Here is a 57,671-nt window from a genome sequence, read left to right on the forward strand (position 1 = left end):
ATCTCAAAATAACTACTTTATACCATCGATATATTATTTGGGTCAATGAAAAGGACCGGGTGGGCTTTCCCGGTTTTCTTATCATGGAAAATTTCTGACTAACTTGTTAATTTGGAGATAAACGCCTCGAACCGATCTAGTCCTTCTGTTAATGTATCCATATCGTAAGCATAGGACAAACGCAAAAAGCCTTCACCATATTCAGAAAACGCGCTGCCAGGTACTAGCGCTACTTTAGCTTCTTCGACTAATTGTAGTGCCAATGAGAAAGAATCTTTTTGTAGGTGGCTAACATCTACAAAAAAATAGAATCCGCCATCTGGTAAGTATGTTTTTATATTCATTTCTTTTAGCCTTTGATATACATAGTCTCTTCGTTCCTGATATACTTTTTTCATTTTAATCGGATCATGTTGCCCGTTCTTAATGGCCTCTAATGCGCCGTGCTGGCTAATGGAGGATGCACAAGATACATTATACTGGTGGACTTTCAGTATATGTTTTGCTAACCAGTTAGCAGCAAGAATATAACCAATTCGAAAACCAGTCATCGAATGTGATTTTGACACGCCATTAATAATGATTACTTTATCTCGAATAGTTTGAAAGCGTCCAATAGAATAGTGGCTTTGATCATATACTAATTCGCTGTATATTTCGTCTGCAATCAAAAAGATATTATGCTTTTCAACAACTGTTGCTATATCTATTAATTCATCCTTTGTAAGTGTCACACCTGTAGGGTTGGAAGGGTAAGGGATAATGACAGCCTTTGTATTAGGAGTAATAGATTTTTCTATCAAGTCAGCTGTTAATTTGAAATTGGATTGGCGAGTATCGATAAACGTTGGGATTCCGCCTGCTAATTTCACTAATGGTTCATAACCAGGATAGACTGGCCCAGGTAAGAGTACTTCATCACCTTTCATTAAAATAGTTCTAAGGGTAATATCAATAGCTTGGGATGCTCCGACAGTAACAATGATTTCGTTGTTAGGATCATACTCTAGTTGATAGTTCGTTTTTATAAATGAAGCTATTGCTTCTCTTAAAGATAAAATACCTGCATTATGCGTATACGTAGTTTGATTTTGATCAATTGCTTCCTTTGTTTTTTCTTTAACATGGGAAGGGGTAGGGAAATCAGGTTGACCAATGGTTAATGATAGAATATCGTTTTTATTTCCCACCATATTAAAGAATTGTCTAATTCCAGATATTTCAATGTCTTTCACTTGCTCATTGATGAATGATTCCAAAATGTATGCCTCCTTCATTTCCGCTTATAACTAGTACAATCTTTGGAAATAATAATACTAATTATAAAAGCTAGCATTATTTTATCATAAAATGAATAGGAGGGACACATAATGGCTGAAGACCTTTGGAAAGAGATTGTAAGAGTAAGTGATTTTCTTTTATTAACGATGCAGACTGAATTGTTTTTTGTACTTTATATCGTAACTGGATTAATAATTCTATATTATGTATGCAAACCTTTTGTGAAGTTCGTTATAGCTTTAGAGTGGAACACTTTCATAACTTATATGTTTGTAGTATTAATCATGTTCTTACTTGTATCCGAGTATATCGATGTACCAGATTGGAAATATGTTCTGTATGGAGTATTAATCTTCTCTATTATTGTAAGTATAAAAAGAAGCTTCTCTATCATGAAAAAAAATCAACCCTATTCAAACTAATATATATGGATAGAAATGAACAGGAAGATACGCATATCTTCCTGTTTGTGATAGGAATAGTATTATCGGCGTTTTCTTTTGTGATAAAAAGGAGAAAGAGAAGAGGTTTGCTGTAAAAAGGGTTTATAGTTGGGATTATGCCTTTTTGCTGGCTTTGGAACAGACCAGTTTAAATAATCAAATAGGATTGTTTTTGCCTTGTTTAATGAGAGGGTAGGCTTTTGATTTCGATAGCTATCATTTAATTGACCAAGGTGGGGTAAAGTATCCATGTCCTCTTTATTAGGAGGAGTGTGAAAGTAGTAATTCCCGACTTGAACAAGTAATACCGAATGCTGGCGACTTTGCTTTGGATTGTTTGAAAAATGCAATCCAACTTTTATGGCCTTATTTTCTTTAATAAGTTTTTTCATCGTTTCATTTTTTAAGCGGTATAATTGAGTAGGATCTGGCGCGGTCTTGGCATGTCGATTAACAATAAATAATGCCTGTCCAATTCTTTCAATCGCTTGATCTGAATCCTTCATTTCATCACCTTCTTTCCAAATTTCACATCATAAGAAAAGTAGAAGGAGATCAACCCTTCTACTTGTTACTTTAATTCATTGCTTGGATATCTTCAACTATTTTTTGCATATTGTCTGCTTGATCACCAGTATATTTTTTAATGGCATTTCCATCTGGTGTTACTAGATAGAATTGACTGGTGTGAACTACCTGATCTTCATTCTCAGGGTTTTCTATGAATGCTTTAAAGGAATTAGAGGCAAATTGGCTAATTTCTTCATCAGTGTAGCCTGTTAGCGCGTTCCAATTATCCAATGTACCGCCGCGTTCCTCAATATATTTCTTTAATATCTCTGGAGAGTCATTAGTTGGATCAACACTAAAGGAAACTAATTCAGCATCTATATTTTCTTCCTCTAATAGACCCTGGAGTCTGGCCATATTAGCAGTCATTGATGGACAAATGGTATTACAGTTAGTAAATATCATGTTCGCAACCCAAAATTTTCCGTCTAGTTCACTCTTCGAAAAATCTTCTCCATCTTGATTTGTAAAGGTAAAATCTTCTACTTCAAAGGAAAAATCACCTTCATATTTATTTGAACCTGCACAGCCAGCTAAGATAAGTGCAACAAATATCATAAGTATTGCATTACGTTTCATACTTTCACCTCGTTTATGATTTCTTTAATTGATACATCGTAATTTCAGGTTTGCAGAAAAATCGGTACGGTAATCTTGTAGTTCCAACACCACGACTCACAAACAATTGCAATGGATTACTGCCAATTTTATAGTTGCCCTCTACGTATTTTTGAGCCAAGTGAGGAGTGTAAATATACCCTATAAAAGGTATCTGTACTTGCCCACCGTGACTATGACCTGATAACTGAATATCAACCGGATAGTCTTTGGTTACATCTGCATAGTCTGGTTCATGTGCAAGTAAAATAGTTAACTGTTCATTACTAATTCCATTTAATGCTTGTTCGATGTCAGGTTTCCCTAATAACGCATCATCTAGGCCTGCTAGATAAATCATATCACCATTTTTATCAATCTGTCTGTGTCCATTTTGTAACAATTCAAAACCACTCTGCTGAAAAACATCCCTTAATATATCTGTTCCATAACCACCATGATCATGGTTGCCGTATATCCAAAACTTCCCATCTTTAGCTTTCAGCCTACCTAGTGTGGATATTAACCTTTCGTCGATATCATATGTACGTGGGTTATCTATTAAATCGCCAGTAAACACAATCAGATCCGGTTCTAATTGATTGATTTTAACTACTAATTCTTCTAGTTGATTTATTGTATATTGAAAGCCAATATGAGTATCACTGAATTGTAATATTTTGTATCCTTCAAAAGCAGAAGGTGTTTTAGATGAATAGATATTAACATCGTGTATATCCAACATATTAGGTTCCATTTCTCTAGCATAATAATAAGTACCACCACTAAGTCCAAATAGTGTAATGATACCACCAAATAAACGTTTTAAAAAAGTTCGACGATTCATACAGTTTAAAGCCCTTTCCATTACAGCCATAATAATATATGTATTCCATTATAGCATGGTGGGAAGCAAATATGATATCCATGCGATAGATTACACAAATTTTTAAAATTTATGTTAAAATAGTAGAGGTGATGTCATAATAGCTCCTTCACCAAAGAGAAAAGGAGTGTCCCGTATGTCAAGCTTATTAAAAAAATCATTAACTGATTTGACTGTAGAGGATTTGATGATACCAGCAGAAAAGGTGGCACATGTTCAAGTTGGTAACCCTGTAGAGCATGCTTTACTAGTATTAGTTGAATCAGGTTATTCATCTGTTCCGGTGTTGGACTTAGACTATAAATTCAAAGGTACGATTGCCAAAACACCAATTTTAAAAAGTGTAATGGGAATGGAACGGTTCGAGATGGAGAAATTAGCAGAGACAAAAGTAGAAGCTGTTATGCAAGTTGAGCAACCAACTTTAACAATGGATACCGATTTTTTAACATGCCTAAAAGTCGTTATCAATCATGCTTTTGCATGTGTTGTTGATGAAGAGGGATATTTTCTTGGTATTTTGACAAGACGTGCTATTTTAAAAGAGGTTAACAAATCAATGTATGCGCAAAAATAATAATACTTGTAAAAGTAAATTATTTTTTGTTACATTTATAAAAACAACAAATATTGGAGGAAGAAAACAATGAAGCAAATGGATGCACATGAGATAATCTCATTTATTTCAAACAGTAAAAAATCAACACCTGTAAAAGTATATGTGAAAGGTACAGGGTTGGATACCATTGAAGCAACAGGTTCAATCCAGACTTTCTTAAACGATACTAATGGCGTTATTTTTGGAGAATGGAAAGAAGTAAAAGCATTACTTGATACATATAGTGATAACATTACTGATCATGTTGTGGAAAATGACCGTCGTAATTCAGCGATCCCACTATTAGATATGAAAGATATTAATGCACGTATCGAGCCAGGTGCGATCATTCGTGAACAAGTGGAAATCGGTGATGGTGCTGTTATTATGTTTGGTGCAATGATCAATATCGGTTCTGTTATTGGTGAAGGAACAATGATCGATATGAATGCATCATTAGGTGGTCGTGCAACAGTAGGTAAGAATTGTCACGTTGGAGCTGGCGCAGTATTAGCAGGTGTTATTGAGCCACCTTCAGCACAACCAGTAGTTATTGAAGATGGTGTGGTAATCGGTGCGAATGCTGTAGTACTTGAAGGGGTTCGTGTAGGTGAAGGAGCAGTTGTTGCAGCAGGCGCGATTGTGACAAAGGATGTACCACCAAACACTGTGGTAGCTGGAACTCCGGCAAAAGTAATTAAAGAAATCGATGACCAAACAAAATCAAAAACTGAAATTATGGAAGCATTACGAAAATTAGATGATTAATATCTCGTAAAAAGACAGGGTCATGTAGATCCTGTCTTTTTTAAGAAAAGAATGTAAAATGGTGCGTAATAAAATTACTTTTTTCCATTCTGATTAGAGATAAGTGATGTCATCCGCTCCGGCAAAATACTGCGCTTTCCATGGGCACGGCCTCAGCCTCCTCGGAAAGCAAATATCGCTTTCCTGCGGGGTCTTCAGCTCGCGTGAGTTCCCATAGGAGTCTCCGTATTCTGCCTCCGCTAAGTGTAGTGTTCTGCTTATTGAAAGAAGAGAACTTTTGGTATATATATTCTGTGAATGTCTTCTTACTTGTTTAGAAATACACACTAAGCTGCGGAAAAATGCGACACTCTTGGGGGGAACTCACGCGACGAAGATCCACTTGGTGAAATGATTTTCTTCACCAAGTTAGCTGAGGCCGTGCCACCGGAAAGGGAGTGTTTTTCCTCAGCGGCGAATTAGCACTCAACTTAAGTAGAATGGAAGAAAGCTCACTAAACAGAATTTTCATTACTTCTCAGTAGTTATCTAGTATGAATAATGGAAAAGGGGTAAGTTTTTGATGAATAAGGATCAGTTAGTAGCAATTAGACGTGATTTGCACAAGATTCCGGAGCTTGGTTTTCAAGAATATAAGACACAAGCATACTTACTAGAAATTATTAAAAATATGAACCGCTCAAATATTGAAATTACCAAATGGGAAACTGGTTTGTTTGTTTTGGTACAAGGAAAAAATCCGAAGAAAACAATTGGCTATCGTACAGACATTGATGGACTTCCAATTAAGGAAGAAACAGATCTATCCTATCAGTCTGAACACGATGGTCAAATGCATGCTTGCGGCCATGATTTACATATGACTATTGCGTTAGGAGCTCTCGACGAAATTAGTGCTAATCCAATTGATGATAATGTCTTATTTATTTTTCAGCCAGCGGAAGAGGGACCAGGTGGAGCTGAACCTATGCTCGCATCTGAAACATTTCAACAGTGGAAAGTAGACAATATTTTTGCATTACATATAGCACCTGAACTGCCTGTCGGAACCGTGTCAAGTAGAGCAGGTATCTTGTTTGCTAATACAAGTGAGTTATTTCTTGATTTCACTGGAAAGGGTGGGCATGCAGCATACCCGCATTTAACGAAAGATATGATTGTCACTGCCAGTAGTTTTGTTACCCAATTACAACAAATTATTTCCAGAAAAGTGGATCCTTTAGATAGTGGTGTGATCACAATAGGTAAAATGACTGCTGGAACCGTCCAAAATATTATTGCAGAAACAGCACGTCTGGAAGGTACTATACGTACGTTACAACCGGAAACAATGTCAATTATAAAAAGAGAGCTCGAGAATATGATCAAAGGCTTCGAAATTGCCCATGATTGTACAATTAAAGTAGATTATGGTGCAATGTATTATCAAGTGAACAATCATAAGGAATGTCTCGATAAGTTTGTTGAAGCCGTACAAAAGGAAGGGATTCAGTATAGCGAAGCAAATGCGGCGATGACTGGTGAAGATTTTGGGTATTTTTTAAGGGAAATACCAGGCTTTATGTTCTGGTTAGGTGTAGATTCATCATATGGATTGCATCACAGCAAACTAAACCCGAACGAAGATGCGATCGAAATAGGTATTAGAGCAGTAACAACTACGATGAAAGAGATATAGGTAGGATAATATTCAAGTAATAATGGATGATCAGTCAGTATTTTCTAGCAATCACTCAATAGAAAAACTCACTCTGAAATGAGTGAGTTTTTTGCTTAATTATTCTTTTGTACGTACACTTGATGTGGGAATGGGATTTCGATATTGTTTTCGTCAAAGGCTTCTTTAATCCGTTTACGAATATCTCTTTCTGCACCCCATTGTTCCATATTTTCAGTTTTACCAATAATCCGTAAAACTACCTCACTAGATCCAAAGGCTTGTACACCTAATACATCAGGTCCTTCCGCAAAGCGAGGATCTGTCTCGAATTCTTCGCATACACTTTTTAATACTGCCATTGCTTGATCAATATTATCATCATAACTTATGCCAATATCAACTAGTGCTCGCATATTCCCTCTGGAGTGGTTGCTGACTCCAGCGATCTCCCTGTTTGGAACATAATGAAGCGTGCCATCAAAGCCACGAATTTTTGTAGTTCGTAAACCAACTTCCTCTACAATTCCATTGTATCCAGCCGCAGTCACATAGTCTCCTACATCGATCTGCTTTTCCAATAAAATAAAAAATCCAGTTACAATGTCACTTACTAATCCTTGAGCTCCAAAACCAATCGCTAAACCTACAACCCCTGCACCAGCAAGTAGCGGACCAATTGGTTGTTCAATGATGCCAAAGAACATAACGACAAAAACAAAAATTAAAACATAAGAAAAAACATTTAATAGTAGTTTTTCTAAAGTTTGCATTCTTGCTTCAGATACATTTTGTCGCTGACTCGATTTTTTAAGAGTTGCAGAGATTAATTTCTTTCCGATTGGCGATACAATAAGTAGTGCAATGATAAGTACTAAAATCTTAATACCATAATAAATCACATTTTCTAATATGTAACTCCAATCAAACTGTAATCCATCTTCAAACATGTTTTGCCTCCTCTTTTGATGATTAACTCTATCATATAAAAATGTAAATCAACACGCAAATGAAAGGCTAGATCCGTTCATCTATTATCAAGAATTAAAAAAATTAAAAAAATTTTTAGAAAATAAGTCGAAAAGGTGGAAATTTATTTCGGATGCCGTTATATTTATACATACGTAAAAAAATAGGGGGTGCATACAAGATGGAAACATTTCAAAAACTGAAAGACTTTTATTGGCCTTTTAAAAAATACTTCTTCTTATCGGTGCTATTCGTTATGTTTGTAGCCGGTATTACGGTAGTGTATCCAATCATTTTACAAATTACGATTGATGATGTGGTTATACCTGGAAACTATCAACTGATTCCGTACTTAGCAGGTGGATTTATATTAATCATGCTTTTGAAAGGGGTTTCCAACTTTCTGCAACAGTATTTAGGTGACTTGTTTGGTGTGAAGGCTGTATATACTTTGCGTGATCAATTGTACAAGAAATTGCAAAGGCTTTCTTTTACTTATTATGATAACGCACGTACTGGTGATCTAATGTCGAGATTAACAATGGATGTAGAAGGTTTCCGTTTTTTCTTAGCAGCAGGTTTTCGTGAACTAATCAGAGTAACGTTATTAATTGTGATCAGCTTAGGGGTAATGTTTTATTATTCTATACCACTAGCATTGGTGACAATGGCTGCTATGCCATTCTTGGCTGTCGTTGTCTATCGCTTTGATAAAAAAGTACACCCGGCATTCCGAAGTGTCCGAAAGTCATTAGGTCGACTAAATACTCGTATTCAAGAGAATGTGAGTGGTATGAATACGGTTAAATCTTTATCGAAAGAAGATTTTGAGATTGAAAGATTCACATCCAATAATGCTAACTATAAAGAAGTTAATATTTTCACGTCTAACATATGGTCGAGATATTTTCCGTTAATGGAGTTTATCGGAAATATTAGTATGGTAGCATTATTAATTTATGGTGGCTACTTAGTGATTAATGGTTCCATACAACTAGGTGAATTGGTTGCTTTCTTTAGTTTGGTAACGTATATTTTAGGGCCATTAATGCATTTAGGTTTTATTGTGAACCAATTTTCACAGGCAAAGGCATCTGGTGAACGACTGTTGGAAATTCTTGAAGCAAAAGAGGATATAGTGGAAGAAGATGACCCGATTATTCCGGAACGCATTAAAGGTCATGTAACTTTTAACAACGTTTCATTAACGTATACGGAAGATGATGATTCTGCATTAAAAAATATTTCGTTTGATGCACCACCAGGAAAAGTAGTAGGTTTGATTGGGCCAACTGGTGCAGGTAAAACAAGTATTACACAATTAATTACGAGGTTTTATGAACCAGAAGAAGGAGAAGTTTTAGTCGATGGGAAACCAACTAGCTCTTATTCTTTAAAATGGTTACGGAGACATATCGGGTTCGTATTGCAAGAATCATTTTTATTCTCTACAACAATTAAAGAGAATATTGCTTACGGTAATCCAGATGCGTCCATGGATGAGATAATTGCTGCTGCAAAACGGGCGCAAGCACATGATTTCATTATGGAGATGCCGAAGGGGTACGATACGTTACTTGGTGAACGTGGTATGGGACTTTCCGGAGGTCAAAAGCAAAGAATCGCAATAGCTCGTGCGATATTAATTGATCCAAGCATTTTAGTATTAGATGATGCAACATCAGCAGTAGATATGGAAACGGAATTTCAGATTCAAAAAGCGCTTAAAGAAGTTATGGATGGTCGGACAACATTTATTATCGCGCATCGTATCTCTTCATTAAAACATGCTGATGAGATTCTTGTATTAGAAGAAGGAGAAATTAAAGAACGTGGCACACATGATCAACTAATTAAACAGCATGGTGCATATCGCCGTATCTACGATATTCAATATCAAGATCGAGACAGTATTATGCATTCTGTTGAATAGAAGGAGGGAATCATAGTGGCGAAGTCGCTGACAGCAAAAGAGATGAAAAAAGACAGTCCCCATTTAAATCGGTTTTATTATCCATTGGACCAGGCGGTGGAAAAGCCTTTTAACTGGAAGCAAATGTGGAGGCTGCTAGTATATTTAAAGCCATACGCCAAAACACTTATGCCGGCTGCAATAGTGGCGATGCTTGTTTCTACTATTGTCAGATTAGTTGTACCAGTGATTATTGGTACATGGGTTATTGATAGGGCAATTGCAGATCAAAACGTTAGTTTACTTACTTATTTAATTATAGGAATTTCAGTGTTATATATATTAAGTTATGTAGCAAACACGTTTCGTATCAGATGGGTCAACATTTTAGGTCAACGAGTAATTCATGATTTACGTAAAAGTTTATTTTCACATGTACAACGTTTATCTCACAACTTTTTTGATAAGAGGTCGGCAGGATCTATACTGGTCCGGATATTAAACGATGTTAACTCTTTACAGGAATTATTTACGAACGGGATTATTAATTTACTAATGGATGTTGTGATGTTGTCAGGTATTATTGTCATCCTGTTTGCATTAAGTCCACCATTAGCATTAGCCGTTCTAATAATTTTACCAATTATGTTCTTTATTTCTACTAAATTAAGAAGAAAGATACGCCGTACGTGGCAGGATGTACGTATTCAAAAATCACGTCTGAATTCACACTTGAACGAAAGTATGCAAGGGATCCGTATTACCCAATCTTTCTCACAGGAAAAAGAAAATACAGAATTCTTTAATGGTGTGAATACAGATAACTATGAAAAAGAACGAATAGCTATGAAGAAGAGTGCATATTTTGGTCCATTTGTAGAGATGAGTAATGCGATTGGTACAGTAATTTTAATTTCATATGGTGCCCATCTCATTATTACAGGAAATATCGAAATTGGTGTGTTTGTATCTTTTGCCTTCTATTTAGGTATGTTCTGGGAACCAATTTCTCGATTAGGACAGATTTACAATCAATTATTGGTAGCAATGGCTTCTTCAGAACGTATTTTTGAGTTTTTAGATGAACAACCAAATGTTGAAGAGAAAAAGCATGCAAAAGCTTTTCATGATATGAAAGGCCATATCGTATTTGATAAAGTACAATTTTCCTATGATGAAGATCGTGTAGCATTACATGAAATTTCATTGGAAATGAAACAAGGTCAGACGGTTGCACTTGTTGGTCATACTGGTTCAGGTAAGTCAACCATTGCGAATTTAATTAGTCGTTTTTATGATCCGACTGAAGGTACTGTTAAGATTGACGGGCATGATCTTCGTGATATGCGATTAGATAGTTTACGAACGAATATATCAGTTGTACTGCAAGATACTTTTATTTTTTCAGGTACAATCATGGAGAATATTCGTTTCGGACGTCCGGAAGCAACAGATGAAGAAGTAATAGAAGCCGCAAAAGTAGTAGGGGCAGATGATTTTATTAAAAGGTTATCCAATGGCTATCAAACAGAAGTAGAAGAGCGGGGTAATATATTGTCTGCTGGTGAAAGACAGTTGTTATCTTTTGCTCGTGCATTATTAGCTGATCCTAGAATCTTAATTTTAGATGAAGCAACAGCTAGTATTGATACGGAAACAGAGGTAAAAATTCAACAAGCACTAAGAAAATTGCTAGAAGGACGTACAGCAATTATGATTGCCCACCGTTTGTCTACGATTAGAGAAGCAGATAATATTATCGTCTTAGAGCATGGTCGTATTTTGGAGCAAGGGAGCCATGATGAATTAATGAAGCAAAAAGGCGAATATTATGATCTTGTAAAATCGCAATTTGAAATGCTAGATGCGTTATAAGAAAAGCGTCTGGAGCAAATGCATCGCCTTTTTCACTTACTAATAGTATAAAAATGGAAACCAGATATTAAATCTGGTTTCTTTTTTGTTTCAATGTGATAAAATGAGTATGATTATAAGTGTTGGAGGAATTTATATGAAACGTGAATTTGCGGTGATTGGTTTAGGTCGATTTGGAGGAAGTATCTGCCGTGAGTTAAGTGCAGATGGTTTAGATGTATTGGCAATTGATATACAAGAGGATAGAATAAAAGAATTTAAAAATATAGCGGCACATGCTGTAATTGCGGATACAACTGATGAAAATGTGTTAAAGGAATTAGGAGTCCGAAATATTGACCATGTTATTGTTGCCATTGGTGATGATATCCAGGCAAGTACACTTACCACATTGATGTTGAAGGAATTAGGAGTCAACAAAATAACCGTTAAAGCTCAAAATGATTATCATGCAAAAATATTAGATAAAATTGGTGCAGATCATGTTGTGCATCCAGAGCGGGACATGGGGAAACGGATTGCACATAGTATTATCTCGACCAATATTTTGGACCATCTGGAATTATCTGATGATCATAGCATTGTGGAGGTAAAAGCAGGGGAGAAAATGAACGGCAAAACCTTGTTGGAATTAGACATTCGTGCGCAGTATGGTTGTAACGTTGTTGCCATTAAAGAAGCTGATGAGAAAGGTATTAATGTCTCTCCGATGGCAACACAAACAATCGAGCGAGATGATATTCTTATTGTTATTGGAGCGGATAAAGACATATCCCGATTTGAAAAGCAATTAGTAGTAGAAGACTAGTTTGTTTATAAGAGTATCTATACTTAAACTTAAAAACCCGTTTCAACTAATAATTGAAACGGGTTTTTTGCTATATTATACTTCCATAATGATTGGTAGGATCATTGGACGACGTTTTGTTTTGTCGTAAAGGAATGGAGCGATTGTATCGGTAATTTCATTTTTGATTTCAGACCACTGTGTAGTCCGGCGTTCCATTACTTTATGCAAATGTTTGGAAACAAGCTTTTGAGCCTCGTTAATTAAGTCTTCAGATTCTCGCATATAGACGAATCCTCTCGATATAATATCTGGGCCTGAAGCAATTTGGAATTCTTTCATATTGATACTTACGACTACAATAACTAATCCTTCCTCGGAAAGGATGCGTCGGTCACGTAATACAATATTACCAATATCTCCAATTCCACTACCGTCTACATAGACTGAGCCAGAAGGAATTTTTCCAGCGATTGCAGCACTATCCTTTCCTAACGCTAATACTTCACCATTATCCATGATAAAGCTATTTTTAGGTGGTATGCCACAGCTTTCTGCTAATTTCGTATGCTCGTTTAACATACGATACTCTCCATGGATCGGCATGAAATATTTTGGTTGAATAAGACGTAGCATCAATTTTTGTTCTTGTTGACCACCATGACCCGAAGTATGGATATCGTTAAGTGGTCCGTGAATAACTTCAGCACCAGCACGGTACAATTGGTTAATAATTCTACTAACACTTAGTGTATTCCCAGGGATTGGTGAGGAAGAGAATACAACTGTGTCACCAGGTATAATCTGAATTTGACGGTGTGTACCGTTAGCGATTCTAGATAATGCAGCCATAGGTTCTCCTTGTGAACCAGTACATAGGATGGTCACTTCGTTAGCAGGAAGTTGGTTTATTTGATGTGCATCGATAAACGTGTTTTTAGGTGCACGAATATATCCGAGCTCTTGTCCAATCTTAATGGAAGCTTCCATGCTTCTTCCGAATACGGCAACTTTACGGTTATGTTTAACGGCTGCTTCAACGACTTGTTGCAAGCGGTGGATGTTTGAAGCGAAAGTGGCAAAAATTAATCTGCCATCCACTCGTGAGAAAATATCATTAATGCTGTCACCAACTACTCGTTCTGATAAAGTAAATCCAGGCACTTCACTGTTCGTACTGTCTGATAATAGACAAAGAACGCCTTCTTTACCGATTTCGGCCATTTTGGCCAAATTGGCAGGTTCACCGACTGGTGTGAAGTCAAATTTAAAATCACCAGTATGAACAATATTTCCTGGAGGTGTTTTTACAACAATACCATAAGAATCGGGAATACTATGTGTCGTTCGAAAGAAGGACACAGCTGTCTTTCTAAACTTAATTACATCATCTTCTTGGAAGCTGTGTAATTTTGTCTTGCGTAATAATCCATGTTCATCCAATTTATTTCGAATAAGGCCAATTGCTAATTTGCCGGCATAAATGGGCACATTTAATTCACGTAGCAAATAAGGTATTCCACCAATATGGTCTTCGTGACCGTGTGTAATGAATAAACCTTTTATTTTATCTTGATTTTGCACAAGGTAGGTGTAATCTGGAATAACATAATCAATTCCCAGTAATTCATCCTCCGGAAATTTAATTCCTGCATCGATAAGAATGATCTCGTCTTGGAATTGAACACCGTATGTGTTTTTCCCAATTTCACCTAAACCTCCCAGAGCAAAAACCGCTGTTTGGTCATTTTTTACAAATTTCATATACTAAGCAGTCTCCACTTTGTAAAAAGGTGATTGTTGTTCATATTCATGGTGTGCCTCACTTAACAATTGGATTAATTCAATATTAATATGCTTACCTTTCAAAGAGTCACGCACTTCTCTTTCAGAAGAAGCTTCGACATATAAACTCTTTGTATGTTCTCGTACAGGTACTTCTGATGCGTTTTCTTGATAAAGTACTTTATAGATCATACTATCTCTCCTTTAGTTGTAAATTGTTTTTTCGATTCTATGGTTTGTTTTGTTGTTTGTACACATCATCAGAATGATTAATAGTAGTTGGTATACGTTTTCTCCGTAAAACTTCCCGCATGCGTCGTTTTAATTTTTCTCTTAAACGTTTTAACATAATTACTGCTCAACTCCTTCCTATCTATGTAGAAAAGAAAAGCAAGTACTCAACGAACCGATCCAATCCCTATTACTATATAGTATAGTATGAATTTCGGAAATTTGAAACAAAAAAGGTTAAAATAAATGAATTATTTTCTAATTTGCTTATTATTTAGGTCTCGAGTATCAATAGCTTTCCTTAGTTTTTACTGAGAAGATTATACTTATGCATTTTCTTCGTGGTATAATCAGTTTGGTTATTTTTAAATTATATATAGAGGAGAATGAATGTGGGACAAAAAGTTGTATTTCTTGATATTGATGGGACAATCTTAAATCATGACAAACAAATTCCAACCGCAACAAAAGAGGCTGTTAAACAACTGCAAGATGCTGGAGTGATTGTATCGATAGCTACTGGAAGAGCACCATTCATGTTTCAAGATATCTTAGAGGAATTAAATATTAAATCGTATATTAGTTTTAATGGCCAGTATGCCGTATATAATGGTGAGGTTATATATCAAAATCCGTTTAGCGCCGATCAACTGGAAGAATTGACAGCATATAGCGTTGATCATAATCATCCACTTGTTTACCAAAGTGTTGATGATATGAAGTCTACTGTGACTGATCATCCGCAAGTTGAGGAAAGTATGGGAAGTTTAAAGCTTAATCATCCATTAATGGATACGGAGTACTATAAAAATCAACCAATCTTTCAAGTTTTATTATTTAGTGAGCCAAAGGAACAACTTATTTATGAAGAGGAATTTCAACAACTACGTTTTGTTAGGTGGCATCCAGTTTCCTGTGATGTTATGCCGAAAAATGGATCAAAGGCTAATGGTATTGAGAAATTTATTGAGGCATTACAAATTAACTGGGAAGATACATATGCTTTTGGCGACGGTTTAAATGATTTAGAAATGATTTCAAAAGTTCATACAGGTGTTGCGATGGGGAATAGTGTACAGCAAGTTAAAGAAGCGGCAACGTTCGTAACTGACGATGTAGATCAAAATGGCCTAAGCAACGCCATGAGGAAATTAGGATTAATCCAATAAACTGTTTCTAATCGGTTACTTCGAAGTAATGCGGACATTTGTTCCTTTATTTGTGACACAACCTTCGTTTTCAGGGTGTCTACGGACATTTATTCCGCTATTCATCGAAAATAGTGCTCATTTAAGTCAAAATGAACTAAATAAGGGATTCAATGTCCGCTAATATTGAAAAACATGTGATTTTCAGTCAAATAACATACTAAATGTCCGCTCAATAAATTTTCATTAGTTCACAGATTTTTGCTAATCTACTTCCGATTTGGTCATAATAAAATCCCGTTTCAATCTTGTTGAAACGGGATTCTTGCGTACGAGTGTTTTATTGATCACACGGCTTAGCGTTTTCCGGAACTGCAAATGGATCTTGTCTATTTATGCGATCATAAAACATCACACCATTTAAATGATCAATTTCATGCTGGAACACAATCGCGGCATAGCCTCTTAATTTAAGCTTCACTTCATTCCCCTCTAAGTCAGTCGCTTTTATTGTAACCTTTTGATAACGAGGAACATACCCTGGCACTTCTCTATCAACGGATAGGCAACCCTCACCACCAGATAAGTATGTTTCCGCAACAGAATGACTGATAATTTTCGGATTAAATAATCCATAGCTGTATTCTTTGTCATCAAAGTCTCGAAAGTGAACAGCAATCATTCTTTTAGATATGCCAATTTGTGGTGCTGCTAAGCCAACACCAGCTCGCAGGTCATATTTTGTAGCGATCTCCTCATCTTGACTATTCTTTAAGAACTGTAGCATTTCTTCCAATGTATTTTTCTCTTCTTCAGTTGGTGGCAGTTCTACTTCTTTTGCCACTTGTGTTAAAACAGGGTTTCCCTCTCTAACTATATCTTTCATCGTAATCATTGACATACACCTCTTCATAAATATTCGTATTATCTATCATAACGAAAAATGAGTAAAAAATATAGAATTCTACTATGCAATTTTAACTTTTGTACAAAAGCAAAGGTTTTTTATGTTATAATAAATGGGCTTATAATAATTTTTGTAGTTGCTTTAGGAGGATTTAGGGAATATGAGAAGATTATTACTAATCGGCTTTTTGCTTACACTAGTATTAGTGGGATGTAGTGGAGAAACTGTCGCTAATGACATGTATGAACATTTAGAAGAAACAGTAGAATTAGAACGAACATTTGTTGAACAACAAGAACCATTCACAGCACTGGAAAAAGAAGAACAAGAACTATATAACGAAATTATCGAATTGACTGCTGATGAAATGGATGAAATTACATCATTGTCAGAACAAGCAATTGATACAATTGAAGAACGAAAAGAATTACTTCAAACTGAATTAGAAAGTATGCAAGGAGCAGAAGAAGAATTTTCTCAAGTTAAAGAGTATGTGGATGATTTAGACGAAGAACCTAAAGAAAAAGCTGAAGAAATGATCCAAACGATGGATCAACGATATGATGTTTATCAACAATTAAATGAAGCATATTTAAACTCTTTAGATCAAGATAAAATTTTATATGAGTTATTTATGGACGAAGAACTTACAGAAGAAGAACTTCGTGAACAAATTGATACAGTAAACCAATCATATGATGAAGTAATGGAATTGAATACGGAATTTAATGAACTGACAGATACATACAATCAGCTTAAAGAAGATTTTTATAAAGCAGCTGATTTGAATGTCGTATATGAGTAAAGCTTTCGATTTTTTCGGAAGCTTTTTTTGTTGTTTTAAAAAGTAACAATAATAGTACAGATAAAGAAAGTTTATGAAACAGATTTTGTAAAAGCGCTTTAATAAATGCGACGATACGATTTTAAAAGGGTAGAATAAAAATGTAATTAAATCTTGCAAAGTGTTTGACCAACAGAGTTCAATAAGCTAAACTATACATGTGTAAAAATTGTACCAGTAATTTAAGTCGATTCTTATGTAACAGTTTATTTATTACATAGGCAGATTATTTTTTGTCCTAAAGGGTATAGCAATAATAATGACTTTGGTACAGATTTTTTAATCTTTTGGGAAAGCTAATTTTGATAAATTTAAATTAGGCTATAAAGGAAAGGAAGAGGTGAATTCTTTTGAAACGTACTTTAGAAAATATTGAAGAACAGTTTGAAACGTTTCAAATTCTGAATGAAGAAGGTAAAATCGTAAACGAAGATGCTATGCCTGATCTTTCAGATGAAGAGTTAAAAGAAATGATGTATCGCATGGTGTATACGCGAATTCTTGATCAACGTTCGATTGCGTTAAACCGTCAAGGGCGTTTAGGATTCTATGCACCGACAGCAGGACAAGAGGCATCACAATTAGGAACACAGTTTGCACTGGAAAAAGAAGACTTTATTTTACCTGGTTATCGTGATGTACCTCAATTAATTTGGCATGGACTGCCTCTTTATCAAGCATTTTTATTTTCTCGTGGTCACTATCACGGAAATCAAATGCCAGAAGGAGTTAATGCGTTAAGTCCACAAATTATTATTGGTGCACAATATACACAAGCTGCTGGTGTTGCATTAGGTATGAAAAAACGTGGTAAAAAGTCAGTAGCTATTACTTACACTGGTGACGGTGGTACATCTCAAGGGGATTTCTATGAAGGAATCAACTTTGCGGGTGCGTATCAAGCTCCAGCTATTTTTGTTGTGCAAAACAACCATTTTGCAATTTCAGTACCAGTTGAAAAGCAAACTGCTGCTGATACATTAGCTCAAAAAGCAGTAGCTGCTGGAATTGAAGGGATACAGGTAGACGGTATGGATGTTCTAGCTGTATATGCAGCGACAAAAGATGCAAGAGATCGTGCAGTTAATGGTGAAGGTCCGACATTAATTGAAACATTAACATATCGTTATGGTCCTCACACAATGGCTGGTGACGATCCTACTCGATATCGTACGGAAGATATGGATAATGAATGGGAGAAGAAAGACCCAATCGTTCGTTTCCGTAAATTCCTAGAAGAAAAGGGCTTATGGTCTGAAGAAGAAGAAAATGAAGTAATCGAAAAAGCTAAAGAAGAAATCAAAGCAGCGATTAAGAAAACAGATGAACAACCAAAACAAAAAGTTACTGATCTAATCGGTAATATGTATGAAGAACTTCCAGCTCACTTGCAGGAACAAATGGAAGAATATAAAGCAAAGGAGTCGAAGTAAATCATGGCTCAAATGACAATGATCCAAGCAATTACTGATGCTTTAAGAGTAGAATTAAAAAATGATGAAAATGTGCTTGTATACGGAGAAGATGTTGGTCAAAACGGCGGAGTTTTCCGTGCAACAGAAGGTTTACAAAAAGAATTTGGTGAAGATCGTGTGTTTGATACACCATTAGCTGAATCAGGAATCGCTGGTATTTCCATTGGTCTTGCAACTCAAGGCTTCCGTCCGGTACCAGAGATTCAATTCTTTGGTTTCGTGTATGAAGCAATGGATGCTATTAATGGTCAAATGGCACGTTTACGTTACCGCTCTGGTAATACACAAACGGCTCCAATTACGATTCGTTCACCATTTGGTGGTGGTGTGCATACACCGGAGCTTCACGCTGACTCTTTAGAAGGTCTGATTGCACAACAACCAGGTATGAAAGTAGTTATTCCATCTGGTCCTTATGATGCAAAAGGTCTTTTAATTCAATCTATCCGTGACAATGATCCGGTAGTATTTTTAGAGCACATGAAACTTTACCGTTCATTCCGTGAAGAAGTACCTGAGGAAGGCTACACACTCGAACTAGGTAAAGCAAATGTTGTACGTGAAGGAAAAGATGTAACATTAATCGCATATGGAGCAATGGTACACTCTTCATTAAAAGCAGCTGAAGAACTAGAAAAAGACGGCATTGATGCAGAAGTAATTGACTTACGTACGGTTATGCCTGTTGACTTCGATACCATTATTAAATCAGTAGAGAAAACTAACCGCGTAGTGATGGTACAAGAAGCGCAACGTCAAGCAGGTATTGCTTCTTATGTAGTATCTAATGTCCAAGAACGAGCTATACTACACTTAGAAGCACCTATCCTTACAGTGGCTGCTCCTGATACAGTATATGCTTTCACACAAGCAGAAGAAGTTTGGTTACCAAACTATAACGATATTATCGAAAAAGTAAATAAAGTCATTAATTTTTAAGCAATAAAATCGAGACGGGAGGTCATTTGAATGGCTTTTGAATTTAAATTGCCTGATATTGGTGAAGGTATCCATGAAGGTGAAATTGTAAAATGGTTTGTAAAAGCTGGTGAAGAGATAAAAGAAGACGACGTAATTTGTGAAGTACAAAACGATAAAGCAGTTGTTGAAATTCCTTCTCCAGTAGAGGGTACGGTTAAAGAAGTACATTTTGATGAAGGTTCCGTTGCGACAGTAGGTGAAACTATTATTACTATCGATGCTGAAGGATATGAAGATGAAGGATCAGCAGATGATGGTGACAAAGCTGAAGCAAAAGATGAACCAAAAGAAGAGAAAAAAGAAGAAACAAAAGATGAAAGTGCGGCTAAAGAAGAAAAACAAGAGCCAGCAGCTAAAGATCCGAACAACCGCGTAATTGCGATGCCTTCTGTTCGTAAATATGCACGTGATAACAATGTTAATATCGCAGAGGTACAAGGGACTGGAAAAAATAATCGAGTATTAAAAGAAGATATTGATACTTTCTTAAATGGCGATCAAAAATCAGCAGATGTAGCAGCTGAAAATCAAGCTAGTGAAGAACCAGCTCAAACTTCTACTCAAACAGTTCCTGAAGGTGAATTCCCTGAAACTCGCGAGAAGATGAGCGGAATCCGAAAAGCAATTGCGAATGCAATGGTTAATTCTAAACATAAAGCACCACATGTTACATTACATGATGAAGTTGATGTAACTGAATTGGTTGCTCACCGTAAGAAATTTAAACCAATTGCAGCAGAACAAGAAATTAAGCTTACTTACTTACCATATGTAGTAAAAGCTTTAACTTCTGCATTATCTAAATATCCGATTTTAAATGCTTCTATTGATGATGATACAGATGAAATCATTCATAAGCATTATTACAACATTGGTATTGCAGCTGACACAGAGAAAGGTTTACTTGTACCTGTAGTGAAAAATGCTGATTCTAAATCGATTTTTGCTATTTCCAGTGAAATTAATGAACTTGCAGGAAAAGCAAGAGATGGAAAGCTTGCTCCTAACGAAATGAAAGGTGCTTCTTGTACTATTTCTAATATCGGTTCAGCTGGTGGACAATGGTTTACACCTGTCATCAACTATCCTGAGGCAGCAATCTTAGGAATTGGACGTATCGCTGAAAAACCAGTTGTACGTGACGGTGAAATTGTCGTTGCGCCTGTACTAGCATTATCATTAAGTTTTGACCACAGAATTGTTGATGGTGCAACAGCACAGTTAGCATTAAATCAAATTAAACGTCTGTTAGAAGACCCACAATTAATTATGATGGAGGGGTAAACAAATGGTAGTAGGAGATTTTCCGGTAGAATTAGATACTCTTGTAGTTGGTGCTGGTCCTGGGGGATATGTTGCAGCAATTCGTGCAGCACAAACTGGACAAAAAGTAACGGTAGTTGAAAAAGGTACTCTTGGTGGTGTATGTCTTAACGTTGGATGTATCCCATCAAAAGCCTTAATCGAAGCAGGTCACCGTTATGATCACGCTCAAGGTGATGAATCACTAGGGATTAAAGCAGAAAATGTTTCTGTAGATTTTTCCAAAGTACAAGAATGGAAAGGCTCAGTTGTTAAAAAACTAACTGGCGGTGTTGAAGGGTTATTAAAAGGAAATAAAGTAGATATCGTCAATGGTGAAGTTTACTTTGTTGATAAAAATACAGTGAAAGTAATGGATGACAAAAACTCTCAAACATATACTTTTAAAAACTGTATTATTGCAACAGGCTCTCGTCCAATCGAATTACCAACATTTAAGTTCTCTGATCGTGTATTAGATTCTACTGGTGCACTTAATTTGCAAGAAGTTCCTAAGAAACTTGTTGTTATCGGTGGAGGTTATGTTGGTACTGAATTAGGTAGCGCCTATGCTAACTTTGGTACAGAAGTAACGATCTTAGAAGGTATGAAAGATATCTTAGGTGGATTCGAAAAACAAATGAGTGCCCTTGTTAAAAAGAATTTGAAATCTAAAGGTGCAACAATTGTTACAGAAGCAATGGCCCAAGGTGTAGAAGAAACAAAAGACGGTGTGAAAGTTACGTATGAAGTGAAAGGTAAAACAGAAACTGTTGAAGCGGATTACGTATTAGTAACAGTTGGACGTAAACCTAACACTGATGAACTTGGTTTAGAGCAAGTTGGTATCGAAATGGAAGATAAAGGTCTTATCAAAATTGATGAGCAATGTCGTACAAATATAGATAACATTTATGCGATTGGTGATATTGTTCCTGGACCACCACTTGCACACAAAGCTTCTTATGAAGGTAAAATTGCAGCTGAAGCAATTGCTGGGGAAAATGCAGTAATTGACTATAACGCAATCCCTGCAGTTGTATTCTCTGATCCAGAATTAGCTACTGTTGGTTATTCTGAAGAGGAAGCAAAAGAAGCAGGTTACGATGTAAAAGCATCGAAATTCCCATTTGCAGCAAATGGTCGTGCATTATCATTGAATGCTTCTGATGGATTTATGAAGCTTGTTACTCGCAAAGATGATGATTTAATTATTGGTGCACAAATTGCTGGTCCAAACGCTAGTGATATGATTTCTGAGCTCGGACTTGCTATTGAAGCTGGTATGACAGCAGAAGATCTTGCTCTAACAATCCATGCTCACCCTACTTTAGGTGAGATCACAATGGAAGCAGCAGAGGTTGCTATCGGTACACCAATTCATATTGTAAAATAATAAGTGAACAAAAGGAGTCTGCTATGGCAGGCTCCTTTTTAAAACAAAGAAAATGCAAAAAATCCATATACTGTGAAATAACGTAGATATGGAAAAGAGATATCCCCGGAAGCGCCGATCTGTTCCGAGGAAATAGGCTTCTCTTCCAGGGAAAAGATCTTCTCTTCCGAGGATAAACGACCATATCCAGGGAAGAGAAGGGCATATCCCCGGAACAGCAAAGGATATCCAGGGAAGAGAAAGAGGTATCCTTGGAACAGAAAGAGATATCCCTGGAAGAGAAGTCCTGTTAACTTCGCAGTTTATATCTACTGCGAAGTAGTGGCATTGTCTGGTTGTCTTATTAATTTGAAATGGAGGAATTTTCGTTGGTTAAAAAAAGTATCTTTACATTGCTGTTAGGGATATTACTCATTTTGGGTGCATGTAGTGATAATATGAATGATGAAAATGAAGTAGCTGAGGGAGAAGAAGCTAATACCGAAGAGACATCAACCGATCAAACAGAAAAAGAGAATGAAGGAGAGGAAGAGCCACCGGTTACAGAAGATAATGAAGACAATAAGACTCAAGATGAAAAAAATATAGAAGAAGAAGCAGTACAAGAAATAACGGAACCATTGTATAAAATCGACGATAACTGGAATGTAGTACCTCTAGATGAAGGTACAAACGAGAAGGTAGTGTTACTTACCATTGATGATGCTCCAGAAAAATATGCGTTAGAAATGGCTCAAACATTAAAGAAACTAGAAGCACCAGCTATTTTTTTCGTAAATGGTCATTTCTTAGAAACTGATGAAAAAAAAGAACAATTACGTCAAATTCATGAGATGGGATTTGCAATTGGTAACCATACATATCATCATCAAAAATTATCAGATGTTGATGAGGAAACACAAAAACAAGAAATAATGGAGTTAAACGATCTTATTGAAGAAATAACTGGACAAAAACCAAAATTTTTCCGAGCACCACACGGGGAAAATACTGATTATGCTACATCTTTAGTAGAGGAAGAAGGTATGCTTCTCATGAATTGGACATATGGATATGATTATTTTGAGCCATATATGGATGCTGAAAAACTCAAAGAAGCTATGATTTCAGGTGAAGCTCCCGAAATTGAAATCTCGTATTCGCTCTTAAAACCTGGTGCCAATTTATTAATGCATGACAGAGAATGGACTGCGGCTGCATTAGAAGATATTGTAAAAGGTTTGCGGGATAAAGGCTACGAATTCGTAGATCCAATGACATTACAAGTTCCGGAGTAATCGAACTTTTCCAATCTTCCAATAGTCTAAAAACACCTTCGAATAGTTGAAAAACTATCTCGAAGGTGTTTTTTAGTGTTTTCGAGATAAAGCTAGCCATGGAGAATGAGTAACTAAGCTCAACATTTGCCTATTGACACGAATAGATAAATACATTATTATTTATTGAGTAATAAATAAATAATCTACATAAGGATGATTAAATGACACCAAAGAAAGATAAAAAAGAAATCATTATTGATAACGCTGTAGCAGTATTTGCGGAAAAGGGGTATTATAAAGCAACAACTGCAATGGTTGCCAAAGCTGCAGGGGTGACGCAGCCATATGTATTTCACTTTTTTAAAAACAAGGAAGAACTATTTAAAGCAGTTATTGACCGTGCTTTCACTAGAATTTACGATACGTTTTCAGAAGTTCAAGCTCCTAATGATAAATTAATTGAAACGATGGGGTATGCGTTTGAACAAATCATTCAGACACACCGTGATGAGGTTTTGATGGTTATGCAAGCACATGCAATTGCGGAAACGGGAATTCGTGAACACGTTAAACAGCTTTTCCTTACTATTTTTGAATCCTTGACACTAAAATTCGAAAATGCTGGTATTCCGAATGCAAAACAGACAGCATCTCAATTTATAGGAACTGGTTTACTTATTACTGTTGCAGAAGTGTTGGATTTACCACAATTATTCCATAAAGATGATCATATGTAAAAAGGAGTACTAAAGCTTTTTTTTATACCAATATTTATTAATCAATAAATTAATGTTGGTGTAATAATAACCTATTCGAAAGAAGGGATCATTACATGTTAAAATTTATGAAGTTTAACCGATTTGGAAAAGCGCCGTCGGTAAAACTGTTTGAAGGTGAACGTTGGCTTGTTATTACAGGCTTATTTGGATTTATACTTGCATTAGGTATTGCCTTTTTAATTCTTTTTCAGGGACATATTAGATTACCGGAAGGCAATATGAAGGATGCATTTTCCTTTAATGCAGCACTTGGTATTTTTATACTATCAATAGCTGCAATTTTACCTCTTGCTAGATTTAGTGATCGAAAAAGGAAAGTAGTACGATGGTTGTTTATTGTGACGAGCATTTATGGATATGTCATTGAAACCATTCAGAACTATAGAGGAATTAATCCACGCTTTTCACGCATAGGTACGGAAATCGATATGGTTGCAGGCCTTTTATTCGGGATTAATTCTTTAGTACTGGTAGTCTTAGCGATCATACTAATGATTCATTTCTTTCGAATAAAACCTCCTTATGAAAGACCATTACTCTTAGTTGGGATTCGTTATGCCTTTCTTTCTGTTTTTGCAGCCAATGTCGCTGGAATATGGATGATTTTACTTCAAGACCGACTTACAGGTGATGCAGGTAATCTCATTGTACTCCACGGTCTAGGATTTCATGCATTGCAAACATTAATTTTACCCGCTTGGTTTTTAGAGAACACGCAGGTTAAAGACCAGATCAAAAATAGACTAATCCATTCAGGCGGTATTGCTTGGTTACTTATGATTTTACTTATTGGGATTCAAACTGGCTTAGGCCGCTCTGTATTCGAGTTAACAATTTTGCCTATCATGGCAAGTGTTACATTATTCATTTGGCTAGGTTCAGTAATCAGTACACTCGTGTTTTTTATGAAACCAAAAAGCGATAACAACCTATCAATAGATCAAGCAACTGCTACTCAACAGAATAGGTAGATCAAAGCAAAAACGAACTGCCTCTTGTCAAGTGAACAGGGGGCAGTTCGAATTATTTGCTTATTTAAAAGCCACGCGTTCTTTCAGTACACGAACAGTTGCTAATGTTTCATCCTCTAACCCTTGAACTGGTAATCCTGAATTAATATTTTCGGAAATATATTCTAGGTTTTCTTCGGAAATGATCTCACCTGGAATAAAAATTGGAATTCCAGGAGGGTAGACCATTATTGATTCTGCACTAATTCTGCCAGCAGATTCTTGTAAAGGTATTACCTCATATTCTGCGTAAAATGCATCTCTGGGGCTGACTGCCAGAAGAGGGATTTCTGCGATGGAAACTTTAATTTCTTGTAGGTTCGCACCGTCTTGATAATGTTGAGATAATTGTTTTAAAGCATTTAATATATATTCTAGATCTTCCTTGCTATCAGCAGGTGTTAAAATACATAATATGTTATACATATCCGATAATTCAACTTCTATCTGATAGTTTTCCCTTAACCATACTTCTGCATCATGTCCTGTAATCCCTAAATTTTTAACGGAAATAATAATCTTTGTCGGATCATAATCAAAGGTTGCTTCTGTACCTAAAAGTTCCCCTCCTGGACTATATAGATGAGGGATTTGATTAATTTCGTTTCTAGCAAACTCGGCATATTTTAATGTTTGGGTAAGCAACTCTGTTCCATGTTGATATAAATACTTCCTCGCTACATCTAATGATGCTAGGAGAATGTATGATGTAGAAGTTGTAGTCAACATGGACATAACGGTTTGGACGCGATCGTGATTTACCAGTCCGTCTTTGACATTAAGTACAGAGCTTTGGGTAAGGGATCCACCTAACTTGTGGACGCTAGTAGCTGCCATATCTGCACCGGCCTGCATTGCTGATAAAGGAAGTTTGTCATGAAAATGAATATGCACACCATGGGCTTCATCAACTAACACAGGTATATGAAATTGATGAGCAATATTTACAATTTGTTTTAAGTCAGCAGCGATACCGAAATAAGTAGGATTAATAACAAGGACAGCCTTTGCATCTGGATGTGCATGTAATGCTTTTGCAACTGCATTTGGTGTTATGCCATGCGAAATACCCAATGTATGATCTAATTCAGGGTGAATAAATATGGGTATTGCACCGGAAAAAATAATAGCAGACGATACGGATTTGTGAATATTCCTTGGGACGATAATTTTATCACCAGGGTTACACACACTAAGAATCATCGTCATAATTGCACCACTTGTTCCTTGTACGGAAAAGAAGGTATGATCAGCTCCAAAGGCACTTGCTGCTAATTGTTGTGCTTCCTTGATTATCCCTCTCGGGTGGTGCAAATCATCTAAAGGCTCTATATTAATTAAATCGATAGCGAGTGTATTGTATCCGATAAACTCTTGAAATGTAGGCTCCATTCCTTTACCAGCTTTATGTCCAGGTATATGGAATGCTTTCGGGTCTTTCTTTATATGTTGTAGTAATCCACTAAAAAGTGGAGTTGCATTCTGATTCATGCTTAGTATAGTGCTCCTTTACCATTTGAAATATAAAGCAAATGGTATTATAGCAAATCCATCGCTGAATAGCTAGTTTTATCGCTATACTTTCTAAAATGAACATGTTAAAATACGGGCGAATCCAAACGTGAGGTGTTGTAAATGAATTATAGTTATCCTATTGATGAAACATGGACAACAGAGGAAATAGTTGATGTCGTTAATTATTTTTCATTAATTGAAAAAGCTTATGAAAAAGGGGTAGAAAAGCAAGATTTAGTAGCAGCATATAATCGGTACAAAGAAATCGTCCCATCTAAAAGTGAAGAAAAACAATTAGATAAACAATTTGAAAAACAGTCCGGTTATGTTCCTTTCCGTGTGATCAAAAAAGCAAAAGACTTATCTTCAAAAGATATTATAAAAATGTAACAGTCAATGTTGGCGGAAAGATAGCGATAGAACAGTTGCACACCTAGACTACATGATGGTGCTAAAAAGACTGCATATCTTTCCGCAACTTGCTGTGTTTTAATTAAAGATCCATAGAAGAGCGATATAAAGGTGCTAATGTTTGTACCGTATCTTTAATCGTCTTAATAAGCTTATCTCCATCCTGTAAAAGAGGATCAGTTGCTTCAATTCTGCGTCCGATTAGAAATTCACCTTTTTTAACTTTTTTAAAGCGCTCCAGCCCTTCTTGTAAGTCAGTTTCGGAAAGGAGGGTGGCTTCATTCTTCATATGATCGAGTGAAATATGGTAGTTCTCAGGGACAGATTCTTTAATATCGTCTATTTCATTTAAGAATTTCTCCGCAATGTCACTTTTATGTGGTAATTCATAAATAAATGCTAACCAGATGAAGAGATGATCATCCCATAAACCAACTTGAAAATGAGGATGTTTCTTATATCCGCGCTTATTATGACAATATGCTGACCAAGTATCTTTAGGCGGATTGACTGTGCGTCTCGCATGTTTGGCAATGTGTAAATGCATTTCACGTCCAGCTAATTTATTTAAGTCTTCTTTGATTTCTTCGTAAATACTTTTGAACTTAGGTTGAATGCGTTCTTGAATTGCTTCCATTCTTTCATCAAGACCCTCGATTTGGAATGTTTTAAAATCTTTTTGTTCGAATCCATTAAATGCCATTTTGTTCACCTTTCTATTTAATTAGTATCATTTTAATATTATATTAATTATTATTTATTTGCAAAGAAATAGTATACATTTTTAAATTAATTGAATATTTGCTAAAATAGTAATTACCCTAAGGAGAAATGGAGGAAGGTTGATGGATGCAGCCACTCGGCAACTAATTTTTGAGGATGCAAGAAAATGGGTTTATCAAGCTGGTAAACAAATTCGTGATCAAATAGATGATCCATATCAAATTGATACAAAATCAGATGCGAATGACCTTGTAACTGCAGTAGATCGTTCAACAGAGCAGTTTTTTACTGAGAAAATAAGAGAAAAATATCCTACTCATTCTATCGTTGGTGAAGAAGGATATGGTGATAAAGTAGAATCGTTAGATGGGACCTTATGGATTATTGACCCTATTGATGGTACGATGAATTTTGTCCATCAAAAACGGAACTTTGCCATTTCGATTGGAATTTTTCATGAAGGTGTTGGAGAAATTGGTCTTATTTATAATGTGATGGAAGACGTACTGTACAGTGGAAAAAAAGGTGAAGGTGCCTACCGCAATCAAGACAAGCTTCCACCACTAGGTGAACAGGTTAACTTAGAAACAAGTATCATAGCATTAAATAGCTCCTTAGCTTGTGAGAATAAACGAATTAATGAAAAGAAAGTACAGCAATTAATTAAAGATAGTCGTGGAACAAGATCATATGGATCTGCAGCATTAGAATTTGCCTTTGTAGCAGAAGGTATAGTTGACGCTTATTTAACGATGAGGTTAGCGCCATGGGATTTTGCAGCAGGCTTAATTCTGGTAGAAGAAGTAGGCGGGGTTACGATCCAAGCAAACGGAAAACCTGTAAATCTTTTAGAGAAAAATACGATATTAACTTGCAATAGTAAAATTAAGCAACAGTTACTGGATGAATATATTGAATTTAAATAAATGTAAATACTAGCAGTCTTAGGATTGCTAGTATTTTTAACTGGTTTCTTTTTTCTTTAGTGATATACCGTATCCCATTAGCGCAAACCCAACTAGAAAAGCAATGACGATAAACCAAATGTTGCGAAGGGCTACACCAACTCCGGCAGCAGAAAATGCCAAGATTACACATAATGCTAAAAGAAATTTGGAAAGCTGAAAATTCATTATGTCACCTCAATTAATTAGTTTAGTTGTTATTCTTAGCATATCATATCTTTAATAGAAATTGTATTTATCAAGGGATTAAAGTATAATAGATTTTGTTTGAATGTAGAATTTTGGAGGTTTCACATGCAAAGAGAAACAGTAATTCAAGTACCTGACAATCTATGGCCAGTGGCTGATTTTTTCATGAGAGACTTAGGTGGGGAAGTAAATGTAGCGGACGAAGGGGAGATGGCTACCTTAATTAGAGGATTTATACTACTTTACTTAACAGTTGTTATTTTCGCTATATTCGCGTATAAGTTTGGTTTTGCCAAAAAACTTTCGCCACTTAAATCACTCGTTATCTATATCTTATTAATTATTGGGACATTCTTTTTGACATTAATATTTGGTCTAAATCTTCCATTAGCAGAAAGTTTATTCATTATCGCAGTAGTAATGGGAGTTTATCGTTTAAGGCTCTCTCAAGAACGAAAACAACATAAAAACAAAAAAGCTGAGCAATAGAAGAATTGCTCAGCTTTTGTATATCTATATATCAATATGAATCTGAAGAGAGAAACGTCCTCTGAAAATGGAATGCATGTCTATTTCTAAGTTGCAGTTAAAGCTAAAATTGATGAACATCTTTCATATTAAAGTTCACCAGAATAATTGTCACTTTATTGATGACTGGTTCATGATAAATACTGGTCTTGTACTTCTTTTTTTCGATAAAGTTTAAAATTACCAGTTTTGTGCCTTTTGATCGTATTTTCTTCAATACGTTCATCGCACTCAGGGCACAAATAGGTGTGAATTAGTCGATTACGCAATTTCTTAGCTTTAGGACAATCATTATCTATTTTATTTATTTTATCGCAAATTACACATTTTACTCGCATTGTTTCACCTCAAATATAAACAAATACCTATTTCTGAATATTGTAACACAAATTTCACAATTTTCATATTACACCTATTTGTTAGTGGCTAAGGTCTACTTTTTTTAAAAAGATAAGACGTAATATATCAGTGCAGATGTCTAGCTCCGAGATTCGCTTTTCTCAGTAATTCCTTTATTTCAGTTGATTAGTTATAGCCGCTACATTTTAAGCGGGCGCTCTGCGTTTTTCTTACATCAGTTAACGTATAAAAAAGATGTTTTAACTAGTGGTGACTGGGTATAGCTATAGTAAAGTAGAAATGCGAAAGGGTGATGAAGGTGCGGAAAAGAAGCATAGTAGGAATGATAGGTGCAGCTGGGGTTGCTACCTCTATATCTTTAGTGTTAATGGATAAGTCTAAAAGACAGAGCCTTATGAATAAATGGAATGATTGGAAGAATGCTATGCAAATGAATGATTCTCATTTACCAATTGAAGAAGCTGGAGACCCAGGGAAAGATAATTTAGAAAATGCAGATATGGTTGCAGAGGGATCTCAGTTTGGAGTTCACTATTATAATAAAGTAAGACAGTAAGAAGAGAATGGAACATGAAGTCACATACAGTAATAAAAATAACCGCATGAAATTCTATTATAAATTCGAATTCATGCGGTTTATTCCGTTTAGTTTTATAATTTAACGATTTTTTTGATGGTTAGACTGTTCTTCCTTAATTTCTTCAAGCTGTTCTTGTTCATTTCCTTCCATTATTTGCTTGTTTAAATCTTCATTTTTCGACTGATTTTCGTTCAGAGGTAATTCGGGCATCCAGCGGCCGGTAATGTTAGCCAGTTCTTCTGTAATAGCTTCAATTGGGTGACCTTCCTGGATTTTTTGCCCCATACCTTGTATTCGTTCATGTAAGTCAGCATCAGCTACGATAATTGCTTTTCTTCCGAATGGATCATGTTCTAATGCTTCCAAAACAGAGAACTTGATTGAACCTACATGTGAACGATCTAAATCTTCATCGACATCAATGCTGACGATAACACCACGATTTGTGATTAGAGCAGATGCATCATTTACATTCGGTACCTCACTTGCCAAATTGGCCAAATATTGTGCTTTTTCTTGATTATCCATATCATCTGTCGTTGATGGATCGGAGTTCTTTACTTGAACTTGTCCAAAGTCATCCGAATTTTGAGCGAATTTATTCTCCTGTACATCTTGCTGACAACCAATCAAAACAGCTACAAAACACAATATATAAATGTACTTCATAAAAAAATCCCTCCTTCTTCTTTGTATATTTTTTGTTGAAATTAATAAAATATACTTGGAAGAAGAAGAAAGGACGTACAATATATATTATCTTAGTTCAATAACCTTAATTCCTTTTATCGGATCATCTTGATTTGAACCATCCCCATAATATAAATATGCAGGACCATGTTCTTTTATTTGTTTACCATCAATAGAAAATAATAAAAACGATTCCAATAATTCACCATATGTAATTGTATGTTCCTTATTATCTGAAGTTTTTAATATTGCTTCGGAAACTTTTTTATCTACTTCAGCATTTTCAACGAATTCTTGAATAGGCATAAGATAGGAATGTTCTAATAATTCCTTTTTATTATACTTTTTTATACTATGATTGACAGGTGGCTTATTTGATTTACTATTGGATTCGATGACATCTTCATTTGGAACAGTAGATGGTGTAAATGCCTCTTCTAATTTTACTTTTCTGTCATCGAAAATCCATACACTTGGATCTAGTGTTATAGGATATTTCACCTTTCCCTTAATTTGAATGATCACTTTACTTCACCTCTTTATTTTTACGTTACTTCTTAGGATAGCAAACAATCAGGGAAAATGCATTCCACATCCATTATTCTATTATCTTAATACATATTTAAATTATCGCGAATATATATAATAGTAGTAATCTTGCATTTTTGTCTTTTTCACGATAATATTAACTGTAGAAGTTTTAATACGGAGGGGATTTAGTTGATACCTGAAGTGGCTTTAAGTAAAGAAGAGCAAGCCTATGCCCTTCTAAAGGCTGATGCGGATAAAATTTTACAATTAATAAAAGTTCAGATAGATAACTTAACGATGCCACAGTGCCCTTTATATGAAGAAGTATTGGATACACAAATGTTTGGTTTATCTAGAGAAATAGATTTTGCTGTGAGGCTACATTTAATAAGAGAAGAAGATGGAAAAGCATTATTAGAAAATCTTGAAAGACAGCTAAATGTTTTACATGAGGCATCACAGAAAGCATAATGTTTTAACACGTAAAAACTTTGCCAGACTAGGCAAGGTTTTTGTATTTAAAGCAGATTTTATCCTGATGCCAGTCTTCTCTAAGCCCTAATTTCAACTATAAAGTTCCATAAGCGGGTGTTAAGAGTGCTTATAACTTAATAAGTTTCGCTAATGAGTAATAGTGGTAATTCCACCACTGTTTATATTCTAACTTTATATAAAATGTCCTATGTTAAAATCGTACTTGATTATGATAGAATGAGAGTAATAATATATAAGATTCTGAGGTAATCGTTATGAAACAAAAAACTAAAACGTTTGACTTTTTATTAATGATATCGCCATTATTGTTAGCTGGTTTCGGTGTAGTTATGGTGTATAGTGCGAGTATGGTAACATCAGTAATAGTGAGGGAAGATCCTGCTTATTCTTTAGCATTAAGACAAGCTATGTATTTGCTTATTGGATTGGCTTTTTTCCTATTTGCTAGCTATTTTAAATACACTTTGTACCTCAAGTTAACGAAGTGGATTGTTCTTTTAATGTTTATAAGTCTTATCTGGGTAGAATTGTTCGGGGACACTTTAAATAATGCAAAATCCTGGGTGGCGATTGGTCCGTTTTCCGTACAACCAGCAGAATTCGTCAAAATTGGTTTAATTATTTACTTGGCTGCCATTTATACAAAGAAACTCAATTACATAGACGATTTTTTTAAAGCTGTTATACCACCATTAATTATTACTAGTGCTTTAACAGCATTAATTATCAAGCAACCTGATGTAGGTACTGCGGCTATTGTTTTCGCTATAGCATGTACAGTTATATTTAGTTCGGGAATAAAGTTTAAACATTTATCGTTATTGATACTCACTGGTTTGATTGTGTTAAGTGCAGTTGGGTTTCATATGGCATCTGATGAAAGAATATCGAGGTTCACCGGTGCTTATCATCCATTTGAAGATATTGCTGGGGATGGATACCAGCTTATACAATCATACATAGCGATTGGTACAGGTGGATTGTCAGGTGTGGGAATAGGGCAGGGGATTCAGAAATTAGGCTATTTAACTCAAGCCGAAAGTGATTTTATTATGGCCGTTATTGCTGAGGAACTAGGTCTATTCGGTGTGTTGTTTGTACTGGTCAACTTAAGTATTATTGTCATCAGAGGATTATTTATTGCTAAGAAGTGTGAGAATCCTTTTGGTACTTTGTTAGCAATCGGCATTTCTTCCATGGTTGGTATACAAGCTGTAGTTAACTTAGGGGCTATTAGTGGGTTATTACCGATAACTGGTGTACCTTTACCATTCGTAAGTGCAGGAGGCTCATCACTAGTTATGTTATTATTCTCTGTCGGTATTTTAAATAATATTGCTCGTCATGTGAACTACCAAAGATTTAATGAGGAAACAACTGAAACGGAAGAAACTAAGCTCGAAGATACCCGAGCAACAGGTAGATTAAGAAGAAATTATTCATCATAAAAAGCAAAGCCAATCATGGCTTTGCTTTTTTCTTTACATATAAAAATAGCTTTTATTGTAATGAATTATATCACTTCGTTTATTACCTTTTTATACTACGATTGGATAATAATAAAAAGTAACATAATAAACCGAAAAACAATGTAATAAATAGTGCATGTAATAGTGCGATCATGAGATTAGCTTTCGTGAAAATGACAAGTCCACCTAAAATCACCTGGATAGTAATAAATAAAGTAGCAATTCCCCAACCGTAATACATGACACGACTATTCCGATAATGCTTTCTGATTTTATAAAATAATACCCATGTCCAAATAAATGCGATACCTGCTAACAGACGATGCCCCATTTGTACCCACTGACCTAAATGATAATCAAAGCTTAATGGTTGACTAGCATTACAAAATGGCCAACTTGGGCAAGCTAAACTAGAATCAATATGCCTTACCAGTGCTCCAGAATAAACTACTATCATTATGTATATGGTCAGCCAGATAAAATGTTTTCGAAAAGATGAAGAAACGATTAATGAATCTGCATCAAATTTGTGATCCACTTCGAAAATTAACAAAGTTAATAGTAAGACTGCCGCAAACGAAATTAAGGAAATTCCAAAGTGTAATGCTAAAACAAAATCAGACTGTGGCCACAAAACAGCTGCTGCTCCAATCAAGCCTTGAGCCACAAGAAAAAAGATTGAAATAAATGCTAAAAACTTGGTTTCACGAATATGTCCTATTTTTCGCCAAGAAATAATCGATAATAACAGGACTAAAATTCCTGCAGTTGATGAAACGACACGATGACTTAATTCTATGAACATTTCTACTGACCAAGTACCGTAACAGAAGGGCCAGTTCGCACCACAACCCATCCCAGATTCTGTTTTTGTTACTAATGCACCACCGACTAGAACGCCAATCATGGCTAATGTCGATAATACCGATAAATATTTTAAAAATTTCATCATTACTACACCTCAATAAACTTTAGATCATTCTACTACGACTTATCAGAACTTCTGCAATTATATTTGATTGCATATATCTCTTGCAAAGTATTTATGTATTATGCTAGAAATAAATAGGGTATAATAGAAAACGTTGAGATCAAAATCTTATTTATTATAACAAATAAAACTACATTCGTGTCGACAAAGTACTATCTCAATCAATTGTTCACAGAAATGTCAAAATTAAAAATCAATATTCAACATAAATAGCGAAGCGCTTAAATACATGATACAATATCATTGTTTGATAGTTTATAATGGATACAACTATTGTGTTAAATAACAAACTTTTATGTTTTGAAATGATGGAAAGGAGGTAACTACAAAGATGGATAAAATGGGGTTTTCTTCGAATGAGCCGATATTGTCAAGTCATACAAATGAATATTTGTATAAATGGTCTGAACTAAAATCATTGATGAAAGTCGGTATCATTAATTCGAATACAATGACTGCGTTTGCTGGATTTTGGTTAGCCTTATTCTATACGGGTGCCTCCTTATCTCAATATTGGCATGTATTATTAGTAACACTTGTCGGCACAGCATTTGTAATTGCTGGTGGCTGTGTCATCAATAATTATTATGACCGAGACATTGATCAAGTGATGAAAAGAACAAAGAAGCGCCCTACGGTGACCGGAACTATTGATTTATTGCATGTCTTAATCATCGGGATCTCGTTATCTGTAGTGGGCGTATTAATATTGTCGTTAGCATCCATTCCAACAGCAATTTTTGGTGCGATCGGGTGGTTTAGCTATGTTGTGTTATACACAATGTGGTCCAAACGACGCTATACGATAAACACTGCAATAGGAAGCTTATCAGGTGCGGTCCCTCCATTAATCGGATGGTCAGCAGTTGACCCTGATTTACATGTTATTCCTTGGATTTTATTTTTACTTATTTTCATTTGGCAGACTCCACACTTTCTTGCAATAGCGATGAAAAAAGTGGATGATTATAAAGATGCTAATATTCCGATGTTACCAGTGGTACATGGATTTGATATCACGAAACGTCAAATGCTTGTATATGTAGTATGTTTACTACCGATTCCTTTTTTATTACATGAATTAGGATTTATTTTTGTTCTGTTAGGGACAATATTAAATATAGGTTGGTTAGCCTTAGCAATTAAAGGGCTGTTTACCATTGATAATACCAAATGGTCCAACCAAATGTTTATTTATTCATTATTGTACTTAACAGCTATTTTCTTTTCGATGATTATTATAACTTTACCTAGTAATTTGTTATAATGAAGTAAATTTTGTCAGTAGAACTTGAATTTATTCAAGTTTTTCTAAATAAATATATTAAGTTAAACAGAAAGAGAGGGTTAAACATGAAAGGTTGGATGGGAAAAATCCGAACTCTGTCATTATTTTCTTTTTTGGTAATCATACTTTCAGCGTGCGGTAAAGACAACTTAACTGCATTAGTACCAAAAGGATATGGGGCAGAACAATCATTTAATGTCATTATCATTTCAATCCTTGTAATGATTGTAGTCTTTGTTGTTGTAATGGCAATATATGTATATGTAGTTTTAAAGTATCGCCAGAGAAAAGGACAAGAAGACCAAATCCCTAAACAAACAGAGGGGAACAAAACGTTAGAAGTAGTTTGGACAGTTATTCCAATTTTACTATTAATTATTATCGCTGTACCGACTATTGCTAGTACATATGATTTAGCAGATGAATCAGAAAAAGAAGACAGTATTAACGTAAATGTAACTGGTTTACAGTTCTGGTGGAATTTCGAGTATCCGAATGAGGAAATTCAAACTAGCCAGGAACTTTATATTCCTGTAAATGAAAGAATCTATTTAAACATGATGTCCAGTGATGTAATCCACTCATTCTGGGTTCCATCCATATCAGGTAAGATGGATGTAAGTCCTGAAAATGAAAATACCATGTACATTGAAGCTTATGAAGAAGGTGTTTATTGGGGCAAATGTACAGAGTTCTGTGGAGATTCTCACTCGCTAATGGACTTTAAGATTGTTGCTGTCAGTCAAGAAGAATATGATCAGTGGGTAAATGCAATGCAAAACACTGATCCGGAATACACTGCAGAATCTGCTACTGCTCAGGAAGGTCAGGAGTTATTTGAAAATAGCTGTATCAGCTGTCATGCTATTGACGCAAGTTCGAATCATCCTGTAATTGGTCCTAATTTAGCAGACTTCGGTAACCGTACAAAAGTTGCTGGTATAAATGACTTCAGTAAAGAAGAAATCGTTAGATGGATTGTAGATCCTGCTGAAGTAAAACCAGGAAACGGGATGTTAGATGCACCATATCTTCAAGAAAATTCTATTGGGCAAGCAGAAGCTGAGAAAATTGCTGATTTCTTAATGGAATTAAAAGCTACTGATGAACCAGTAGACAGTGTACAACAATTTAGAGAAAATGAAGCAAATGATAACTAAAGGGAGGTTAACTTAACGTGAGTACTATGGTAGCTACTAACAAAAAAGGCTTCGGTGCCACATTATGGGATTACTTAACAACAGTAGACCATAAGAAAATTGCTATTTTGTACCTCGTAGCTGGTGGTTTTTTCTTTATCCTTGGTGGATTAGAAGCACTAGCTATTAGATGGCAATTAGTGCAACCGATGAACGACTTTGTAAGTGCAGGTTTTTATAACGAGTTAATCACAATGCACGGTACAACGATGATATTTCTGGCAGCGATGCCGTTAATCTTTGCGTTTATGAATGCAGTAGTGCCTTTACAGATTGGGGCACGTGACGTTGCATTTCCGTTTTTAAACTCATTAGGTTTTTGGTTATTTTTATTTGGTGGAATTATGTTAAACGTAGGTTGGTTTACAGGTGGAGCCGCAGATGCTGGGTGGACAGCATATGCACCGCTGTCTACTACTTCACTTGGTGAAGGTGTAGACTACTATGTACTAGGCCTACAAATTTCAGGTGCAGGTACATTGATAGGTGGTATTAACTTCCTTGTAACGATTGTAAACATGCGTGCACCAGGTATGACTTATATGAGAATGCCACTATTTACATGGACTGCATTTGTTGCGAGTGCACTTATCTTATTTGCATTTCCAGCATTAACAGTAGGTTTATTTTTAATGATGTTTGACCGATTGTTCGGTGCTGGGTTCTTTGATCCTGCCATGGGTGGTAACTCAGTCATTTGGCAACACTTGTTTTGGATCTTCGGACACCCAGAAGTTTATATTTTAGCTTTACCTGCTTTTGGTATTTTTAGTGAAATTATATCGACTTTCTCTAAGAAGCGCCTATTTGGTTATACAGCAATGGTATTTGCAACTGTATTAATTGGTTTCTTAGGATTCATGGTATGGGCTCACCATATGTTTACAGTAGGTATGGGGCCAGCGGCAAACTCAATTTTTGCTGTCGCCACCATGGCGATTGCTGTTCCAACAGGTATCAAGATTTTTAACTGGTTGTTTACCCTTTGGGGTGGTAATATTCAGATAAATACGCCGATGTTGTGGGCATTAGGATTTATTCCTACATTTACTCTCGGTGGTATGACAGGTGTTATGGTTGCAGCAGCATCTGCTGACTTTCAGTACCATGATACGTATTTCGTTGTTGCACACTTCCACTATGTAATCGTTGGTGGAGTTGTATTTGCTTTGCTTGCAGGTACACACTATTGGTGGCCAAAAATGTTTGGTACCGTCTTAGATGATAAATTAGGAAAAGTTACTTTCTGGTTATTCTTTGTTGGTTTCCACATGACGTTCTTTATCCAACATTTCTTAGGATTAATGGGTATGCCTAGACGTTATTGGGTATATTTAGAAGGTCAAGGACTTGATTTAGGAAACTTGATCAGTACAATCGGCGCTTTCCTAATGGGACTTGGTACCATTGTTTTATTAATCAATATTATTAAAACTTCTGTAAAAAATGAAAAAGTGAGTGGGGACCCATGGGATGCACGTACATTAGAATGGGCAATACCATCACCTCCACCATTCTATAATTTTAAGCAATTACCATTAGTTCGTGGTTTAGACCCGTTATGGGTAGAAAAAACCGAAGGAAGAAAAGGCATGACACCAGCAGAACCGCTTACAGATATTCATATGCCAAATAATTCTTTCTTACCGTTTGTAATGTCTTTAGGTTTATTCATTGCAGGCTTTGGTTTCATTTATCAAAAGTATGATTTATCATGGTTAATCGTACTATTTATCGGTATGGGTATCACACTAGGATGTATGTTAATTAGATCAGTTAAAGATGACCTAGGTTACCACATCCATAAAGAAGACTTGAAGAAGGAGGCAGAGGAATAATGAGTGAACAAGATGTGCTAAATCCAGAACAAATGCCTCATGACCCTGAAAAAGCCACCTTAGAAGGTAAAAACAAATTTATGGGTTTTTGGTTTTTCCTAGGTGGAGAAACGGTACTTTTTGCTAGTTTATTTGGTACTTATTTAGCTCTAAAGGATTCTACAAATGGCGGCAGTTCATCAGAAGAATTATTTGGACTTGAGTTAGTATTCATTATGACCATGTTACTATTGACTAGTTCATTAACGAGTGTTTATGCAATGTACCATATGAAAAACCATGACTTTAAAAAGATGCAAATTTGGTTAGGGATTACTGTTGCTCTAGGTCTTGGTTTCCTTGGTTGTGAAATTTATGAGTTTTATCATTATATCCACGGATATGAATTTACAATGAGATCTTCAGCATTTGGTTCAGCATTCTATACACTTGTTGGTTTCCACGGAGGTCACGTTGTCTTTGGTCTGTTATGGATCACCGCATTGATGATCCGAAATGCAAAACGAGGATTAAATTTATACAATGCACCAAAATTTTATATTGCTAGTCTTTACTGGCACTTTATTGACGTTGTATGGGTATTTATCTTTACAGTAGTTTATCTCATGGGGGTGCTTTAACAAATGGCTGACAAAGTATCTGGAGCTACTGATCAATTTGATTTTGAAAAGCAAAAAAGAAAAGATGAAATGAAGCAACAAGTTATTACGTTTGCTTTAATGATTATTTTCACCATTGTTGCTTTTTCAATGGTTGAAGCTGAACTGGATAAACTGTTTGTTATTCCTGTTTTATTAGTTTTAGCAGCTATCCAAGTCGGCTTTCAAATATATTACTTTATGCATATGAGTCATAAAGGACATGAGATTCCTGCTTTAATGTTCTATGGCGGGGTATTCGCCGCATTCTTAACAATCCTAGCACTTGTAGTGTTAGTATGGTGGTAATCCAAAAAAAGCTTGAGAAGTGAATCAAACTTCTCAAGCTTTTTTATATAGAAAGCGTACAATGTTAAATGCTTTTTAAGTTTTTGGCAACCTACTCCAAGTCCTGTTGGAATTGTTTGACCTGAAGATCCACTTTTTTGAGCGGGTTTTGCTTAAAAAAGTTAGCGGAAGGACAAACCCACGAAAGGGAAGTGGGTTGCCGGTTTTCCTTATATTTGCAACTCTCCGACTAATTACTTCGCTATTCCTGGAATTTTTCCAAAGTAACGAGTCAGCACTATGCTTCATTAATATGGACGGAAGGTCGTTAGTTTGAAGTTTTAATCAATTTAGAAGCGTGGAAAGTAGTATTTGGTTATACTAATGTGTTCATTAAATTGTTAAAATATAATATTTATATTGCTTTTTAATAACTGCTAAGTCCGGTATAATAAGAAATAGTTGTTATGATATAAAATGGAGTGATATACATGTGGCAAGAGTTGCAAATATTTGGTTTTCGTGCATTATGGAGTCCATACTATGTTCTATTTATCGTAAGTTTAGCTGTCCTTTATTATTTAATTTTTATAAAACGAAAAGATGATAAAAAAGCAGATATTAAACAAATTTCCTATTTCTATAGTGGTTTATTCTTACTCTATATGATTAAAGGATCTCCGATAGATTTATTATCTCATATTATGTTCACCGCCCATATGATACAAATGGCTTTATATTATTTATTGTTCCCGATTCTGATGATTAAAGGGATCCCGGTTTGGCTGTGGCAAAATATATTCCGTCTGTCTGTAATCGGCCCAATATTACGCTTATTAACAAAGCCTTTAATCGCTTTACTGCTGTTTAATGGATTGTTTTCTATCTATCATATTCCAGTGGTTTTCGATTACGCTAAAGCAAATGACCTTTCACATACTCTGATCACATTAACTATTTTAGTCGCTGCATTTATTGTCTGGTGGCCAATCTTTACACCAATAAAAGAGATGGATACGATGTCACCTTTACTTAAACTGGGCTATATTGCGGCAAACGGAATCTTAATAACGCCTGCTTGTGCGCTTATTATTTTTGCTAATACTACTATATATACGACTTATAGTGCCACAGGTGGATGGGTACAAGCATTGGCATTATGTGTGCCTGAGGACGTATTAAGTAGTTTGTCATTAAGTGGACCAGAAATGTTCTCACCATTAGGCGTATTGGAAGATCAACAACTTGGTGGGATTGTCATGAAAATCACACAAGAAATTATTTATGGTTCATTCTTAGCCCGCATTTTCTTCCCTTGGTTTAGAAGTGGTGCAGATAAAATCGATCCGTTACCGACTAACCAACAGACAGAACAAATTTAATTGGAAGGGGTTGGATTTGATGGAATTATTACCGACATTAAGTACATTTTTTATTATATTAAGTGCGATACTAGTTGCTATTGGTTGGCGCTTAGTAATAAAAAAGCAATATAAAGCTCATAAGAAAGTAATGATAGCAGGAGCACTGAGTGCACTTGCATTCTTTATCATTTATATGTCCAGAACAATTTTCGTGGGAAATACAAGCTTTGGTGGGCCGGAGGAATTAGAAGTTTACTACACCATATTCTTGATTTTTCATATTATATTAGCAACTTCTGGAGCTGTTTTTGGTGTTATCACTTTAACATTAGCATTCAAGCGAAATATTAAAAAGCACCAAAAAATTGGCCCTGTGACAAGTGTTATTTGGTTTTGTAGTGCTATTACAGGGGTAATGGTATACTTATTATTGTATGTCCTATATGACGGTGGAGAAACAACAAGTTTATTAAAGGCAATTTTAGGTACTTAAAAAAAGCTGAGCATTATGCTCAGCTTTTTTTAAGAGACAAGAAAGTATAAAATTTGCGAAGATGTCTAGCTACGAGCGCCCAGAAACTAGGCGACTTCACGAATCACCCTACGATAAGTCATCATCAGTTCGTAAACTCACCGTGATTCCTTTATCTCAGTTGATGCGTTCCAGTCGCTACGTTTCTAAACGGACGCTCTGCGCTTTTCTTAACTTGTAAGGAAAGTATATAAACATTGGTATCGATCGCCTTCACTATTCTTGTTCTACAACATATACCAGAGCTAGAAACTTGGATTATTATTCTACAATAAATTCCTTGAATTTGTGTAGATAAAAGATACAACTGTCCTCTGTTAGATTTTGAAATTCATTTTTATAATACCGGCTTCTTTTGCCGAATTGAAGGCTATGACAAGCAATGGACCAACAATAAAACCTAGAATACCTAATAGTTTGAGTCCAATATACATAGCAATAAGTGTAGCGAGTGGCGATAAGCCGATATGTTTACCCATCACTTTTGGTTCCACGGTTCTTCTAATGGCAAGGAGAATGATAGCTAATATAGCTAATTGCCCACCGATAAATAAGTCACCTGTAATTAGCATATAGAGAGCCCATGGACCCAATATTGCAATAGAACCAATAATAGGTATAAAATCAATAATCCAAATAATTAAGGACATAATTAACGCATATTCTGGTACTATAATGTATAGACCAATAAGTGTCACAATAAAAATGATGATACTTACTAAAAACTGCGCTTTAAAAAAGCCTAATATTACGTAAGACAAACGGTCGTTCATAAATTTCACTTTATCAGCTGTGCTTTCTTTTAAATGGCTATATGCTTTTGCTTTTAAACGAGGTATTTCTAACATAAACATAAATAAAGCAATTAAGTACACAATTAAGCTAACAAGAAAGTCTGGTACTTTACTAGCAACTTTGGCAATTTCCTCAATCCGCAGCATTTCACTAACATTGTTACTTAAGGCGGTTGTGGTGGATTGTATTTGTCTATTTACTTCATCAACAAGTTCCTTTGGTAAATCTTCAGTGAAATGATCAAATTCTGTTTCCCATTGAAGTAATTGATCTTTTACTTGAATAATGTAGGATGGTACATTTTCAGCGAAATTAATTACTTGACCAACTATTTTAGTTACTGCATAAGTTCCGATGATACTGATGATTATGAGAAACAGGAGAAATACAATGGTAACGGAAAGCTTACGGTTTATTTTTAGTTTTCTAATAAACCATCGTATAACCGGGTTCAGGATCAATGCTGTAACAAATGCTAATAGTAGGGGAATCGAGACTGGCAAAATAAATATAGCTAATAAAAGTAAGAATAGGATTACAAAAAATAATTTGATATGTTTTTTATTGAGATTTTTCATTAAGTAATCTTGAAACTCCTTTCACAATCATAGTGACACCTAGAATCCTTACTTATGAAAAACGGCTGTATTCCGAATACAGCCGTTTTTATTAGGAGTGTGGACCACTATTTAACAAACGGTTCCATATTTTCTTTTGCATTTTGTAATAACTTAGAAGCTCTCTCAACTGTAGAAGCAGGAAACTCTTCTTCTTCTCCATACTCAACACCGTGAGGATAATAATGTTTCCCTAATAAAGGTGTTAGTAATTTGATTACTGCATCACCTTTATCAACATCACCTTCTACTGCATATCCTTGAACTCTTATGTAATATGTAATGTTTTTTTCAGGAGAGCCAATCTTATAATCATATGTAACACGTTCATAATCCCACTGGTCTGCTCGTATAAAATTAGCTTTTGCCATTGCATGATCTAATGGTTGTAAATCAATTAATACGTCTTCTATTCCTGTGTTTGTAATTTTCATACTTTCACCTCATCTAAAATTATCACTAAACCTATAATAGTATGAAATGCCAAAAGATGCAATTTAAAAAAGTTTAATCCCTATCAAAAACTTTCATGATTAATATAGCGTTGCATATAATGGAGTTAACACAAGTAAATAATAGGTGGGGTTACATGAAAATAAAAGTGGTATCTTTTATCTTAATAGTATTTTTAATAGTTTTGTTTAGTCTTTTTTACTTTCGTCAATCTGAAGAACCTCAATTAGTGCATTATCATAAAAAACCTATACTTACAAAAAGTGATAAAGTTCACTTGGATGAAGATCATACACTTATCGTTCAACAAAATGCTGTATGGAAATATCTAAATCAAAATATTGATAATTTTGTTTCCGTATATGGAGAACCGGATCGTAAAGACCCTTCATTATATGATTTTGAATGGTGGGTATTTAAGCAAGAAGATTTTTATATACAGGTAGCAGTGCAGAATGAAACGATTATCAGTATTTACTCCAATACAGATACATTAGACTTTAGTCCATTGGAAATTGGCCAGACAATAAAAGAAATCGAAGAAATATATCGATTGCAAGAAGAAATTGAGTTTGATCATATACGGTTTAAATTGACTGAAGACGATTTACAACAAAGACCTGTTTTAAGACTATCTGAAGAAGTATTTGCTCAATTATATATCGATCAATTCACGGAAAAATTAGCAGGTATACGACTACTAAATAAAGATGCTTTTGAGTTGTTAAAACCTTATGAGTTGTTCTATTGGGGGGAAATATCAGAAGCTAGTGAACCAGATGAAGATCAATGGAAAGCCATAGAGGGAGGATTAGAAAAACAAATTTTTGACTTAACAAACGAAATACGGGCCGAATATGAATTGGAAGTATTATCGTGGGATGATCAGGCAGCAGATGCTGCAAAGGCTCATAGTCAAGATATGTTTGAAGAGAATTATTTTTCCCATTATAGCTTGAATGGTGATGGATTGAAGGAACGCTTGTTAGCCGCTAATGCTCATTATTTATCTGCAGGAGAGAATATAGCTGCTCATTATGTTGATGCTCCAGCTGTCATTCACGGTTGGCTTAACAGTGAGGGCCATCGGGAAGCTTTATTAAAAGAAGAATATACACATTTGGGTGTTGGGGTTTACCAATCATTTTACACCCAAAATTTTATTCAAAAATAATGCGAATAGCACAAAAATAGGCCATTTGCATATATTGTGGTAGAGAAGTTGTAAGAGAGGAGTACAGCAATGAAAAACGCATCGAATCCTTCTGTACAACAATTTAAAGCATTCATTCATGAGCATCCACTTTTAATAAAGGAAATTAAAAGTGGAGAAATGAGCTTGCAAGAGGCTTATGAGCAATATGTTTTATTAGGTGAGGAAGACCCTGCTTGGGGAAAATATAAGGCTCCCCAAGACAATAACGAATCAGAAGATACCTCTACCAATCAACTTTATCAAAAATTTTGGAAACATATCGAAAAATTAGATGTGAATCAAGTAGAAAATCATATTAATGATCTAAATGGCGCTATAGATAATATTGTGACATTGATTGATCAGTTTAAACAATTCCGAAATAGTCAAATGGGCCAATCTCAATCAGACAATTTTTTTTATAAACCAAAGGATTAGGAGGATCTAGATGGAGCCGGAAACCTACCGTTTTATCCAGCAGCGAGAAGACTTGTGGCGTTTCATTCGGCTGAATCCTGAGTGGTATCGGTATTTAACAAGAAATCCAAGTAGGATTGGCGAATTGGAAACAGAGGCAAAACATTTTTATGGAAAAACGCTACCTCAACGCATGGCCAAAGCACAACAAAATATTCAGATGATACGATTACTCATGCAAATGGCAGGCTCTTGGAATGATTAGAGTGCTGCCTCTTTAATTTCTTTCTTATAATTGGTATGATAAAGATATGGAGGTGTAAGAGTTATGTTAGCAACAATGGAAATTGTTGATATTCTAGATAAATCAGAAGCACTAGGTCAGATGGTATTAGAATCTGATGTTATGCAGGATTTTTATAAAGCAAAAGAAGTAATGGAACAGGATGAAAGAGCACAGGAACTAATTACAAGCTTTAATCAAATAAAGCAATCGTACGATGAAGTAGAAAGGTTTGGCAGATATCATCCTGATTATAGTAAAATAATGAAAGAAATACGTGTAGCCAAACGTGAGATGGATATGCATGAATCCATTGCTGCTTATAAAATGGCTGAAACCAATCTTCAGAAATTTCTAGATGAGATTAGTCAGTTAGTAGCTTTCAGTGTAAGTGATAAAGTAAAAGTTCCGATGGATGGAGCAGCACTTACAGATGGTGGATGTGGCTGTGGATCTGGAAGTAGTGGGTGTGGCTGTAGAGCTTCTTAGCGAAATGCAGTGAAAAGTGAGGTGGCCTTATGCTAGTAAAAAGACAAGGATTAATTGTATGGTTTCATCAAATGAAGCATGTTAAACATATTAAAAAATTTGGTCATATGGTTCATGTGTCAAAAAAGTTAAAATTTGCGATGATATATGTTGATCAGGAAAAGTTGGATGATACATATCAATCGCTGTTAAAATTACCTTTTGTCACAAAAGTCGAACCTTCTTACAAACCATTTATTAAAACGGATTTCGAAAGTAAATCGTTTGATAAAGAAGAAAAAGAATATGACTACAAAATGGGAATATAAGAAAAGCGCAGGGCGCTCGGAGCTAGACATCTGCGCAAAATTTATACTTTCCTAGAATATAAAAAAACAACCTGCAGTTCATTAATAACTGCAGGTTCTTTTTATTTTCTAAAAAAGAAAATAAAAAGATAAAGGGAGAGGAGAAACCGGAGGAAGAACTTATGGGGAAATGTAAGTCTTCTCCGTATTTAAGCAACTTTTAATGTTGCTATATTTAGAGTTTGCACAAAATGAATTGCTTTTATACAAATGAATTTGAGAATTTTGTTACTTTCGTGCTATAGTAAGGGAGATTTAAAAAGCAGAAAGAAGGGAATGCTTTGAGAATAATTGCTGGTGATTTTAAAGGTAACAGAATTCAGGCAGTTCCTAACCAATTAACACGACCTACAGGGGACAAAGTGAAAGAGTCCTTATTTCAAATGATTGGACCTTTCTTTGACGGTGGAATATGTCTTGATTTATTTGCCGGTAGTGGTGCTTTGGCTATAGAGGCAATTAGTAGAGGAATGAATAAAGCAATTTTAGTGGACAAACAACCTAAAGCAATCTCTATTATTCATCAAAATGTGAGCCATTTACATATTCAAGAGAAGGTTGAAATATATCGTAATGATGCTTTTAGAGCCATAAAGGCTTTACAAAAAAGAGCATTACAGTTCGATACTATTTTTTTGGATCCCCCCTACCATAAAGTGTCCTATGATAAATTGTTGCAAGGTATTAGTTCAACAGACATAGTCACTGAAAATGGGCTCATTATTTGTGAGCATGATCCTAATATTAGGATGGAGAATAGCTACGAAGGGTATCATATATGGAAACATGAAGTATATAACACCACTACTGCTATCACGATTTTCAAGAAAGGTGTGAAAGATGATGACTAGACTAGCAATTTGCCCTGGCAGTTTCGATCCAGTAACAAATGGTCACCTGGATATTATTCAAAGAGGGGCTAAAGTTTTTGACGAAATTATTGTTGCTGTTTTTAACAATCAGTCCAAAAATCCACTCTTTACCGTTGAGGAACGAGTTCACCTTTTGGAAAAAGCTACAGAGGATTTCGATAATATATCGGTAGATGCATGTAGTGGTTTATTAATGGATTATGCTAAAAGTAAAAATGCTCAAGCTGTGTTACGCGGATTAAGAGCAGTATCCGACTTTGAATATGAACTACAGCTTACCTCTATGAACCGAAAACTAAATGAAGAAATTGAAACGTTTTTCATGATGACAAACAATCAATATTCTTTTCTAAGTTCCAGTATGGTCAAGGAAATAGCAAAGTATCATGCAAATGTATCAGATTTAGTACCTTCAGTTGTAGAAGAGGCACTAAAAGAAAAGTTTAGCAATGGTTGATTTTTTATTAAGGTGCTAAACGTCTGGAAGCCACCCATTTCAAGATTTAAGTAACAAAAGGAAGCTCTATGTGAGGGGAAACAGACGATAACACCTGGATCATAGTCTCTCTTTTTGTTTCATTAAAATAATCAAATAGATAAATAAAGCTGACAAGGTGAAGATGAAACCCATTTGTTCGAACATTAAGTATACCTGTTGAATGTTGTCAACAGATGGTTGTGCTATAGCTGCTATGACCGTTTCATTAGTTGTTTGTAAGCTTTTATAAACAGGCACATATAGTATGGTTACAATAATGCCGGCGAAAAGACCATGTAACAAACGAGCAAAGAAGTAAGGCGTAAATTGGATATCTGTTTCCGCAAGTATGCTGGCAACTTGCGCCTGAACAGAAAAACCATTAAAGGCTAGGATAACGGAAACTAAAATAGCTTTAATTAAAGTAGATGAATCAGCGCTTGCTACTTCGTTTGCTCCTATGGTAATTTCAAATATACCTGATAATAGTGGTAAAGCCAACTCGCCTGGTATTTGAAACCAGCTTAAAATAATGCTAATACCTCCTGATATAAATTGAGCAATTTGTACTTCGCGTAAGATTTCTGTTAGAACCGAAAAAAGAATGATAAAACCACCGATAACAAGTAATGTTTGAATAGACTGGGTTACAGAGTCTCCTAATATTTTCCCTAGCGCTCTTTTGTCCCTTATTCTTGCGTGATGGAGTTGTGTCATAGCTTTTGTGATAGAGAAGTGTTGTGTTGACTGACGATTTCTTTCGTGGTACTTGTAAAATCGCATACAAATACCGACAAAGAAATTGCTAGTATAATGAGTGATAGCGAGCAATATACCTAGCTTATGATCATGAAAAAAGCCGATTGAAACAGCTCCAATAATAAATAATGGATTAGAGGCATTTGTAAAGCTGACAAGCCTTTCTGCCTCTGTTTTTGATAGTTGATTTTCTTGTCTTAATCTTGCGGTGAATTTCGCCCCTGACGGATAACCACTGGCCATTCCCATTGTCCACACAAATCCACCAACACCTGGAACATTAAATAATGGTCTCATGACAGGTTCAAATAATACCCCTATAAAATGTACAACTCCAAAAGCGATTAATAATTCAGCTACAATAAAAAAAGGTAATAACGAAGGGAATACAACATTAGCCCAAACATCTAACCCTCTTTGGCTAGCTTTTAATACTTCTTGAGGGAAGGTTATAATCATGGTAGCCATAAATACGGAGACTGATGCATAAATAATAGAATACAACTTTTGCTTCAAGTTTTGCACTCCTTTGATAGCACTTTTCTGTACCTTTATCTGAATGAGTAGTAAAATATGTAGTGTTTTTAAGTTTGTCCTTCATTTAAATATACGCAACTGTATAGAAGAATTATGACTTTTCTTCAGATAAAATTGGAAGACCGTGAAAAGGAAGGGATTAGATGTTTCAGACAAAAAGTAAAGCAAGAATAATTGGTTTTTTCGTAGCATTGATTATCATTTTCTTATTATTTAGCTATCAGCTACCCTATTATATTCATAAACCGGGACATGCAGATCCGCTAAATCCTGTTGTAGAAGTTGATGGAGCATCAGAAAGTGAAGGAGATATGCACCTTGTCACTATACAAGGTGGAAGGGCTACCCCTTTTCAATATATGATGGCTTTATGGAGAGATTATTACGATATACTACCGGTCGAAGAAGTACTAGTAGATGGGATGACAGATGAAGAATATCGTCAATTGCAGTTGATGATGATGGAAAGCTCACAAGAAGCATCAACTGTTGTTGCTTATGAAGCAGCAAATAAGGAGATTAACATCGATTATCAAGGAATTTATGTAGTATCAGTAGTAGAAGACATGCCGGCTGATGGGATCTTACAGTCAGCAGATGAAATTATTGAAATCGATGGACAAATGATAAATGAAGCAGAAGACTTGATTGATTATGTAACAACGAAAAATGTTGGTGACAGTGTATCGTTAACGGTTAAACGAAATGAAGAGACTTTTGAAACAGATCTTACCTTGGAAGCTCTTGAGGCGTTAGATGGGCAACCAGGTATTGGAATTCAACTAGTTACAAATCGCCATGTGACGGTATCACCTGAACTAACTTTCTCTAGTGGTGAAATCGGGGGTCCGAGTGCAGGATTGATGTTCTCGTTGGAAATCTACGATCAATTAACACCGGAAGATATAACGAAGGGTTATCAAATCGCTGGAACGGGTGAAATTGATTACCAAGGCAATGTTGGGAGAATTGGTGGCATAGATAAGAAAGTAGTTGCAGCAGACCGAGAGGGGTGTGATATCTTCTTCGCACCTAATGAAAACGGTAGAGAAGACTCCAACTATCAAGTAGCCAAACAAGTTGCAGAAGATATCGGAACAGACATGGAGATTATTCCTGTTGATACCTTCGACGACGCCTTAGACTATCTCGAAAATCTAAACGGATAAGAGGAATGATCAAATACAATTAAATAAACGAAAGTGAAGTCATCCCATTCGGGTTATTTAAGACGCCTTAATATTAAGGCGTCTTAAATATTGGTTTTTGATAGGATTGTTTCGTTAAATACTTTTGTGAAGATAGCGGTAAAACGCTGTAATAGGCATGATCAATACGATCTTCAAAAGCTTGATAAGGGTAGGGCTTCTTACTGCTTGTATACCACTCCACATTGATATCTTTTTTTCTGGCACTCAAATAGTTTTGACCATTTTCACTCATAGCTAAAATTCGAATAGCAGAAGGTTGTCTTTCAGTTACGTAAGCTTCGATTTCGCTAGAGTATGTATTGGTCAAGATATGTGTAAATACGCGTTGCAAACTTGTCCAAGTATACCTTTTGGTTTTTAACAATTCCATCCAATTTGAAAAGGAATCTGCTTTTTTCGCGGTTTTAACTATTCGATTCTCTAACCCTTCCTTAATACCATGAATCTTAGCAAACTCTTCCTTTTTCATCGTTAATATCCGATATTTTAGTAATGGGAAATATGCCTCCCAATCATGCCAAGTACCATGAAGCTCTTTATATTCTTCAAGTTTTTCTTTGGTTATGGAAGGAATAGCATCGTTTAGCTCATTTTTTCTGGTATTTTCTGACAGTAATTGATTACGAATACTAGTTGCGCTAGCTATAGAATCATGGATTTCACGATCATGATAATTATTTTTAATTCGTTTAATGGTGTAAGGTGTTATGGTTGTATGTAGATCAAAAATATTTTTGACATATTGATATCCAAGTATATTATTTGGTTTGGCAAAATCGATAGACAGGGTTTCTCCACCAATCTTAGTGAAAGCTATGTCATTTGCTTTTGGATAGGAATGACCTTGGTTTAAAGCATTCGTTAAATAATGATCATAGACTTTCTGGTGTTCCGTAATGAAATGATACAATGTATTAAAGTCTTCTATTTCACCATGTTCACTTCCAAAACACAATGAATCAGCTTGCAGGCTGTTCAAAATTTTGACTGCACCATTTGCAAAAAGCTCACTATGTTGAACTGCATAAAAATAAGGTAGTTCAACAACGAGGTCAATCCCTTGTTGTACGGCTATTTTGGCTCTTGTGAACTTATCTAAAATTGCTGGCTCCCCTCGTTGTAAAAAATTCCCACTCATGACTGCAATCATACATTCCGCACCTGTCACATGCTTTGCCTGTTGAAAGTGATAGTGATGTCCGTTATGATAGGGATTATATTCAACAATTAAACCACATGCTTTCAGAGCAACCACCTCCATCATTGATTTCATGAATGATCTCTTACGTTAATGTGCATGATAAGCATATTGTTGTAAGTATATCATATAAAGTAAGATTATGGTCAGTGGAGGAGAATCACTATGATCATTAGCGAAACTTATCAGGGGTGTTAGCTCGTGATTAAGTAATAAATGTTTGTTCTGTAAAGAAAATATATTGACAAATGGACCAATACATTTTAAAATATTTCTTGTTGCCTTGAGGTGAATGTAAATGAAATTATATATCCAAAAACTTAAACAGTCACAGGGAGAACCCGTTTCTTTTCGTGAGGAAGTGGACATTTCAGATATTGCGAACTTGGAAAATGATATCCGACGAATCGAACCAGTTTTAGTTGACGGAACAGCTAGAATGGATGGTGACGATATTACCTGTGATTTTCAAATTCAAGGAACGATGATTCTACCTTGTGCGAGAACGTTAGTAGATGTACCGTATGAATTTTCGATTCATGCAATTGAATTTTTTACGACATCATCTTATAGTGAAGAAGAAGAGATACATTTAGTAAATGGTGAGGTACTTGACTTAACACCATTTATCAAGGAAAATGTACTATTAGAAATGCCTTTAAGAGTGTTTGCTGATGACGAAAAATTAGAAGCAAACACGATGAAGGAAGGTAAAGGTTGGACACTAGTTACTGAAGAAGAACAATCAGAAAAAGTTGATCCGCGCCTTGAAAAATTGAAATCTTTATTAGATGACAAAAGTAATGAGAAAGATAGTGAAGGATAGATCTTTGCTTCTCTTTAAAGGAGGTGTAATGCATGGCAGTACCAAAGCGTAGAACTTCAAAAAAGGTAAAAAACCAACGTCGTACTCATAAAAAATTACATGTACCAGGAATGGTAGAATGTTCAAATTGTGGTGAACTAACAAAACCACACCATGTATGTAAATCTTGTGGACAATATGATGGAAAACAAGTAGTAGAACAATAATTTGATATGTTGTACAACAAGTAGTGTAAGAGATGAGATCTCTTACACTATTTTTTATTTTTAAGAAAGTATAAATTTTGGAGCAGGTGTCTAGCTCCGAGCGTTCTAAAACTAGGCGACTTCACTAATTGCCCTACGATAAGTCATCATCGGTTCTTAAACTCACCGTGATTCCTTTAATTCATTCCAGTCGCTATCGCTACGTTTCTAAGCGGGCGCTCTGCGCTTTTCTTATGATAAGGGAGTACCAAGTTTTTATAATATTTTAGAACAATATGTCTATCTCTTCTATTAATTGCATACATTGTATCAAGAATAGAGGAGGTGGAGTTGTGCAAGGGAATCGACAAGATGCATGGACTAGTGATGAAGATATTTTGCTAGCTGAAACTGTGTTACGATATATTCGTGAAGGAAAGACACAGTTAGAAGCTTTTAAGGAAGTAGGAGGAAAATTATCGCGAACATCAGCAGCATGTGGTTTTCGCTGGAACGCAACGCTGAGGAAACAATATGAAGAAGCTATCCAGTTAGCAAAACAGAACCGTAAGAAAATATCTTATCAATCTCACCAAAAACTAGATGCTAGTCAAACTGAACAACCAAACATTCATGAAGTGATTCAAACTTTGGAACGACTGCAAAAATATTATCAGGAAATAGACCATCAGGAAGAATTGCGTAAATTAGTGGAAGAAAATAAACAGCTAAAGCAAAAGTTATATCAGTATCAAGTATTCCTTGAAACTGTGCAGCAAGCAATGGAAAAGGTGAAGCATTAATTCATTATTATTAGGAGTTAGTAACCTCATCGAATAGATGGGGTTTTTATGTGGTCTGCCATGATACGTATTCGTCTTTCCACATCATATTAAGAATGTACACTTGATAAATAATGCGAACTTGTTGAGCGGACATTTAGTACGTTATTTGCTTGAAAATAAGCCATTTTTCGATGTTAGCGGACATTGAATCCTTTATCGGGTCCATTTTGGCCACGATAAGCATTGTTTTCGATGAATAGCGGAATAGATGTCCGGGACCATTCTAAAAACGGGATTTTTATCGCAAATAACGGAACAAATGTCCGCACACTTATCCCGGACTTACCTGAATGGAATCTATAGTCACCTTATATCGCTTTATTACTTAATACTCCTGTGGATATTTTATGATGAGGATTATGGTATAATGAGTTTTTAAAAAAAGGTGCTTGCACAAGTTCAAAAGTCTTATATAATTAATATTAAAATGACCAAAAGTAATAGTATGAAAGTTATAACATTTTTGAAGTGAGGGTATCATATGATAGAAGGTTTGTACTATCTGCTTGCATTGATGGTTACACTACCGTTTGCTATAACATTTTTAGTTTATAAATTATCCTATAAGTTTGTAGGTGAAAAACGATATTGCTTTCATTTAGCGATTGATACGACAACAGTTTTATATATCGCATCAGTTGCAGCCATTTTTTATTCTATTTTTTCGATAAATCCCATTAGTTATATTTTTCTCCTGTTGTTATTCATTTTGATGATATGTGTCTTGATTCATTGGAAGGTGTATACAGATATTATTTTTTCTCATGTCTGTAAACGTTTCTGGAAAGCTACTTTTTTATTATTTTTTACTTTACATATTATTACGATCTTATATGGAATCTTTTATAATATAAGCAAAGTGTTGTAACGATCTCATTATTACAAACAAATTATGTGCTTTTATCGTTTTCATTATGTACAATACTATTGGATTACTATTGTATATATTGAAGATAAAGGAGCAGTTCATTAATGCGTATCGAATCCCAAAGACTCGATTTACATAATAAATTTATCATGGATTATCAAAAGGAAGTAAAGGATTTGTTGGATCATTTTGATTATAATCCTTATGATGAAAATGTTTTTAAAGAACGTAAGAAAGACTTGCAAGAGCAGCTATTTCAAAGAGATGCCCTGGCTGATATGTTACATTCGATTAACCGACGTTGGTCTGCCACGGAAGCAACATTTGAAAATATTGAAAGACTGAGAGACGAAAACAGTGTGGTTGTTATTGGGGGGCAACAAGCTGGAATGCTGACTGGTCCACTCTATACGATTAACAAAATAGTCTCCATTATTGCTTTGGCAAAGCAGCAGGAAGAGTTATTAGGAGTTCCCGTGTTACCTGTCTTTTGGATAGCAGGAGAGGACCACGATTTTGCCGAGGTGAACCATATTTTTTTACCAGAAGATACAGAACTTCAAAAATATCCTTTAGAGGATCATCATAAAGAAAGAACGTCTGTGTCTAAACGAATATTAAACAAAGAGCAAGCCTATCGTTGGTTGAAAACAACATTTCGATCACTCAAAGAAACTGCTTATACGAAGAAATTGTTTCAAACTTTATATGATAAATTAATGAAAGCCAACACATTTGTTGATTTTTTCGCATCCTTTATTCATGAGATTTTTGCTGATACTGGATTAATCCTAGTTGACTCTGGAGATAAGGAAGTACGTCAATTAGAATCGACATATTTTTATGAAATGATTGAAAAACAGCCAGAAATTAGCCGAAATGTTTATCGATCGCTACAGTCAATGAGAACAAAGGGATATCATGTTAGTGTTGATGCAAATGAACAAGATGGGCATTTATTTGTAGAACAGGAAGGGGAAAGAATCTTACTACAAAAAGATGGTCAAAATTGGATAGGAAAAAATAATGAATGTCAATATTCGAATCAAGAGCTTTTAGAAATAGCAAATGAAACACCAGAGCGATTGAGCAATAATGTAGTAACTAGACCATTAATGCAAGAAAAATTATTTCCTACACTAGCTTTTTTTGCTGGGCCGAGTGAAGCAGCTTACTGGTCTATATTAAAAGATGCATTTCATAGTGTATCGCTAAAGATGCCACCCGTTTTGCCACGTGTGTCGCTAACATTAGTGGATGAGAAGCTCGTAAAAGTGTTGAGTAAGTATAATATTGATCCTAGTTTCGCAATTGATAACGGAGTCCAGACTCAAAAAATAAATTGGTTATCAGCTCAAGCAAACAGTCCTGTTGAAGAAATGACTATTCAACTGAAGGAAGCTATTAAAATGGGACATCAACCACTAAAAGAAGTGACAAATGATTTAACAGATGATGTATCACAATATGCGGATAAAAATTTGCAACTGTTATTACAACAAGTAGATAAACTTTCAACGAGAATCCATAAAGAATTTTCCAAAAAGTATCATCGGCAATTAAAAGAGTTCGATTATATACAAATGCACTTAAAGCCTGATAATGGACTGCAAGAACGGATTTGGAATATTACTTATTTCCTTAACCTCTATGGGTTTGAATGGGTCAAACAAATAAATAATTATTCGTTTGATTGGAAAAAACAACATTATATTGTGTATTTATAAAAAAAGGTAATTGGTTGCTAAAGCCAATTACCTTTTTTTATGGAATGTAAGTATAATATCAGCACGATGTCCGTGTTAAATGAAGTAGTTATTTTGAGTTGTTTTATGTATATTTGCAACGCTCCAACTAATTACTTCGTTGTAGAGCAAAAATCACGGAATTCATGTCTAGATAACTACTTTGGACAGGGCCGGGTAGGCTTTACCGGTTTTTCTTTTGTTTTTTTCAGACACGGGTTCCAGCTATTTGTAGCAAAAAAAGTACCTTTACAAAAAAATGGATAGTTTTTTTAAATATTTAGTGGTGAAAAGTGGGGGAATGTGGTACGATAAGGATAGAAAGTGGGGTGCCTAGGTATGTTCATGGGAGAATATCAACATAACATTGATACAAAAGGACGTATAATTGTACCTTCTAAGTTCAGAGATGGACTCGGAGAACAGTTTGTCGTTACCCGTGGCTTGGATCAATGTTTGTTTGCGTACCCGATGAATGAATGGCACCAGTTGGAAGAAAAACTAAAAAAATTACCGTTAACTAAGAAAGATGCTCGAGCATTTACACGTTTTTTCTTTTCTGGCGCAGTTGAATGTGAACTAGACAAGCAGGGAAGGATAAATATACCTGCTCCACTTCGTAAATATGCAGGAATTGAAAAAGAATGTGCAGTGATCGGTGTATCAAACAGAGTAGAATTCTGGGCAGAAAATAAATGGAATGAATTTGTAGATGTATCAGAAGAATCATTTGCAGAAATTGCAGAGAATATGATGGATTTTGATTTGTAAAGACAACAAGAAAAAGAGGTGACTCCATGTTTGGACATTATACGGTATTAAAAGAAGAAACTGTTGGTGGTCTTGATATCAATCCAGATGGCATTTATGTTGATTGTACATTAGGTGGTGGCGGACACTCCGAATATTTATTAGAACAACTAAATGAGAAAGGCAGATTGATTGCATTTGATCAAGATCAAGACGCTATTAATGCTGCTAAAGAAAGATTGAAAGACCGAATTAACCAAGTCACCTTGATTCAACGGAACTTCCGTCATTTAAGTGAAGAATTAGAAAAATTGCAAATAAGACAAGTGAATGGTGTTTTGTTTGATTTAGGTGTCTCTTCTCCACAATTAGATAGAGGGGAACGGGGATTTAGCTATCAGCATGATGCGCCATTAGATATGCGAATGAATCAAAACAGTGAATTAAATGCATTTGAGATAGTGAATAAATGGCCATATGAAGATCTTGTATCGATTTTCTTTAGGTATGGTGAAGAAAAGTTTTCCAAACAAATTGCACGAACTATAGAAGCGGAAAGAGAAAAAAAAACAATAGACACTACATTTGATTTAGTTGAGATCATTAAACAAGCAATACCTGCTCCTGCAAGGAGAAAAGGTGGACATCCTGCCAAGCGAATTTTTCAGGCGATACGAATAGCTGTTAATGATGAATTGAAAGTTTTTGAAGATGCATTGTACCAAGCAGGAAGGTCTCTTTCAATAG

Annotated in this window: 63 protein-coding genes (1 of these 63 running past the window's edge); 44 read left to right on the plus strand and 19 right to left on the minus strand. The window is 35.4% G+C overall.

All coding sequences use genetic code 11. From position 1 onward, the window contains the following. Positions 1-98 precede the first annotated feature (98 nt). Positions 99-1,259: an aminotransferase A gene (locus tag GH715_RS07765; RefSeq protein ID WP_153835345.1), complete on the minus strand. Its 1,161-nt coding sequence runs from the start codon at positions 1,257-1,259 to the stop codon at positions 99-101. Between the two features lie 111 nt (positions 1,260-1,370). On the opposite strand from GH715_RS07765, the gene GH715_RS07770 reads away from it, so the two are divergent. After that, positions 1,371-1,703, plus strand: coding sequence for a hypothetical protein (locus GH715_RS07770; RefSeq protein WP_153835346.1), 333 nt, complete (start codon positions 1,371-1,373; stop codon positions 1,701-1,703). 62 nt (positions 1,704-1,765) lie between these two features. On the opposite strand, the gene GH715_RS07775 is transcribed toward GH715_RS07770, so the two are convergent. The 3 genes from GH715_RS07775 to GH715_RS07785 form a co-directional block, all read right to left on the minus strand. Continuing rightward, a complete protein-coding gene (locus GH715_RS07775; protein ID WP_153835347.1) occupies positions 1,766-2,230 on the minus strand; it encodes a YkyB family protein in 465 nt (154 codons plus the stop codon). Positions 2,231-2,300: 70 nt separating this feature from the next. Continuing rightward, the gene (locus tag GH715_RS07780; RefSeq protein WP_153835348.1) at positions 2,301-2,873 is read right to left on the minus strand and encodes an SCO family protein; all 573 of its coding nucleotides are present in this window, start codon (positions 2,871-2,873) and stop codon (positions 2,301-2,303) included. Positions 2,874-2,886: 13 nt separating this feature from the next. Further along, on the minus strand, positions 2,887-3,738 hold the full coding sequence (locus GH715_RS07785; RefSeq protein ID WP_163578535.1) for a metallophosphoesterase: 852 nt from the start codon (positions 3,736-3,738) through the stop codon (positions 2,887-2,889). Positions 3,739-3,913: 175 nt separating this feature from the next. Here GH715_RS07785 and cbpB point away from each other — a divergent pair, with 175 nt between their 5' ends. From cbpB to GH715_RS07800, 3 genes are all read left to right on the plus strand, one after another. Continuing rightward, the gene (cbpB, locus tag GH715_RS07790; RefSeq protein ID WP_153835350.1) at positions 3,914-4,354 is read left to right on the plus strand and encodes a cyclic-di-AMP-binding protein CbpB; all 441 of its coding nucleotides are present in this window, start codon (positions 3,914-3,916) and stop codon (positions 4,352-4,354) included. A 69-nt stretch (positions 4,355-4,423) separates the two neighbouring features. After that, on the plus strand, positions 4,424-5,143 hold the full coding sequence (gene dapD, locus GH715_RS07795) for a 2,3,4,5-tetrahydropyridine-2,6-dicarboxylate N-acetyltransferase (protein WP_018932830.1): 720 nt from the start codon (positions 4,424-4,426) through the stop codon (positions 5,141-5,143). A 562-nt stretch (positions 5,144-5,705) separates the two neighbouring features. Then, complete coding sequence (locus GH715_RS07800) at positions 5,706-6,821, plus strand: N-acetyldiaminopimelate deacetylase (protein WP_018932829.1); 1,116 nt, start codon at positions 5,706-5,708, stop codon at positions 6,819-6,821. A gap of 95 nt (positions 6,822-6,916) precedes the next feature. Here GH715_RS07800 and GH715_RS07805 read toward each other — a convergent pair whose 3' ends face one another. Next, positions 6,917-7,750: a mechanosensitive ion channel family protein gene (locus GH715_RS07805; protein WP_153835351.1), complete on the minus strand. Its 834-nt coding sequence runs from the start codon at positions 7,748-7,750 to the stop codon at positions 6,917-6,919. A 200-nt stretch (positions 7,751-7,950) separates the two neighbouring features. Between GH715_RS07805 and GH715_RS07810 the strand changes: the two genes are divergently transcribed. From GH715_RS07810 to GH715_RS07820, 3 genes are all read left to right on the plus strand, one after another. Continuing rightward, positions 7,951-9,702, plus strand: a complete 1,752-nt coding sequence (locus GH715_RS07810) for an ABC transporter ATP-binding protein (protein ID WP_153835352.1) — start codon at positions 7,951-7,953, stop codon at positions 9,700-9,702. Positions 9,703-9,744: 42 nt separating this feature from the next. Next, positions 9,745-11,556, plus strand: a complete 1,812-nt coding sequence (locus tag GH715_RS07815) for an ABC transporter ATP-binding protein (RefSeq protein WP_153835407.1) — start codon at positions 9,745-9,747, stop codon at positions 11,554-11,556. 136 nt (positions 11,557-11,692) lie between these two features. Next, positions 11,693-12,364 (plus strand): potassium channel family protein, encoded by a 672-nt coding sequence (locus tag GH715_RS07820; RefSeq protein ID WP_018932825.1) that lies wholly within the window; start codon positions 11,693-11,695, stop codon positions 12,362-12,364. Positions 12,365-12,439: 75 nt separating this feature from the next. Here GH715_RS07820 and rnjA read toward each other — a convergent pair whose 3' ends face one another. Both rnjA and GH715_RS07830 read right to left on the minus strand, forming a co-directional pair. Further along, positions 12,440-14,107, minus strand: coding sequence for a ribonuclease J1 (rnjA, locus tag GH715_RS07825; RefSeq protein ID WP_153835353.1), 1,668 nt, complete (start codon positions 14,105-14,107; stop codon positions 12,440-12,442). A gap of 3 nt (positions 14,108-14,110) precedes the next feature. Further along, complete coding sequence (locus tag GH715_RS07830) at positions 14,111-14,320, minus strand: DNA-dependent RNA polymerase subunit epsilon (protein WP_153835354.1); 210 nt, start codon at positions 14,318-14,320, stop codon at positions 14,111-14,113. 431 nt (positions 14,321-14,751) lie between these two features. Here GH715_RS07830 and GH715_RS07835 point away from each other — a divergent pair, with 431 nt between their 5' ends. Next, entirely contained in the window at positions 14,752-15,528 is a 777-nt protein-coding gene (locus tag GH715_RS07835; protein WP_163578536.1) for a Cof-type HAD-IIB family hydrolase, read from the plus strand. A gap of 319 nt (positions 15,529-15,847) precedes the next feature. Here the strand turns inward: GH715_RS07835 and def are convergent, their stop codons facing one another. Beyond that, positions 15,848-16,402, minus strand: coding sequence for a peptide deformylase (def, locus tag GH715_RS07840; RefSeq protein ID WP_153835356.1), 555 nt, complete (start codon positions 16,400-16,402; stop codon positions 15,848-15,850). A gap of 172 nt (positions 16,403-16,574) precedes the next feature. On the opposite strand from def, the gene GH715_RS07845 reads away from it, so the two are divergent. The 8 genes from GH715_RS07845 (at position 16,575) to GH715_RS07880 (ending at position 25,421) form a co-directional block, all read left to right on the plus strand. Then, on the plus strand, positions 16,575-17,219 hold the full coding sequence (locus GH715_RS07845) for a YkyA family protein (protein ID WP_153835357.1): 645 nt from the start codon (positions 16,575-16,577) through the stop codon (positions 17,217-17,219). Positions 17,220-17,608: 389 nt separating this feature from the next. Continuing rightward, positions 17,609-18,691 (plus strand): pyruvate dehydrogenase (acetyl-transferring) E1 component subunit alpha, encoded by a 1,083-nt coding sequence (pdhA, locus tag GH715_RS07850; RefSeq protein WP_018932819.1) that lies wholly within the window; start codon positions 17,609-17,611, stop codon positions 18,689-18,691. 3 nt (positions 18,692-18,694) lie between these two features. Beyond that, positions 18,695-19,672 (plus strand): alpha-ketoacid dehydrogenase subunit beta, encoded by a 978-nt coding sequence (locus tag GH715_RS07855; RefSeq protein ID WP_153835358.1) that lies wholly within the window; start codon positions 18,695-18,697, stop codon positions 19,670-19,672. Positions 19,673-19,702: 30 nt separating this feature from the next. Further along, positions 19,703-20,998 carry a dihydrolipoamide acetyltransferase family protein gene (locus GH715_RS07860; RefSeq protein ID WP_153835359.1) on the plus strand — a complete coding sequence of 432 codons (1,296 nt, stop codon included), beginning with the start codon at positions 19,703-19,705 and terminating at the stop codon, positions 20,996-20,998. 4 nt (positions 20,999-21,002) lie between these two features. Next, positions 21,003-22,412 (plus strand): dihydrolipoyl dehydrogenase, encoded by a 1,410-nt coding sequence (gene lpdA, locus GH715_RS07865; protein WP_153835360.1) that lies wholly within the window; start codon positions 21,003-21,005, stop codon positions 22,410-22,412. A 368-nt stretch (positions 22,413-22,780) separates the two neighbouring features. Beyond that, positions 22,781-23,689, plus strand: coding sequence for a polysaccharide deacetylase family protein (locus GH715_RS07870; RefSeq protein WP_153835361.1), 909 nt, complete (start codon positions 22,781-22,783; stop codon positions 23,687-23,689). Between the two features lie 203 nt (positions 23,690-23,892). Continuing rightward, positions 23,893-24,408, plus strand: a complete 516-nt coding sequence (locus GH715_RS07875; protein ID WP_153835362.1) for a TetR/AcrR family transcriptional regulator — start codon at positions 23,893-23,895, stop codon at positions 24,406-24,408. A gap of 95 nt (positions 24,409-24,503) precedes the next feature. After that, positions 24,504-25,421: a hypothetical protein gene (locus GH715_RS07880; protein ID WP_153835363.1), complete on the plus strand. Its 918-nt coding sequence runs from the start codon at positions 24,504-24,506 to the stop codon at positions 25,419-25,421. 60 nt (positions 25,422-25,481) lie between these two features. On the opposite strand, the gene GH715_RS07885 is transcribed toward GH715_RS07880, so the two are convergent. Next, positions 25,482-26,951, minus strand: a complete 1,470-nt coding sequence (locus tag GH715_RS07885; protein ID WP_153835364.1) for an aminotransferase class I/II-fold pyridoxal phosphate-dependent enzyme — start codon at positions 26,949-26,951, stop codon at positions 25,482-25,484. Positions 26,952-27,095: 144 nt separating this feature from the next. Here GH715_RS07885 and GH715_RS07890 point away from each other — a divergent pair, with 144 nt between their 5' ends. Then, positions 27,096-27,365 (plus strand): UPF0223 family protein, encoded by a 270-nt coding sequence (locus tag GH715_RS07890; protein ID WP_018932812.1) that lies wholly within the window; start codon positions 27,096-27,098, stop codon positions 27,363-27,365. A gap of 103 nt (positions 27,366-27,468) precedes the next feature. Here GH715_RS07890 and GH715_RS07895 read toward each other — a convergent pair whose 3' ends face one another. Further along, positions 27,469-28,089, minus strand: a complete 621-nt coding sequence (locus GH715_RS07895; protein ID WP_018932811.1) for a DUF1054 domain-containing protein — start codon at positions 28,087-28,089, stop codon at positions 27,469-27,471. Between the two features lie 142 nt (positions 28,090-28,231). Here GH715_RS07895 and GH715_RS07900 point away from each other — a divergent pair, with 142 nt between their 5' ends. Continuing rightward, the gene (locus tag GH715_RS07900; RefSeq protein ID WP_018932810.1) at positions 28,232-29,035 is read left to right on the plus strand and encodes an inositol monophosphatase family protein; all 804 of its coding nucleotides are present in this window, start codon (positions 28,232-28,234) and stop codon (positions 29,033-29,035) included. Between the two features lie 36 nt (positions 29,036-29,071). Here the strand turns inward: GH715_RS07900 and GH715_RS07905 are convergent, their stop codons facing one another. Continuing rightward, the gene (locus GH715_RS07905; RefSeq protein WP_018932809.1) at positions 29,072-29,242 is read right to left on the minus strand and encodes a DUF5325 family protein; all 171 of its coding nucleotides are present in this window, start codon (positions 29,240-29,242) and stop codon (positions 29,072-29,074) included. 126 nt (positions 29,243-29,368) lie between these two features. Here GH715_RS07905 and GH715_RS07910 point away from each other — a divergent pair, with 126 nt between their 5' ends. Continuing rightward, complete coding sequence (locus GH715_RS07910) at positions 29,369-29,752, plus strand: YlaH-like family protein (protein WP_153835365.1); 384 nt, start codon at positions 29,369-29,371, stop codon at positions 29,750-29,752. 170 nt (positions 29,753-29,922) lie between these two features. Here GH715_RS07910 and GH715_RS07915 read toward each other — a convergent pair whose 3' ends face one another. Continuing rightward, positions 29,923-30,129, minus strand: coding sequence for a YlaI family protein (locus tag GH715_RS07915; RefSeq protein ID WP_153835366.1), 207 nt, complete (start codon positions 30,127-30,129; stop codon positions 29,923-29,925). 314 nt (positions 30,130-30,443) lie between these two features. On the opposite strand from GH715_RS07915, the gene GH715_RS07920 reads away from it, so the two are divergent. Further along, positions 30,444-30,707, plus strand: coding sequence for a hypothetical protein (locus GH715_RS07920; protein ID WP_153835367.1), 264 nt, complete (start codon positions 30,444-30,446; stop codon positions 30,705-30,707). Between the two features lie 102 nt (positions 30,708-30,809). Here GH715_RS07920 and GH715_RS07925 read toward each other — a convergent pair whose 3' ends face one another. Continuing rightward, positions 30,810-31,400: a YhcN/YlaJ family sporulation lipoprotein gene (locus GH715_RS07925; RefSeq protein WP_153835368.1), complete on the minus strand. Its 591-nt coding sequence runs from the start codon at positions 31,398-31,400 to the stop codon at positions 30,810-30,812. An 87-nt stretch (positions 31,401-31,487) separates the two neighbouring features. Further along, positions 31,488-31,922, minus strand: coding sequence for a hypothetical protein (locus GH715_RS07930; RefSeq protein WP_338029421.1), 435 nt, complete (start codon positions 31,920-31,922; stop codon positions 31,488-31,490). 219 nt (positions 31,923-32,141) lie between these two features. Between GH715_RS07930 and GH715_RS07935 the strand changes: the two genes are divergently transcribed. Then, positions 32,142-32,423, plus strand: a complete 282-nt coding sequence (locus GH715_RS07935; protein WP_153835369.1) for an Fpa/YlaN family protein — start codon at positions 32,142-32,144, stop codon at positions 32,421-32,423. Positions 32,424-32,701: 278 nt separating this feature from the next. Then, entirely contained in the window at positions 32,702-33,895 is a 1,194-nt protein-coding gene (locus tag GH715_RS07940; protein WP_153835370.1) for an FtsW/RodA/SpoVE family cell cycle protein, read from the plus strand. A gap of 82 nt (positions 33,896-33,977) precedes the next feature. Here GH715_RS07940 and GH715_RS07945 read toward each other — a convergent pair whose 3' ends face one another. Next, positions 33,978-34,865 (minus strand): COX15/CtaA family protein, encoded by an 888-nt coding sequence (locus tag GH715_RS07945; protein WP_276208105.1) that lies wholly within the window; start codon positions 34,863-34,865, stop codon positions 33,978-33,980. 373 nt (positions 34,866-35,238) lie between these two features. Between GH715_RS07945 and cyoE the strand changes: the two genes are divergently transcribed. The 7 genes from cyoE (at position 35,239) to GH715_RS07980 (ending at position 42,015) form a co-directional block, all read left to right on the plus strand. After that, positions 35,239-36,174 carry a heme o synthase gene (cyoE, locus tag GH715_RS07950; protein WP_153835372.1) on the plus strand — a complete coding sequence of 312 codons (936 nt, stop codon included), beginning with the start codon at positions 35,239-35,241 and terminating at the stop codon, positions 36,172-36,174. Between the two features lie 86 nt (positions 36,175-36,260). Next, complete coding sequence (gene coxB, locus GH715_RS07955; RefSeq protein WP_153835373.1) at positions 36,261-37,355, plus strand: cytochrome c oxidase subunit II; 1,095 nt, start codon at positions 36,261-36,263, stop codon at positions 37,353-37,355. Positions 37,356-37,381: 26 nt separating this feature from the next. Continuing rightward, positions 37,382-39,232, plus strand: coding sequence for a cytochrome c oxidase subunit I (gene ctaD / locus GH715_RS07960; RefSeq protein WP_153835408.1), 1,851 nt, complete (start codon positions 37,382-37,384; stop codon positions 39,230-39,232). Beyond that, complete coding sequence (locus GH715_RS07965) at positions 39,232-39,852, plus strand: cytochrome (ubi)quinol oxidase subunit III (RefSeq protein WP_153835374.1); 621 nt, start codon at positions 39,232-39,234, stop codon at positions 39,850-39,852. The genes ctaD and GH715_RS07965 overlap by 1 nt, the downstream gene beginning before the upstream one ends. Positions 39,853-39,855: 3 nt before the next feature. Further along, positions 39,856-40,179 (plus strand): cytochrome c oxidase subunit IVB, encoded by a 324-nt coding sequence (gene ctaF / locus GH715_RS07970; RefSeq protein ID WP_153835375.1) that lies wholly within the window; start codon positions 39,856-39,858, stop codon positions 40,177-40,179. 470 nt (positions 40,180-40,649) lie between these two features. Then, positions 40,650-41,540 carry a cytochrome c oxidase assembly factor CtaG gene (gene ctaG / locus GH715_RS07975; protein ID WP_153835376.1) on the plus strand — a complete coding sequence of 297 codons (891 nt, stop codon included), beginning with the start codon at positions 40,650-40,652 and terminating at the stop codon, positions 41,538-41,540. 19 nt (positions 41,541-41,559) lie between these two features. Then, a complete protein-coding gene (locus tag GH715_RS07980; protein WP_018932794.1) occupies positions 41,560-42,015 on the plus strand; it encodes a DUF420 domain-containing protein in 456 nt (151 codons plus the stop codon). A gap of 356 nt (positions 42,016-42,371) precedes the next feature. Here the strand turns inward: GH715_RS07980 and ytvI are convergent, their stop codons facing one another. Together ytvI and GH715_RS07990 are read right to left on the minus strand one after the other, a co-directional pair. Continuing rightward, positions 42,372-43,427: a sporulation integral membrane protein YtvI gene (gene ytvI / locus GH715_RS07985; RefSeq protein WP_153835377.1), complete on the minus strand. Its 1,056-nt coding sequence runs from the start codon at positions 43,425-43,427 to the stop codon at positions 42,372-42,374. Between the two features lie 107 nt (positions 43,428-43,534). Next, on the minus strand, positions 43,535-43,900 hold the full coding sequence (locus GH715_RS07990; RefSeq protein WP_153835378.1) for a YugN family protein: 366 nt from the start codon (positions 43,898-43,900) through the stop codon (positions 43,535-43,537). A gap of 155 nt (positions 43,901-44,055) precedes the next feature. Between GH715_RS07990 and GH715_RS07995 the strand changes: the two genes are divergently transcribed. From GH715_RS07995 to coaD, 7 genes are all read left to right on the plus strand, one after another. Next, positions 44,056-45,093, plus strand: coding sequence for a CAP domain-containing protein (locus GH715_RS07995; protein WP_163578540.1), 1,038 nt, complete (start codon positions 44,056-44,058; stop codon positions 45,091-45,093). 69 nt (positions 45,094-45,162) lie between these two features. Then, positions 45,163-45,552 carry a spore coat protein YlbD gene (gene ylbD / locus GH715_RS08000; RefSeq protein ID WP_153835380.1) on the plus strand — a complete coding sequence of 130 codons (390 nt, stop codon included), beginning with the start codon at positions 45,163-45,165 and terminating at the stop codon, positions 45,550-45,552. Positions 45,553-45,562: 10 nt separating this feature from the next. Then, the gene (locus GH715_RS08005) at positions 45,563-45,796 is read left to right on the plus strand and encodes a YlbE-like family protein (protein WP_153835381.1); all 234 of its coding nucleotides are present in this window, start codon (positions 45,563-45,565) and stop codon (positions 45,794-45,796) included. A 63-nt stretch (positions 45,797-45,859) separates the two neighbouring features. After that, the gene (locus tag GH715_RS08010; RefSeq protein WP_153835382.1) at positions 45,860-46,303 is read left to right on the plus strand and encodes a YlbF/YmcA family competence regulator; all 444 of its coding nucleotides are present in this window, start codon (positions 45,860-45,862) and stop codon (positions 46,301-46,303) included. A gap of 29 nt (positions 46,304-46,332) precedes the next feature. Beyond that, positions 46,333-46,611, plus strand: coding sequence for a YlbG family protein (locus GH715_RS08015; protein WP_153835383.1), 279 nt, complete (start codon positions 46,333-46,335; stop codon positions 46,609-46,611). Positions 46,612-46,931: 320 nt separating this feature from the next. Continuing rightward, on the plus strand, positions 46,932-47,501 hold the full coding sequence (gene rsmD, locus GH715_RS08020) for a 16S rRNA (guanine(966)-N(2))-methyltransferase RsmD (protein ID WP_153835384.1): 570 nt from the start codon (positions 46,932-46,934) through the stop codon (positions 47,499-47,501). Beyond that, on the plus strand, positions 47,494-47,979 hold the full coding sequence (gene coaD, locus GH715_RS08025; protein ID WP_153835385.1) for a pantetheine-phosphate adenylyltransferase: 486 nt from the start codon (positions 47,494-47,496) through the stop codon (positions 47,977-47,979). The genes rsmD and coaD overlap by 8 nt, the downstream gene beginning before the upstream one ends. A gap of 99 nt (positions 47,980-48,078) precedes the next feature. Here the strand turns inward: coaD and ylbJ are convergent, their stop codons facing one another. Further along, entirely contained in the window at positions 48,079-49,275 is a 1,197-nt protein-coding gene (gene ylbJ, locus GH715_RS08030) for a sporulation integral membrane protein YlbJ (RefSeq protein WP_153835386.1), read from the minus strand. A 164-nt stretch (positions 49,276-49,439) separates the two neighbouring features. Here ylbJ and GH715_RS08035 point away from each other — a divergent pair, with 164 nt between their 5' ends. After that, positions 49,440-50,465: a SepM family pheromone-processing serine protease gene (locus tag GH715_RS08035; protein WP_153835387.1), complete on the plus strand. Its 1,026-nt coding sequence runs from the start codon at positions 49,440-49,442 to the stop codon at positions 50,463-50,465. A 73-nt stretch (positions 50,466-50,538) separates the two neighbouring features. Here GH715_RS08035 and GH715_RS08040 read toward each other — a convergent pair whose 3' ends face one another. Then, positions 50,539-51,780 (minus strand): nucleotidyltransferase, encoded by a 1,242-nt coding sequence (locus GH715_RS08040; protein ID WP_153835388.1) that lies wholly within the window; start codon positions 51,778-51,780, stop codon positions 50,539-50,541. 223 nt (positions 51,781-52,003) lie between these two features. Here GH715_RS08040 and GH715_RS08045 point away from each other — a divergent pair, with 223 nt between their 5' ends. The 7 genes from GH715_RS08045 to rsmH form a co-directional block, all read left to right on the plus strand. Then, positions 52,004-52,531, plus strand: a complete 528-nt coding sequence (locus tag GH715_RS08045) for a YceD family protein (RefSeq protein WP_153835389.1) — start codon at positions 52,004-52,006, stop codon at positions 52,529-52,531. A gap of 32 nt (positions 52,532-52,563) precedes the next feature. Continuing rightward, positions 52,564-52,737, plus strand: coding sequence for a 50S ribosomal protein L32 (gene rpmF / locus GH715_RS08050; RefSeq protein WP_018932780.1), 174 nt, complete (start codon positions 52,564-52,566; stop codon positions 52,735-52,737). 332 nt (positions 52,738-53,069) lie between these two features. Then, positions 53,070-53,519 (plus strand): RsfA family transcriptional regulator, encoded by a 450-nt coding sequence (locus GH715_RS08055; RefSeq protein ID WP_163578541.1) that lies wholly within the window; start codon positions 53,070-53,072, stop codon positions 53,517-53,519. Between the two features lie 523 nt (positions 53,520-54,042). Beyond that, entirely contained in the window at positions 54,043-54,429 is a 387-nt protein-coding gene (locus GH715_RS08060) for a DUF3397 domain-containing protein (RefSeq protein ID WP_153835391.1), read from the plus strand. Positions 54,430-54,533: 104 nt separating this feature from the next. Beyond that, complete coding sequence (gene bshC, locus GH715_RS08065; protein ID WP_153835392.1) at positions 54,534-56,156, plus strand: bacillithiol biosynthesis cysteine-adding enzyme BshC; 1,623 nt, start codon at positions 54,534-54,536, stop codon at positions 56,154-56,156. 357 nt (positions 56,157-56,513) lie between these two features. Next, positions 56,514-56,945 (plus strand): division/cell wall cluster transcriptional repressor MraZ, encoded by a 432-nt coding sequence (gene mraZ / locus GH715_RS08070; protein ID WP_153835393.1) that lies wholly within the window; start codon positions 56,514-56,516, stop codon positions 56,943-56,945. A 26-nt stretch (positions 56,946-56,971) separates the two neighbouring features. Beyond that, a protein-coding gene (gene rsmH / locus GH715_RS08075) for a 16S rRNA (cytosine(1402)-N(4))-methyltransferase RsmH (protein ID WP_153835394.1) crosses the window boundary here: on the plus strand, positions 56,972-57,671 show its 5' portion. It continues 260 nt past the right edge of the window; only the first 700 of its 960 coding nucleotides appear in the window; its start codon is at positions 56,972-56,974; the stop codon falls past the right edge of the window.

Source organism: Gracilibacillus thailandensis, from assembly GCF_010994055.1.
Lineage (GTDB): Bacteria > Bacillota > Bacilli > Bacillales > Amphibacillaceae > Gracilibacillus > Gracilibacillus lacisalsi.

Coding starts and splice junctions, on each gene's coding strand:
- rpmF (WP_018932780.1), top strand. CDS start 52,564: ATGGCAGTACCAAAGCGTAGAACTTCAAAAAAGGTAAAAAACCAACGT.
- GH715_RS07810 (WP_153835352.1), top strand. CDS start 7,951: ATGGAAACATTTCAAAAACTGAAAGACTTTTATTGGCCTTTTAAAAAA.
- GH715_RS07775 (WP_153835347.1), bottom strand. CDS start 2,230: ATGAAGGATTCAGATCAAGCGATTGAAAGAATTGGACAGGCATTATTT.
- cbpB (WP_153835350.1), top strand. CDS start 3,914: ATGTCAAGCTTATTAAAAAAATCATTAACTGATTTGACTGTAGAGGAT.
- ylbD (WP_153835380.1), top strand. CDS start 45,163: ATGAAAAACGCATCGAATCCTTCTGTACAACAATTTAAAGCATTCATT.
- GH715_RS08015 (WP_153835383.1), top strand. CDS start 46,333: ATGCTAGTAAAAAGACAAGGATTAATTGTATGGTTTCATCAAATGAAG.
- GH715_RS08035 (WP_153835387.1), top strand. CDS start 49,440: ATGTTTCAGACAAAAAGTAAAGCAAGAATAATTGGTTTTTTCGTAGCA.
- GH715_RS08005 (WP_153835381.1), top strand. CDS start 45,563: ATGGAGCCGGAAACCTACCGTTTTATCCAGCAGCGAGAAGACTTGTGG.
- ctaD (WP_153835408.1), top strand. CDS start 37,382: ATGGTAGCTACTAACAAAAAAGGCTTCGGTGCCACATTATGGGATTAC.
- cyoE (WP_153835372.1), top strand. CDS start 35,239: ATGGATAAAATGGGGTTTTCTTCGAATGAGCCGATATTGTCAAGTCAT.
- GH715_RS07945 (WP_276208105.1), bottom strand. CDS start 34,865: ATGAAATTTTTAAAATATTTATCGGTATTATCGACATTAGCCATGATT.
- def (WP_153835356.1), bottom strand. CDS start 16,402: ATGATTACGATGAAAGATATAGTTAGAGAGGGAAACCCTGTTTTAACA.
- GH715_RS08060 (WP_153835391.1), top strand. CDS start 54,043: ATGATAGAAGGTTTGTACTATCTGCTTGCATTGATGGTTACACTACCG.
- bshC (WP_153835392.1), top strand. CDS start 54,534: ATGCGTATCGAATCCCAAAGACTCGATTTACATAATAAATTTATCATG.
- GH715_RS08045 (WP_153835389.1), top strand. CDS start 52,004: ATGAAATTATATATCCAAAAACTTAAACAGTCACAGGGAGAACCCGTT.
- GH715_RS07860 (WP_153835359.1), top strand. CDS start 19,703: ATGGCTTTTGAATTTAAATTGCCTGATATTGGTGAAGGTATCCATGAA.
- GH715_RS07805 (WP_153835351.1), bottom strand. CDS start 7,750: ATGTTTGAAGATGGATTACAGTTTGATTGGAGTTACATATTAGAAAAT.
- ytvI (WP_153835377.1), bottom strand. CDS start 43,427: ATGAAAAATCTCAATAAAAAACATATCAAATTATTTTTTGTAATCCTA.
- lpdA (WP_153835360.1), top strand. CDS start 21,003: ATGGTAGTAGGAGATTTTCCGGTAGAATTAGATACTCTTGTAGTTGGT.
- GH715_RS07900 (WP_018932810.1), top strand. CDS start 28,232: ATGGATGCAGCCACTCGGCAACTAATTTTTGAGGATGCAAGAAAATGG.
- GH715_RS07895 (WP_018932811.1), bottom strand. CDS start 28,089: ATGGCATTTAATGGATTCGAACAAAAAGATTTTAAAACATTCCAAATC.
- GH715_RS07815 (WP_153835407.1), top strand. CDS start 9,745: ATGAAAAAAGACAGTCCCCATTTAAATCGGTTTTATTATCCATTGGAC.
- GH715_RS07770 (WP_153835346.1), top strand. CDS start 1,371: ATGGCTGAAGACCTTTGGAAAGAGATTGTAAGAGTAAGTGATTTTCTT.
- GH715_RS07940 (WP_153835370.1), top strand. CDS start 32,702: ATGAAACAAAAAACTAAAACGTTTGACTTTTTATTAATGATATCGCCA.
- coxB (WP_153835373.1), top strand. CDS start 36,261: ATGAAAGGTTGGATGGGAAAAATCCGAACTCTGTCATTATTTTCTTTT.
- GH715_RS07965 (WP_153835374.1), top strand. CDS start 39,232: ATGAGTGAACAAGATGTGCTAAATCCAGAACAAATGCCTCATGACCCT.
- rnjA (WP_153835353.1), bottom strand. CDS start 14,107: ATGAAATTTGTAAAAAATGACCAAACAGCGGTTTTTGCTCTGGGAGGT.
- GH715_RS07880 (WP_153835363.1), top strand. CDS start 24,504: ATGTTAAAATTTATGAAGTTTAACCGATTTGGAAAAGCGCCGTCGGTA.
- GH715_RS07885 (WP_153835364.1), bottom strand. CDS start 26,951: ATGAATCAGAATGCAACTCCACTTTTTAGTGGATTACTACAACATATA.
- GH715_RS07915 (WP_153835366.1), bottom strand. CDS start 30,129: ATGCGAGTAAAATGTGTAATTTGCGATAAAATAAATAAAATAGATAAT.
- GH715_RS07845 (WP_153835357.1), top strand. CDS start 16,575: ATGAGAAGATTATTACTAATCGGCTTTTTGCTTACACTAGTATTAGTG.
- coaD (WP_153835385.1), top strand. CDS start 47,494: ATGACTAGACTAGCAATTTGCCCTGGCAGTTTCGATCCAGTAACAAAT.
- GH715_RS07830 (WP_153835354.1), bottom strand. CDS start 14,320: ATGATCTATAAAGTACTTTATCAAGAAAACGCATCAGAAGTACCTGTA.
- GH715_RS07995 (WP_163578540.1), top strand. CDS start 44,056: ATGAAAATAAAAGTGGTATCTTTTATCTTAATAGTATTTTTAATAGTT.
- dapD (WP_018932830.1), top strand. CDS start 4,424: ATGAAGCAAATGGATGCACATGAGATAATCTCATTTATTTCAAACAGT.
- GH715_RS07980 (WP_018932794.1), top strand. CDS start 41,560: ATGGAATTATTACCGACATTAAGTACATTTTTTATTATATTAAGTGCG.
- GH715_RS07820 (WP_018932825.1), top strand. CDS start 11,693: ATGAAACGTGAATTTGCGGTGATTGGTTTAGGTCGATTTGGAGGAAGT.
- mraZ (WP_153835393.1), top strand. CDS start 56,514: ATGTTCATGGGAGAATATCAACATAACATTGATACAAAAGGACGTATA.
- GH715_RS07855 (WP_153835358.1), top strand. CDS start 18,695: ATGGCTCAAATGACAATGATCCAAGCAATTACTGATGCTTTAAGAGTA.
- GH715_RS07905 (WP_018932809.1), bottom strand. CDS start 29,242: ATGAATTTTCAGCTTTCCAAATTTCTTTTAGCATTATGTGTAATCTTG.
- GH715_RS08040 (WP_153835388.1), bottom strand. CDS start 51,780: ATGAAATCAATGATGGAGGTGGTTGCTCTGAAAGCATGTGGTTTAATT.
- GH715_RS07920 (WP_153835367.1), top strand. CDS start 30,444: ATGAAGGTGCGGAAAAGAAGCATAGTAGGAATGATAGGTGCAGCTGGG.
- GH715_RS07785 (WP_163578535.1), bottom strand. CDS start 3,738: ATGAATCGTCGAACTTTTTTAAAACGTTTATTTGGTGGTATCATTACA.
- ctaG (WP_153835376.1), top strand. CDS start 40,650: ATGTGGCAAGAGTTGCAAATATTTGGTTTTCGTGCATTATGGAGTCCA.
- GH715_RS07875 (WP_153835362.1), top strand. CDS start 23,893: ATGACACCAAAGAAAGATAAAAAAGAAATCATTATTGATAACGCTGTA.
- GH715_RS08010 (WP_153835382.1), top strand. CDS start 45,860: ATGTTAGCAACAATGGAAATTGTTGATATTCTAGATAAATCAGAAGCA.
- GH715_RS07910 (WP_153835365.1), top strand. CDS start 29,369: ATGCAAAGAGAAACAGTAATTCAAGTACCTGACAATCTATGGCCAGTG.
- GH715_RS07780 (WP_153835348.1), bottom strand. CDS start 2,873: ATGAAACGTAATGCAATACTTATGATATTTGTTGCACTTATCTTAGCT.
- GH715_RS07890 (WP_018932812.1), top strand. CDS start 27,096: ATGAATTATAGTTATCCTATTGATGAAACATGGACAACAGAGGAAATA.
- GH715_RS07925 (WP_153835368.1), bottom strand. CDS start 31,400: ATGAAGTACATTTATATATTGTGTTTTGTAGCTGTTTTGATTGGTTGT.
- GH715_RS07990 (WP_153835378.1), bottom strand. CDS start 43,900: ATGAAAATTACAAACACAGGAATAGAAGACGTATTAATTGATTTACAA.
- ctaF (WP_153835375.1), top strand. CDS start 39,856: ATGGCTGACAAAGTATCTGGAGCTACTGATCAATTTGATTTTGAAAAG.
- GH715_RS07800 (WP_018932829.1), top strand. CDS start 5,706: ATGAATAAGGATCAGTTAGTAGCAATTAGACGTGATTTGCACAAGATT.